This window comes from Ottowia thiooxydans DSM 14619 (assembly GCF_000422885.1).
Classification (GTDB): Bacteria; Pseudomonadota; Gammaproteobacteria; order Burkholderiales; family Burkholderiaceae_C; genus Ottowia; species Ottowia thiooxydans.
In genome coordinates this window covers 1-57671 of sequence record NZ_AUGX01000013.1, presented here as the reverse complement: position 1 = coordinate 57671, position 57671 = coordinate 1, and the positions used below count along the sequence as shown (strand labels likewise).

The following is a 57671-nucleotide window of genomic DNA, read 5'->3' as shown; positions in this document are numbered from 1 at the left end:
ACAGCGACTCGCTCGCCACTCCGCGCAACCGGCAGTTCCGTACGGAGTACGCCAAGGCCTTCAAATCCCAGCCTGATGTGTACTCAGTACAGGGGTATGACGCCGGCTTGCTGCTGGTGCAGGGTGCCAAGGCGGTCAATGGCGATCTGAATGCCAAGCCCGCACTCTACAAGGCCATGGAATCCGCCGTCATCGATAGCCCTCGCGGTAAATGGACCATGAGCCGTGCGCACAACCCCGTGCAGGATTTTTATCTGCGCGTGGTGGAAAAAGGCGAGAACAAGGTGCTGGGCGTGGCGGCCAAAGCACTTTCAGATTCAGGCGCGGGCTGCAAGATGGCTTGAAGCCAGGTTCAAGACACGCGAAGGGCTGGCGACAACTCCACACTCAGCCCTTTGCGTGTCGCGCGCACATTTTTAACTGAAAGCCCAGGCCATTCATCATGGCCTGAGGTTCGGGGCATGGGTTTCAAGCGCCGCCGCAAACCTCAGCGATCTGCGCGGCTGCATACATCAGCACCGGTACCATTTCCTGCATCTTTTCTGTGTTCAATCGCTCCGATGGACCGCTGATGCCGATGGCGGCGATGGATTGCCGATCAGCATTCAGGATGGGTACGGCCACTGAGTTCACATTGGTACGCCAGCCACTTAGCGTGATGGCGTAGCCCTGGTTACGCACCTGCTTCAGCTCTTCCTGAAACGATTTGAGCTTGATGTTGGTAGCTTCTGGCCGACTGGCGATGATTTCCCGTGTGATGGCTTCGGCATCTGATCGGAATGCCAATTGCGCCCTGCCCGTTGCAGTGAAGATGGAGGGCACCCGCGCGCCCGGCGACGCAGTAGGCCGCAGGGGGTACATCGAGAGCAATGTGTCGAGATACAGCACATCGGTGCCCACCAGCAAGGAAAGATTCACGCTCTCCTGGAACTGCTGGTTCAGGCTGCGCATGTGGGGTTGAGCCGCGCGCTTGATCGCGCTCCGGCCGACGACCCGCATACCCAACTCCCACGTCTTCAAACTGAGCTCGTAGCGGCTGGTCTCAGCGTTCTGACGCACATAGCCAAGCGCCTTGAAAGTGGTCAACAGACGGTGCGCATTGCTCCTCTGCCAATTGAAGTGCTGCGCTATCACCGAAACCGCCTGCGGCTGATCTTGCGCCGCAAGGAATTCGATCAACGCCATTCCCTTGACGACGGTGCCATCAAGGCGGGGGGTTGATTCGCTTTCAACTTTTGTGGTCTCTGCCACAAGGGAAGGTACGGAAGGATCGGTCACTACTGCACCAAAAACAGATATACGCCGGCCGTTGGGCACGCCTCCGCCGTAAACAGAACATCGGCAGATTATGCCCCTTCAGCGCATAAAGAGACCCTTGCAATGCATGGCTCATGCCACCTCTACCCCGCGCACCCCAGCATTCGAGCGAACGCAAGCGCACTGGATGGACCAAGGGAAAACCCCTATTCGAAGCCGAAGCCGCATACATAAAATAAACATCATTCTAAATATTGGAATCATGTTCTACTCAAATTGAATGTGGTTTCTGGCCTTTGAGCCAACGCCGGTTCCCCGTTGTCTCAGCGCAATTCCTCTCTATGACCCAGCATTTGATTCCCCCGCCGCTTTCTGGCGTTACCGTCATTGACCTCACGCAGATCTATAACGGCCCCTATGCCACCTTTCTGATGGCCCAGGCCGGAGCGACGGTGATCAAGGTCGAGTCCCCCTCCGGGGAACACCTGCGCAAGAGAGAGCGGGCCAGCGGTGTGGCACAGCCTTTCGGCGTGCTCAATCCAAACAAGAAGAACGTCGTGCTGGATCTACAGGCCAGTGCGGGGCGAGAAACTCTCCTTGAAATGGCCAAGCAGGCCGACGTGATCGTCTACAACTTCGCTCCCGGCGCCATGGACCGGCTCGGCCTGGGCGTAGACACACTTCGTCAGGCCAACCCTCAGTTAATCGTTGCGTCCAGCACAGGCTATGGCAGTACAGGCCCTTATCGGGACTACCCGGCTATGGATCTCACGGTGCAAGCCATGTCCGGCGTGATGAGCATCACCGGCGGCCCGGACACACCCCCATTCAAGGCTGGCCCGGCACTGTGCGACTTCTTCGCCGGTGTGCACTTGTATGGCGCCATCACCACTGCACTGTACGAGCGCGCCATGACTGGACACGCCTCAAACATTGAGGTCTCCATGCTCAGTTCGGTATTTCCCAGTCTGCTGTCGAGCCTGGGCTTGCACCAGCGCGGCGACCAGAGCTGCAAGCGGACGGGCAATCGCCATGGTGGCCTCACGATGTGCCCGTACAACGTCTACCCCACCTCTGACGGAGCCATCGCGATCCTGACTGTGGCCGACACCCACTGGGTGGCGCTTGCACGAGTCCTTGATCGTGTCGAATGGTTGGAAGACCCGCGTTTCGCCACTCGGGCGTCTCGGCTGGTGCATATGGAAGAGGTGGATGCGGCCATAGAAGCGGTGACCCGCCACCTCAAGAAAGGCGACTTGTTTGACGCCCTGGTGGAATCACGTGTGCCGTCCGCTCCAGTGAGAGAACTGGACGAGGTGGTGAACGATCCCCATCTGCACGAGACCGGCATGCTCAGCTGGGTAGACCATCCGCTGTATGGCGAGATGCTGGCGCATGGAAGCCCATTGACGTTCGCGGATCACAGCACCCCGGGCTACGTGCCCAGCGGCCAACTGGGCCAAGACACCGAGCAGATCGTGAAGGGTCTGCTGAATCTGAACGACGACCAATACCACGCGCTAGTCAGCCGCGGTGCATTCGGTGAGCACCCCTAAGGCGTGTTGACACTTCCTGATCACACCGCCCTTCAATCCTCTTCTCCTACACACCTCTGGGAATTCCTATGAATGAACACGACGCAGGTCTCTCTGAAGACCTTATTCAGATCCGCGAGACGACCCGACGCTTCATGCAAAAAGACGTCAAGGCCGCAGAAGACCAGGTCGCACACGACGCCTTCGAGTTGCCCGAGCATCTGCTCAAGCCCTTGTCTGAAAAAGCCAAGTCCATGGGCTTGTGGGCCGCTCGAGCGCCGGAGGAGTTTGGTGGTGGTGGATTGAGTCTGCTGGCCGCTGCTGTGGTGGCCGAAGAAACAGCCAAGTGCCGCATGGGAGCCTACATACCTGCTTGCGGTACGACAGGTTCCAACCCGCCCGCGCCCGTGCTGCTAGGAACGCGTGAACAGATTGAGCGCTTCGCAGTCCCCGCCATACGGGACGGCAAGAAAGCCTTCGTCGCCATCAGCGAGGCCTCCGGTGGCTCTGACCCGGCACGATCCATCCGCACCCGCGCCGTCCGCAAAGGAGACAAATACATCTTGAACGGAGCCAAGATGTGGATCACAGGCGCCGCCTCCGCTACCTGGGGTCTGGTATTTGCACGCACGGGCGAACAGGGCGAGCGTGGAGGGGTCACCTGCTTCATCATCGAAGGCAAACCCAAAGGCCTGACCTGTCGCGAGATCCCCGTTATCCGCTCGTGGTCCCCCTATGAGTTGATTCTGGAAGACGTGGAAGTCCCGGTGGAAAACCGATTAGGTGAAGAAGGCCAGGGCTTCGCACTGTGCGAAAAATGGCTTGTAGAAGGCCGCGTTCCCTACGCATCTGGAACCATCGGCATTGCCCAGGCCGCGCTCCAGATAGCCATCGACTGGGCGCGCGAGCGTGAAGTCTTCAAATCCAAACTTGCGGACAAGCAAGCCATCCAATGGATGATTGCAGACAGCGAGATGGAACTTCGTGCGGCCCGGTTGCTGGTGTATGAAGCAGCACGGCGTGGAGATGCGGGCCTCAACTTCAAGACCGAGGCATCAATTGCCAAAGTGGTGGCCACTGAAACAGCGGGCCGGGTCGTGGACCGTTGCATTCAAATTCTAGGCGGAATGGGCGTGTCCAAGGAAATGCCGCTGGAACGGTGGTACCGCGAGTTGCGCATCAAGCGCATTGGAGAAGGTCCTTCAGAGGTGCACCGAATGGTGCTTTCCCGCGAACTTCTCAGCACGCGCGCTTGAAGGAAAGTCTCCATGTCCATCGATCTCCATGTCAATGAAGAAGGCGTCGCGCTCATCACCATCAATCGGCCAGAGCGCAGGAACGCATTCGATCTCGAACACTACCAATTGATTTCCGAAGCCTGGGAGCAGGTGCGTGACGACCCCGCCATCCGCGTGTCTGTCATTACTGGCGCAGGTGACAAAGCCTTCAGCTCTGGAGCGGATCTAAAGTCCTACATCGGGCGGCCAACCACCATGTCTGACTTCTGGCTCACCCAGAAAGACCAGTTGCTCAACCGCGGCCTGGAAGTCTGGAAACCGGTGATTGCGGCCGTCAACGGGTACTGCGTGGGCGGCGGCATGACGCTGATGCTGGCCACTGACATCCGCATTGCCGTCCCGCACGCCACATTCTCGCTGGCCGAAGTCAAGCGCGGCATCATCGCGAGCAACGGTGGCACGCAGCGGTGCATCAGCCAATTGCCGTACGCGATCGCGATGGAAATGCTGCTCACGGGAGACTCGATTGATGCCGTGACAGCGGAGCGCTGGGGGCTCGTGAACAAGGTGGTCCCACCCGAACAGCTGCTGGACGAGGCCATGCGCTATGCGAAGCGGATTGCGGCCAATGCGCCACTGGCTGTACAGGCTGCCAAGGAATTGGCGGTCAAGGCCCCCACGATGGGGCTGGCCACCGGGCTGCGGATGGAGCAGTTCACCAACCGCTTGCTGTCCGGCACCGCCGATGCCAAGGAAGGCGCCCTGGCGTTCCAGGAAAAGCGTACACCCCGCTTCACGGCAAGCTGATAGCGGAGAACCTCCTATGCGTGGCAAGTACGTGATCGCCGGAATCGGACACACCGACTACGGCAACCTGGGCCTGGACACCGTCACTCTCAACGCGGCGGCATGCCGAGCTGCGCTCGCGGACGCGGGTATTGAAAAAGGCGCTGTGGATGGACTCTTCGTCAAAGTCCCGACATCAGGCCGCGAGATCCTCTATGGACAGAAGGTGTGCGAAGCACTGGGCATTCAACCCCGCTGGGGAGGCGCTTGGGATCAAGGTGGCGCGGCCAACATTACCCTGATCGATATGGCGATGATGGCCATCGAGACCGGCCAGTGTGAGGTTGCGCTCGTGAGCTACGCCGACAACCCTCGCAGCGGTTCACGCCAAGCCTATGCGCGTCCGCGTGGCAACGACGCAGCTTATGGGTGGTTCTCCACCGCCGCAGGCTACGCGATGATCCATCAAGCTCACGTGGCCGAGTACCAGACACCCCCTGAAGCTTTTGGCGCCGTGGCACTTGCGGCACGCAAGCATGGGGCTTCGAACCCCAAGGCACAGCTTCGCAAAGCGATCTCGATGGAAGACTACATGAAGTCGCCCTGGGTGGTAGAACCCCTGCGACGCGACGACTGCTGCCTGGTCTCCGATGGCGGCGCTGCCGTCGTGGTGATGAGCGCGAAGCGTGCGCACTCTCTTGGGGTCAACGCCCCTGTGTCGATTCTGGGCATTGGCGGCGGCCAGACCTCCTACGACGTTCACCTGCGCGAATCCCTGACTTCGACCCTGGCGAAGCGTTCAGGCCAACTGGCCTTCGACATGGCCGGCCTGAAGCCGCAGGACATCGATGTGGCTCAAATCTACGACTGCTTCACCATCACCGTACTCATGACTTTGGAAGATTACGGTTTCTGCAGGAAGGGTGAAGTACATGAGTTCGTACGCGACGGACAGATTGAGTTTGGCGGACGCTTGCCGCTCAACACCTCAGGAGGTCTTCTCTCTGAAACGGGACTACCGGGTATGCAACTGATCCACGAAGGTGTACGGCAGGTGCGCGGTACAGCGACCTTGCAGGTGCCAGGTGTCCGCCATAGCCTGGTCAGCAACCAGGGAGGCACCATGCACACCCATTCAACCCTGATCCTGGGAGCGTGACATGACAAGCTCCATCGTCATAGACATCGACGCGCAAAACGAGCCTTATTGGACTGGCCTACGCGAAGGGTGCTTGAAGTTCCAGGCGTGTTCGTGTGGTCATACCTGGCTACCTGCACGAGCACTCTGTCCGGCTTGCCTTGGCCACGCATGGCAGTGGAAAGACGCCTGTGGCAACGGTGTCATCAAGAGCTGGGTGGTGTATCACGTGGCATACCACCCCGAATTCAAGGATCGCCTGCCCTACAACGTGGCCATCGTGAAACTGCAAGAAGGCCCGCAACTCATCACCAACATTGTCGCGCCTCATTCGCAGTTGCACATCGGCGCGAAAGTCCGTTTCAAGGCAACTGAGGATGCCGAACAACCATTGGCGATCTTTGAATTACTAGAAGACCAACCCGTACCGCCTGAGCAGGAGCAAAACCAACTTCCACGGCTGTCCGCTTCCAACTGATCACTCTTTCATTCACAACATCTGGCCGGCGCAGACCGGCACATGGGAACAAAAAATGAGACGCTCCAAATTCCTTAGATCCGCACTGATAGCCAGCGCAATCTGCACCACCTTCGGGATGGCTGCTCCCGTGCTTGCACAAGGCAGCTACCCCAGCAAGCCCATCAAATTCATCGTTCCGTATCCACCAGGTGCTTCCACTGACAACATGGCACGCGCCTTCGCTCAGGAGCTAGGCAAAGAACTCAAAACGACTGTGGTGATCGAGAACCGCCCGGGTGGCGGAACTTCTATTGGTGCCTTGGCGGTGAAGGGGCAACCAGCAGATGGACACACGCTGTTTTTTCACACTGGTGAGCTTGCTGCCAGCAAGTTGGCCAATCCTGGCCTGGCGTATGTCCCGAGCGACTTCGAGGTCATCACGCCCTTGGCCAAAACCGCATTCACCCTGATCGTGCCCACTCAGTTCAATATCAAGACAATGGATGATCTGAAAGCACACGCGGCCAAGAAACAGGGTGAACTGAACTTCGGCACACTGGGTCTTGGGGCCAACCAATACTCGATGCTCAGCAGAACACTGAGTCAGCACCTGGGTGTGACTGCGACCATGATTCCGTACAAAGGGGGCATGGAAGGTGTTACCGCAACCATGACCGGTGAAATCGACGCCTACTATGCCACTGTCGGCTTAACGCGGGGACAGAAAGACAACAACCGGATTCACGTGCTCGCCACGACTGGCGACGGGCCAAACAAATTCCTTCCAGGCGTGAAGTCATTCAAGGAGTTGGGCGTCAAGGACATGGTGTACTACAGCCTCTACGGTGTGGCCGTGCGCGCGGATACCCCGGAGCCCATCAAGGCAGTGCTCAAGGATGTGACGCGCCGCGTGACCGATTCCGATGAACTGAAGAAAGTCCGCCAACAGATCTCGCTGGAAGACTTCGCGGGCACCACAGATGATTTCAAGATGGAATCGCAGAAAAACTTCTTGATGCTCAAAGCTGCTTACGACCAGGAAACCAAGAAGTAGACCAACGCAGAAACAACAGGATTCGCACTAGCGTGCGAGCCTGCCGTGTTTTTCCATGAACTCAAAGAAATAGAGCCCTGTATACCTTCGTGGCGACGTCACTAGAAATCCTCTGCATGACTCGATCGGAAAGCTGCCAGGTTAAGTCGGGAGGGGATACAAGGCGAAAACCGCATTGATAGCCGTAGCTATCGCGAGGATTTTTGCGGCCGGCGTAAGCAACGCCGCAGACTGCCCCAGTCCGCGCTAGCTAAGCATCGTTCGGCGTATGCAGAGGGTCCCTGGATACGGCTGGACCCTCGCGTGTGATCAACGCATTTCACCGCTTTTGACTCGATAGCCCAGTGCAATGGCTTCACGGGTCTGCTCACGAACTTCGGCACGGCTCGTGGTGCTAGTGGCATTTGCGTTGAATTGCATGAGAGGGCGGTCACCAGCAACAGGCGGCATGATCAAGGCTTGATTTTTCACTTCAGCCCGACTGAGGCTGCTAGTGACAACGCCGTCTTGAAACAACGAAAACTGCGGACCTTCTCCAGACACAGGCTGGGCGGCAAAGGCGCTGCCTGCAAAAGATGCGGCGAGTACGGTAGCGAGGGCGATGGTCTTGGCTTGCATGATTCTTTCCTTTTCAATCGGTTTGAGCTTCGGGTTCTAGTGAGAAGCGGCACTTTGGCTGCCCCTCTGCCTTGAATACGCGTCAAACTCTTGTTTGGATTCAACTCTGCGGAAATTTTCTTTTTTAAGGCCCTGGAAGGGCCGGCAACAACTCCACGCGCAAGCCTTCGCGCGTCACGCGCACCTCGCCCACCCTATAGCCCAGGCCATTGACCAGGGCCAGCTGGTCCGGTTTGATTTCCTGTAGCACCATGCCATTCAGCAGTTGCTCCACCATGCGGGGCGCGGCGCGAGCGAAAAGTGGTTGGTACTGCTGCGGAACAGATGGAAAGTCGACCTTGCCGACCCGCACGTCGACCATGCGAATGCTGCCGTCTGCGGCATCGAAGCGGATGCCGTAGTCCAGATCCACTCTCCCCTCATAGCGCGTACCCAGAAGCATCTCTGCGGCGGTCAGGTCAATAGAAGTGCCTAGCCGGTTGGTTTCAGGCAATAGCTGCAGGCGAGGGCGCTGCAAGGTGACATCAATCAGGCCTGAAAGACGCCGCTGTTGCGGGAATTTCTTGCCGATCAGTTCTTCCAGTTGCGCTCTTGGCAAGGTGTAGGAGCGCGTACCGTCCGCACCGGCAGACAAGCGGTTCGCGCAAGCAGGCAGGGTGATCAACAGGCCGGCCAGCGCGATACCGGCCAAAGCGCCCAGGCCTTGCCGGCGCGTGATCAATCGAATATGAGGTGAATTAGGCACGCCTCATTGTGCATCGTCTGACAATCGGGAACATCTGCAGATGTGACGCCCCGTTGCTCCGCCTTCGCCCTTCGAGGGAGGAAACCGGGATCGACGGGTAGCGGAATCCTGTTCAGCAAGCAGCGCATTCAGGTAGGCCGACCGCCTAGCGGGAGCTCGGTGGTCCCAGCGAACATCCGGGGGCCGGCCTCCGGATGTTTGGCGAGTCACACCCCTGGATTCAAGTTTGGCGTCTGCGTGTACAAGCCACACCCTCGGCAATAGCGGTCTGAATGTCCTGGGCTGACAACCCCTGTTCGGCCAGCACGTCTTCGGTATGCTGGCCCACCTCAGGACAGCTCGAAAGCGCCCCAAACGCTTCAGCGGGAAACGCCCCCGGCACATTGGGTACAGGCACGGGGCTGGGCAGATCCGGGTGGTTCAACCAGGTCAGATGACCGGCCTTCACACTCTCTGGGTCACTCAAGAGGTCACTATAGGAGCGTATCTTCGCGTGGAGTATGCCGGCCTGGCTCAGCAGGACGCTCCATTCTTCAGAGGTGCGCTCCAAGAGCTTTTCGCGCACAACGGCATTGATCGCGTCGGCATGGCGCACACGATCGGCACGCGCCACGTAGCGAGGGTCATGCGCAATATCAGGCCGGCCAAGGACTTCGAAGAAGATCGCAAAATGCGCGTCCCGGTTGACGGACAGGCTCAGAAATGAATCCTTGGTGGCATACACACCCAGGGGTACATACATGATCTCCGGGTTGCCCCCTTCCAGATGGAATTCCAGCAAGCGCGGAGCTTGAAGGGCCGTGGCGCACTGCATCAGATTGCAGTCTATGTATTGGCCTTTTCCAAAACGGAACATTCTGAGCAAGGCCGCCATGATCGCCTGCGCGCCATAGATTCCAGACACCACGTCAATCAGGATCATGGGAAACCGCTGCGGCACACCCTGGGCATCTCTATTCAGCGACATGAGGCCGGAATAGCCTTGAATGATCGCATCCGTAGCAGGAAGATCCGCGTTCGGGCCACTCTGGCCAAAACCTGTCACGGCCAGATACACCAGCTTGGGGTTTCGCTCAAACAGCTTGGCCGGGTCCAGGCCCAGGCGTGCCATCACACCTGGGCGAAAAGACTCCACCACCACATCTGCCGTGGCCGCGATCTCAAAGGCAATCTCGCGTGCCCTGGCCTGCTTGAGATCCAGCGCAAGCGATCTTTTGCCCCGGTTGTAGTAGACCGAAAACGCACTGAAATTTCCGAACCGCTTGCCGAGATTGCGCCCCCAGTCACCTTCCGGGGGCTCGATCTTGATCACCTCTGCCCCCTGGTTAGCAAGCAGAAACGACGCGTGAGGGCCAGCAACGCCCTGCGAGAAATCGGCCACCTTGATACCCGCAAGCGGCAGGGGACTGGAAGACATTGGCAAAGTCATGCGGATACAAAGAATCTTGAAGGGAAAGTGGCTTACTCGGGCTTGATGCCCACAGCGTTGATACTGGTAGACCAACGTTCGCGATCCTTGCGCAGGTATTCGGCAAACTCTGCGGGGGAAGAATGAATGAACCGCCCGGCACAGCAGGCGTCAATTCGCGCAATCATCTCCGGCTTGCGCAAGGCCTTTATGAGCGTGGCGTTGAGCAGCTTAACGATGTGTTCTGGTGTCCCCGTAGGCGCGAACACCCCGATGAATGCCGATGCCCGAAACCCTGGGACACCGGCTTCCGCGCCGGTAGGCACATCAGGCAATTGTGGAACCCGTTCCGGCGAGCTCACCATGAGTGCCTTCAGGCGGCCGCTCTTCAAGACTTGCAAGCCGGAGGTCACGCCCTGCACCGTAAAGCTGAGCTGTCCGCCAATCAGGTCGGTGGTGACCTGAGGGCTGCTCTTGTAGGGAACACCAGTGGCCGTGGCCCCCACTTCTTTCAGGAAGGTGGCCCCCGCAATCTGTGCCACAGCGGCGCCCCAGCCATAACTGGCCTTGTCCGGGTTCGCTTTGAGCCAGGCCACGAACTCGGCAACATTGTTCACGGGCATGCTTTGAGGCACCGCGAGCACGTAGTACTGCTCGTTGATGGGGCCGATAGGTACGAAATCTTTCACAGGGTCGTAGGGCAGTTTCTTGAATAGAAACTGGTTATTGGTCTGTGTGGTGTTCGATGTGATGAATAAGGTGTAGCCGTCGGCGGGCGCTCGGGCGACGGCTTCTGCAGCGATGAAACCGTTGGCACCGGCGCGGTTGTCCACGATGAAAGGCTGGCCCAGTTCAGAGCGAAACTCCTCAGCCACCGCGCGCGCCACGATGTCGGTGGCGCTCCCCGGCCCGAATGGAAGAATCACCCTGACGGGCTTGGTAGGCCAGGCCTGCTGGGCAGTTGCGCTGATCGAGGCCAGCGCTGCCGAGCCCAGCAGCAGGCCGGTGAGCACGCCTTTCAGCATGCGGCCTAGGCCGCGTGAATGGTTCAAGGAATTCTTCATGTTTGTCTCCTTCAGTGAAAATCTATACGAGGGAAGCTGCCTGCGCCATGCTGGGCATAGCGCAGGCTTGCACGTATTCGCGGCGCAAGCGCCGCACTAGCTCGGATACCGTGGGGATGTCTTTGATCAGCCCCACACCCTGCCCGGCACTCCACACGTTTTTCCAGGGACGCACCTCAGGGGGCAAGTGGTCCGCTCCGGGCTGCGCTGGCCTCTGCATAGCCGGGTCAATTCCATGGCTGCGCAGTGAAGGCAATAGCCAGTTCGCGGGCACACCATTGACGGCCGGTGTGTAGGCGAGATCTGAAATGCCGGAATCCACCAGCATGCGCTTGTAGTCATCAGGCGCATCTGATTCCTGCGTGGCGATAAAGCGTGTTCCCAGGTAGGCGAGATCAGCACCCAGAACTTCAGCCGCGCGAATGGCGGCGCCGTTGGAAACGGCGCCAGCCATCACGATGGTGCCTTCGAACATGGCCCGGATCTGGGGAATCAATGTGAGCGGAGTGACTTGCCCGGAGTGACCGCCCCCACCCGCCGCAATGGCGATGATGCCGTCAGCTCCGGCGCGGATGGCTTTCTCAGCAAATCTCAAAGAGGTGGCGTCGTGCCACACCACGCCGCCGTGCTCATGCACTTGCTCGATCAGGCGGGTAGGGTCACCCCGCACGGATACCACGATATCCACGCGCGCGGCTTTGCAAATACGAAGGTAATGGGCCATCTCCTCACCGCTGGCCCGAAGGTTCAGATTGGTGGCGAGCGGCCCCAGGCGTGCCTCAGGGTGCTCAGCCTGAAACTCATCCAGTTCACGCCGCAATGCCAGCATGTCTTGTTCGAACGCCTGCACGCTGGGCCAATTGCGCGGATTGGTTCCCGCAATGATCCCGGCTTTACAAGCTGCCGCCAGCAACGGCCTTCCACTCACCAGGTACATGGGCGCGCAAAACGCTGGCAACACCAGCCGCGCGCGTAGTCGAGGATCAAGTGCCATGGCGTGTAGTCCTCAACGTCCAATGAACACGGGCGCTCGTTTTTCCGTGAAGGCTTTTCGGCCTTCCTCATGGTCTACGCTTTGCCTCAGGCTCTGCTGCAGGTCGGCTTCCATTTGCAAAAGGTCGTTCAAGGAATCTGGCGCACGCGCCAGCACCGCCTTGACCGCAGCCGCTGAGCGCGGAGCCACCACGGCGTATTCGGCACATTTTTTCAGTGCAGCGGCAAGTGCCTGGCCAGGGGACACAAGCTCGTTCACCATGCCGAGCGTCTTCGCTTGCGAAGCGTCCAGCACGCGCGCCGTGAGCAACACATCACGGGCGGCAGCTTCGCCCACCCGGCGCGGCAAGGTCCAGAGCAAGCCGCAGTCAGGCATCAGGCCCACCTTACCGAACGCAGCGCCAAACCTGGCATCTTCCGCAGCCACCACCCAGTCGCAAGCCATCGCAAACGACATGCCGGCCCCAAAGGCGACGCCTTCCACCGCTGCCACCACTGGTTTAGGCCCACCCACCAACAAGCGAATGCAATCGTGCAGGATCGCCAGACGGCGCCCGCCTCCCACGATGTCACGCGGTTGACCAGGAGCAGCCATCTGGCTCACATCGCCACCCGAGCAAAAATGCCCCCCGGCACCCGTGAGCACCAGCGCATGAACCTGGTCGTTATCACCCAGTAGCCTGAGCTGTGCGAGCAACTCGTGGCGCATGTCCGTGGATATGGCATTGCGGCGCTCTGGTGCCGACAGAGTCAGAATCGCCACGCTGCCTTCGATGCGAACGTGAAGAGGGGAATCGTTCATCAGTACTCCTGGAGTCATCTGTGGCTGAAGTGATCTCTATGGCGTAGCCCGTCAGGCCATGGCTTCACGTTGCGCCATCCGTGAGAGGTGATGGCGCGTGTCGCCAAGCAGGATGTCAATGGCCAACAGGCGTTTCATGAAATGGCCAATCTGCAGCTCATCCGTCACGCCTATGCCGCCATGCAATTGCACAGCGCTTTCGCCTATGAAGCGGCCCGCCGACCCAATCTGAGCTTTGGCAGCCGCTGCCACGCGCATGCGTCGAGCGGGCGAGTCATTCAAGGAGAACGCGCAAAGCATCGCCAGAGAGCGAGACTGCTCCAGCGCCATCACCATGTCCGCCACCCGGTGGCGCAACACCTGGAACTGCGCTAGCGGACGGCCGAACTGCTGGCGGGTTTTGAGGTATTGCACCGTGGCCTCTACGGCGCTGGACATCACACCCACCGCCTCGGCGCACAGTGCGGCAATTCCATGGTCTATGGTCTGCTCCACCACACCAGCTGCGGCGCCCTCAATGCCTATCAGTTCGGCCTTCACACCGTCCAGAACCATGTCACTGGCGCGGCGCTCATCCACGGTTCGGAAGTCGCGGCGCTTGAGGCCAGGCGCATCGGAGTGAACCCAGAACAACGACAAACCCGCGGCATCGCCAGGTTTTCCGCCAGTGCGAGCCACCACCACCAGGTGATCTGCATGCGGTGCGTCGAGCACGGCCAGCTTCTGTCCGTTCAGCACCCAGGCTTCGTCCTTCTTGCGGGCCTCGCAAGCCAAAGCGGACCAGTCATAGCGTGTGCCTTGTTCCAGCAGTGCGAACGCACCGCGAACCGAGCCATCCGCGATACGCGGAAGCCACAACGACTTCTGCGTTGGCGTTCCAGCCAGGCTCAGCGTTTGAGCGCACACCACGGCACTGCTCCAATAGGGCTCCAGCACCAGGCCCTCTCCGAAGGATTCCATGATGATCGCTTGCGCATCCGGGCCCAGCCCCAAGCCACCATAGGCTTCGGGCACTGCCACGGCCGTCCAGCCCATGCTGGCCATCTGTCGCCAGGTTTCGGCATCAAAGCCATTTAGCTGCCTTGCGCACCGGCGCCAGGCGCTGAAGGTATAGCGATCGCGCACAAAACGCGTGGCGGCGTTACGCAGCTGTTGCTGCTCATCTGTCAAGGTAAATTGCATCGCAGGGCGCCTTGCTTCAATCACCAAAGGCCAGCTTGGCGATGATGTTGCGTTGGATTTCACTGGAGCCGCCGGCGATGGTGAGAGAGCGGAACACCATGTACTCAGGAACACGGCCCGTGGCGTAGGAAGGCAGGGGATCGTCTTCATGCGGACCTCTGCTTGCTTCTTCGATATCGAAGTGCAAGGCATGAGGCCCGAGCGCCTCCACCGCCAGACGCGTGAGCCGCTGCGTGATCTCGGAGCCCCGCAGTTTCAGCACGGACGAGAGCGCCGGTGCAGCATGGCTTTCCTGAAGCCTGAGCGTGGTGGCTTCAGCTGCCATGATCTCCACTTCCAGTTGGGCAAGCTGCGACATGAACTCCGCGTCGCCCCGCAGCCTCGCTCCGGCGATCGCTGGGTCTGCGACGATGCGGTGTATGCGTTCAAACCGCTCTCGCGCCCGTCCAAGCTCAGCAATACCGCTGCGTTCGTGCGCGAGCAAGGCCTTGGCATAAGTCCATCCCCGGCCTTCTTCTCCAATGCGGTTTTCCACCGGCACCCGTACTTCGTTCAGGAATACTTCGTTGGTGTGATGCGCCAGGTCCAACGTATGGATAGGGCGAACTTCTACGCCGGGCGAACGCATATCGATGAGCAAGAAGGTGATGCCCTCCTGCTTGCGCGCTGCGACCTCCGTGCGCACCAGGCAGAACATCCAGTCAGAAAAATGCGCGAAGGAAGTCCAGACTTTCTGGCCGGTGACCACGTAATGATCGCCGTCACGTTCAGCGCGGGTGGAGATCGCCGCCAGATCGGAGCCTGCGCCAGGCTCGGAATAGCCCTGACACCACCACTCGTCGCCTTTCAGAATTGGAGGAAGAAAGCGCGCCTGCTGCTCCGGTGTGCCGTGCGCACAGAGGATAGGGCCAATCATTTTCACCATCTGGGGCTGTGTGCGCGGTGCACCCAAGCGCGCGCACTCATCGTCAAAAATCTGGCGATGTGCGGCAGTCCAGCCAGCGCCGCCATGCTCCATGGGCCAACTTGGCGCACCCCAGCCGCGTTCATACAAGCACCTCTGCCAAAAGACATAGTCAGCCTTTTCCAGCTGTGAATAGCCACGCATCACACGTTCGCGCAGCTCCTCCGACAAGCTCGCGCGGATGAAGGCCCGCACTTCATCCCGGAACTCGCGCAGATCTGCAGTCATGCGCCAGCTTTCTGCGCTTGTTCACGCTTGACGACCGGAGCGATGGGGGGAACGCCATTCAGCAGGGCGCGGGGCAGGCACTCTTCCAGCTCCTCCAGTGTGAACAAACCGTCACCCACTTTGAACATCGAATTGCGATCTTCGCCAAAGTAATAGGTATTGATAACGCCCTTCTCCACATGGAATGTCTGTCCGTTTATGAAGTCTGCGTCCTCCAGGCAGAGGTAGGCTGCCAAAGGAGCCACGTATTCCGGCCCTTTGGCCTGCATCGCGGCGTCGTACTGTGCCTGGGTGATCAACCCACTTTCGAGCTTGCGTTTGCGGTTGGCCGCCACCTCAGGCGTGGCGGTCATGCGGGTGTCGGCCACCGGGCACAGCGCGTTGGCGGTGATTCCAAACTTGGCTGTTTCCTTGGCTATGGAACGCGTCAGGCCAATGATGCCGGCTTTGGCCGCAGCGTAGTTGCACTGCCCGAAGGTTCCTTTGAACGCGTCTGAGGACAAACTGACAATGCGCCCGAACCCCTGCGTCCGCATGTAGCGAATGGCGTGGTGAGACATGTTCCACATGCCCTTGAGGTGCACACCGATGACCGTGTCGAACTCATCCTCGGTCATATTCCAGATCATGCGTTCTCGCACCACACCGGCAGAGTTGATGAGAATGTCGATACTGCCGAAACTGTCTATGCACTGCTGCACCATCTGCCCGGCCTTTTGATGATCCGAGACAGATTCATGGTTGGCCACCGCGCGCCCACCCGCCTGAACGATTTCAGCCACCACTTCATCTGCGGGCCTCTCCGTGGTGAGCTCGCCACTGCGGCCCAGACCTGGGTCATTGACGACCACCGCAGCGCCCTGACGAGCCAGTTCAAGCGCAATGGCGCGACCGATACCTCGCCCACCACCGGTCACGATGGCAGATTTTCCTTTTAGCTTCATAGTTCTTTCTCCTTTGAGCGGGTACAGCTTCACTGCTGTGGAAGCTTGTGTTGCTTGAATTCCTGAATGGTCTGCACAAGCGCAGCATTCATACTGGTTTCGAACTCGGCAAGGCTTGCCGTGTAAGTCGACATCTGGATGCGCTGACGCACCACCTTCATCTCCTCCGAAGCACTGACTTCCCGGAAAGCCGTGCGCAGCGTGTCGAGAATGGGTTGGGGAATATCGGAGCGCGCGAACAAGGCGATCCAGAGGTCATCCGTCATCTGCGGAATGCCCGCTTCCTTGAAGGTGGGCACGGCAGGCAGGAATTCCGAGCGGACTTCGCTGGCGATTCCAATCAATCTCAGGTTCGAAGACTGCGCGTGTGGGTGGGCCAATGCCACCGACGCAAAATACCCATCAATGTGGCGGCCCAGCACGGCGTTCACTCCGTCAGCCCCGCCCTTGTAAGGAATGTCCTGCCACTTGAAGCCAGCTCGCGTCGCAAATTCTTCCGCCAGGATGTGGGTTCGCCCGCCACGCCCCAAAGTGCCATAGGAGAGATCGTTGCGGCCTTTCGCGTACTCAACGAACTCCTTGATGTCGCGTGCCGGCCCCTTGGTCGAAATCATGAGCACATAAGAAGATTTCCCCAGTACCGCCACCGGCTTGAAGTCAGCCATGGCGTAGCCCGGTTCCTTGAAGGCATGCAGGTTGCTGACGAACCCGTTGGACTGCAGCAAAAGCGTGTAGCCGTCAGCCTCTGCGGCTTTCACACCCCGCGTGGCAATCAGGGTGCCTGCTCCAGGCCGGCTCTCGATGATCATCGCCTGCCCAAGTTTCTTTCCCACCAGTTCCGCAGCGGCGCGTGTGAGCAGATCCGTGGAGCCCCCTGGCGCGTAAGGCGAGACGATCTTGATGGTCTTGTTGGGGTAGCCTGTGGCTTGGGCATAGGCTGAGACGTAGCCCGTCAAGGCCAGCGCCGCGCATAGCAAGATTCGCAGTTGAGTCTTCATGTTCTTGTCTCCTTTTCCTGGGTTTTTAGTCATCTACGGTGTGAGAAAAAGTCGCCTCGTCAGGCCCTTCGAACACGGCACATACCGTTGTCCAGAACCACCTTGTCACGCGCCTCTACGCTGCAGCGGAAAGACACCACATCGCCATCGATCCACGCCTGGGTCGTGATGCGCTCTCCGGGGTAGACCGGTGAGGTGAAGCGAACGTTGAACTCTTCAATGGCCGTCTGGTCGTACTCACAAACCTGAGCCAAAATCTCCCGGCAAGCCACTCCATAGGTGCACAAGCCATGCAGGATTGGCGCCTTGAACCCCACGCGCGCAGCCAATTCAGGGTCGGCATGCAGCGGGTTCATATCGCCGTTAAGCCGGTACAGCAAAGCCTGATCCGCACGCGTATCGGAAGCCGCTACGAGGTCCGGCTTGCGGGTGGGCATGACATGAGGATGCGGTGCGGGTCCGAGATCTCCGCCCATACCGCCATCACCACGCGCGAAGGTCCCTTGTCGTAGCGCATACAACGGTTCGCCCGTGGCAGCATCCCTGACCTCTGTATCCACATAGATCAGAACGCCCTTGCCCTCACCCTTGTCATGCACAGCACTCACGCGAGACGACGCCAGGAGATCCGCCGCCGGAGGTAAAGGGCGGAATAGCTTCAGGACCTGCTCACCATGGACGATCTTGGTACGATCCAGACCCGCATTCAGCAGCAGATTGGTGCGTGAGACCACACACGCTAGCGAGGGTACGACCTTTAGCGGTTCCTTCTCAAAGACGTATTTCAACTCCTGCCTATCCAGCGGATCGCGACCCATGCCGACGCTCAGCGCATACAGCATCACGTCCTTGGGTCGGTACGAGAAGCTCATGTCGTCCACACGGAGCGCTTTCAGTTTTTCGTAAGTCGTGGGCATGGCGACTCCTTAAAGCGTTTCTTCTGTACCGAAGATCAGCGTGGCCTGGCTCGACAAAGTGCCCCCATTCCCATGTGCAAGTGCGACCTTGGCTCCCTGGACCTGACGTGCGCCGGTATCACCACGCAATTGGCGCACCGCTTCAACCATGGTGAAAAGGCCATACATCCCGGGGTGCGTGCACGAGAGCCCACCGCCATTGGTGTTCACCGGCAACGCACCGCCCGGCGCTATGCGCCCGCCCTCCACGAACGCTCCGCCTTCGCCTTTCTTGCAAAACCCCAGGTCTTCCAGAAAGAGAATGGGGTTGATCGTGAAAGCGTCATAGAGCTGGAGTACATCGACATCCGCTGGTTGGAGGCCGGCATACTCGAAAGCCCGGCGCCCAGAATCTGCCGCGCCTGTCACGGTCAGGTCATCCATGGCCATGATGTTTCGGTGTGTGGTGGCTGCAGCTCCTCCCAGCAGGTGCACGGGTGCATGCGTCGTGTGGCGCGCACGGTCGGCACGCGTCATCACGACGGCAGAGGCGCCATCAGTCACCAGGCAGCAATCACGCACGCTCAAAGGGTCGGACACCATGCGCGAGGCCAGCACTTCATCAATGGTGAGTGGATCACGCGCGAATGCCTCGGGGTTGAGTTGCGCCCAGGCACGTGCAGCTACGGCCACCTCGGCAAACTGACGGCGGGTCGTTCCGTACTGGTACATGTGTCGTGCAGCCGACAGCGCGTAGGCTGATATCGGATAAGTCGGCTTGTACGGGCCTTCATATGGGAAAGGCCGAGTCGGTGTGACCAGCCTGCCTGCGGCGCTGCGCTGGTTGCTTCCGTAGGCGATCAGTGCCACATTGCATAGACCAGCCTCCAGTGCCAGGGCGGCCACGATGGCGTGGGTTTGAAACGACGAGCCGCCCACACGGTTGTTGTCTGTGATGGCAGGGTGGATACCGAAATATTCTGACAGGCTCAACCCCGAAAATTGATCTTCCGGGAGCGCGACGAACAGGCCATCGACATCCTTCAAAGCCAGGCCTGCATCGTCCAGAGCGGCCAAGCTCGCCCCGGCGGCAAGCTCCAACGCTGTGAATCCGGGCGCTTCACCGAGACCATAGGTCGCGGCGCCCACTACGGCTGTCTTGCCTCTTGGAAATTTGCTCATACCGAGCTCCCTTCCATCGGAAAGAACACAACTAGGGGCTTATCACCCTCTTGCACAATGCGTGCCGTCACGCGCATGCCTATCTGTACCGCATCGGCGGCCATGCCGTCCACACGCGACATCATCCGAGGCCCCTCTTCCAGATCAATCAGGCAAACGTTGTAAGGCTGCGCCGGAGCGCGAGGGCGGATCACCGTGGCGGAGTAGACCGTGCCATTGCCTGAGGCGTTGACCCATTCGAGATCCATAGCCCCCGTCACAGGTTCTGCAATGCGGGGATAGAACACATACGCACCACTGCTGGCGCTGCGCTGGATCATGAAGCGGCCCTCGCGCAGAAACTGCTCGTAGTCCAGATCTGGCGACCTGACAGGCGATGAAGGAGAAGTCGGGTTCATCAATGTTCTTTCTTGGATGAGCAGTCAATGAGATCTGGGGTCCGTTCCGGCTGAATCTGCTTAAGCCCTTCGACAGGCTCAGGGCGAACGGCTAAGGCGTTACGGTGCGGGATCACCAGGTAGTCCACTGCGCACACACTGCTTGCGTAAACCAGCACCGGGTTGAGATCGATTTCTTCAATAGCGTCTGGATGCTCAGCTGCGAGACGCGCCAGGCCGCTGGCCAACAGCGCGAGGGCCCGCACATCGCCAGGCTCCCCACCGCGCCAGCCCTCCAGGAGCGAAAAACCTTTGAGCGAGCGAATCAAATCCTCGGCCTGGTCCGGCGAGACGGGTACGGGCGAGAACGCCACATCACGAAGCAGCTCAACGAACACGCCGCCCAGTCCCACCATGAGCAGATGCCCGAAATCTGGATCCCGGGTGATGCCCAAGACCATCTCCAACCCGGGCGGCATCATCTTCTGGATCTGCATGCCCTCAATGCGTGCCTGCGGAGCAGCACGTGCGACGTTGGTCAGTACCTGCTCATAGGCGCTTTCCAGATCCTCATCACTGCGCACATCCAGAGCCAGGCCGCCTACCTCCGTTTTGTGCTGAACCTGAGCGGACACGATCTTGAGCGCCACGGGGTAACCCATACCGTGCGCGGCAAGAAGTGCCTCTTTCTTGGATGCCACCACGGCCTCAGGGGGTAAGGCAATGCCATAGGCGCGAAGCAGTTGTGCCTGCTTGCCTTGGTCCAGCATTTCCCGGCATGCCTGCTCCGACACGAGGGGCGCACTGGCAACCGATTCAATGCACGCTTTCTGCGAGCTCCACGTCCGCCGAAATGCCCCATAGTCACTCAAGGTCTTGAGCGCAAAGGCGGTGTCGCGCATACCCAAGGCCAAGCCCCCCATCCGGGACAGCGCATCCAGGTTATCCTGGGTCGCGTAGGCCTGGGAATGAATGATGACTGGAAGCGATGTAGATGCGAGAAATGGCTCAAGCGCAGGCTGCATCTGCTTGATGCGATCCTTCGCAGCCAGAGACATCGCAATGACCACCGCATCCATGTAGTTGGCCTCAGTCATCACGCGCAGTGCTTCTGCCAGCACCTCGCCCTGGCCTTCAATCACGCTCGCGCTCATGTCCACCGGATTCGCAATGCCACCAATGGCGGGAATCACTTTCGCAAGGCGAGCGTGCAGCGCCTCATCTGGCACCGGAAATTCCAACCCCATGGCGGAACAGGCGTCCGCCAGCCACACGCCCGTTCCGCCCGAAGTAGACAGCACGGCAACCCGGTTTCCACGCGCCGGGGACAGGCAAGCCAACACCCTGGTTGCCGTCAACGCCTGATCTGAATCCAGCGCGCTCACGACACCGTAACGTCTAAAGGTAGCCTCATACGCGGTCATGGCCCCAGTGAGGTGGGCAGTGTGTGAAGCCGCCGCCCTGGCTCCGGCAATCGAGTTGCCGACTTTGCAGAACACCAGAGGCACTTCATGGTCGGCAGCCAGCTTCGCCACCCGGGCAAAGCGCTGGCCATCTTTCAACCCTTCGACGAACAAAAGGATAGGACCGCTGCCACCCTCCCTGACGATGTGCTCCACAAAATCCAGGCACTCCAGGTCAGCTTCGTTGCCTGTGGTGACCAGATGCCGGCAGATCAGGCCTTGCTGCTTCAACTGAGTAAAGAGCCCAAATCCGACAGCACCACTTTGCGAGACGATGCTGATGGGCCGTTGCAGTCCGCCTTGTATGTGCAGCGGCGCTGCAAGGTGAATGGACGGGCTGAAGTTTCCCGCGACGTTGTCGCGCACATTAAAGAAGCCTTCACAGTTTGGCCCCAGCACGCGCATACCGGTTTCCAGGGCTACCGCGGACATACGGGAGACCAGTTGCCGTTCCGCTTCAGTGCCATGCGCTGCACCAGCTGTGAAGACCACCGCGTTCATGATCCCAGCACCAGCGCATTCGCGCAGCACATCACACACGGCCTCTGCCGGGGTGGCAATCAGCGCCATATCCGCGCGCTGCGGTAACGCTGAAATGCTTGGATATGCAGGCAAACCCTGCACCGTGGCGTGCGACGGATTGACCGGAAGCAAGACACCGTCATAGCCGCTTTCGATCAGGATGCGCAGCATCCGTCCGCGTATTTTGGAGACGTCTTGCGACGCACCAATCACGGCAATACTCCTGGGATTTAGGAATGTCTCCAGCATGTGGCCTTCTCAAAAACCAGAGCACTGACATCAGCGCTCCAACACGTCTTGTGATTTCGTGCGGTCGATTGTGGGAAGGCCTTCGCTGATTGCCTAGAGGGATTTGGTGGCTTGGTTTTACAATGTAAAAGTCTTGTTTAGCCACCATTTTTCTCAAGACCCCGGAGCTACCCCCAGCAAGTGCGGGGTCATTTCTTCTTCAAGACTCACATGCCCACCACTGAACCCAGACGCTCCGGTACGCAAAGCATCGAACGTGCCCTGGCTGTCATCCGTGATGTTGCAGCGCACCATCAGTTTGGTGCGCGCTTGACTGACATCGCGGAGCGCTGCGGCATGGACATGGGCACCACCTGCCGCGTACTGGCCTGCCTGGTACGCGAGCACGTGGTGGAGCAGAGGGCTTCCGACAAGCGCTACTTGCCGGGCCAAGGACTGTTTGAACTTGGGCTCACCGTGCCCGCATACCGTTCGTTGCAGGAGGCGTGCCGCCAGCCTATGGAGCGGGTGGCCCGGCGCTTCAAGGGCGCAAGCTTTGTTTACCTTCGCAGCGGCACAGATGTCGTGTGCATCGCCCGATCCGACCACGTGCTCATTCATAGTGCATGGGGGCAACCCGGCACGCGACGCCCTATGCCGGCGCTGGCAGCCGGGCTTGCCGTGCTTTCACAGCTACCTGAAGTGGAAGCCGACGCCATCGTCAAGGCCTACTTCAAGCAACTCGCACAGCAGAAACGGGTCAACGCCCTTGAACGCCGAAGAATGGTGCAGCGCTCTCGCAAGCTCGGCTATGGCTTCAACGATGGCAACGTGGCGCGAGGCCTGGTGTCGGTCGCGGTGCCTATTCAAGACCCTGAGGGCGTCCCGTTCGCATCACTTTCTGTTGTGAATATCGACAACCCGAGCTTCGCCCAAAGAGCGGATGAGATCGCGGAGTCTTTGCGCAAGGACTCCTTGCTCATCACACAGCGCCTGGCCATGCAGATGGACTCGAATCATTTGATTCAGGACGACTAGAACCAGCTTGCCTTCATAAGGCTCAAACCCTTCGGGCTGAGCGTCTGAGGATTTTGTTTAGCGGTGGGTGGGCGGCACGGTCACCGCAGCTTGTTACGATGCCCGCTTCCCCACATTTAAAAATACCATGCTCTACGCCACCCTCAAACTCGTCCACATCCTGTCCCTCATCGTGTGGATCGGCGGCATGGTGTTTGCCCATTTCTTTCTGCGCCCTGCAATCCAAACGCTGGAGCCCGCCGCGCGAGTACGTCTGATGGCGGACGTGTTGCAACGCTTCTTCAACGCGGTGCTGGTGGCCATCTTGCTGGTGTTGGGCTCGGGCCTGTGGATGATCGGTCGCGTAGCCAAACAGACGGTGCAGTCCGGTGGCAGTTTTTCCATGCCCCTGTCGTGGACCATCATGGCCACGCTGGGTCTGGTGATGATGGCTATCTTCGGCCACATCCGTTTTGCGCTGTTCAAGCGCCTGCAACGCGCCGTGGTGGCCGCCGACTGGGCCGCTGGAGGCAAGGCGCTAGCCAGCATCCGCACATGGGTGGGCGTGAACCTGGCCATCGGGGTCCTGGTGGTGGTGATCACACTGTTGGCATGAAGAACTAACACAGGTCGAGCCACCTTGCTGACACACGGCTTCCAGCGTGTGGTGACAATCGGGGGGTATGCATTCCTCCCGTTTCTTCAAAATGGCCCTGATTCTGGGCCTGCTCTCCGCGATTGGTCCCTTTGCCATCGACATGTACCTGCCCGCTCTGCCCGCCATTGGCCAGAGTCTGGGTGCCGACGTTAGCGCCGTTCAACTGAGCCTCACGGCTTTCTTCCTGTCGCTGGGTGTGGGTCAACTCTTGTATGGCCCGGTGTCGGACATGCTGGGCCGCAAGCCACCGCTGTACTTCGGCCTGATTGTGTTTACTGTTGCCAGCGTCGGCTGTGCGATGGCCACCAACATCGAGACATTGATCGTTCTGCGGTTTATCCAGGGTCTGGGTGCAGCTGCGGGCATGGCGATTCCGCGCGCAGTCGTGCGCGACCTGCACACCGGCAACGAAGCTGCCCGGCTGATGTCACTGCTGATGCTGGTGTTCAGCGTGTCGCCCATCCTGGCGCCACTGGCAGGAAGCGGGGTGATTGCCGTCACAGGTTGGCGTGGTGTTTTCTGGGCGGTCACACTGGTGGGATTGGCCGGGGTGGTGCTGATCTACACGATGCTGGACGAAACCCGCCCTGTGTCCGAGCGGGTGGAAAGCAACCTGGGCAGTGCGCTGCGCGCCTACGGCGTGCTGCTGCGCGACACCCATTATCTCGGCCTGGTCTTCATTGGCAGTTCCGCCATGGCGGGTTTCTTCGTCTACCTCGCAGGCTCGCCCTTCGTGCTCATCAACCACTACGGGCTGACCCCCACGATGTACAGCCTGGGGTTCTCCGTCAACGCTGTGGCCTTTATCGGGGCGGCGCAGTTCACCGGTGCACTAGGTGAGCGCTTCGGGCTGGCTCGTGTAGTGAAGATGGCGGCCACGGCATCGGGTGTGGTCATGTTGGCTCTGCTGGCCTACTACCTGGCCGGGGGCGACCAGCTCGCGGTGCTGATGGTGCTTTACTTCATTGCCAGCGCCTTCATGGGCCTGGTGATCCCCACCACTTCGGTGCTCGCGCTTGAAAAACACGGCGCCATTGCAGGTACCGCATCGGCCTTGCTGGGCACGCTACAGATGCTGACGGGTGCGGCGGCAATGGGTGTGGTGGGCCTGTTCTCGACTGGCAAACCGTTGCCCATGGTGGTGGGTATGGCCACCGGTGCCTTGATAGGTGTGGCGCTCACGTGGGGCACGCTGGGCGGCAGTCCCTCCAGCGTCCCGAAGCAGCAACACTGCTGAACCCGGCTCACCAAGCCAGTTCCTTCCAAGACGCCTTGAAAGGGCTGGCTTTTAGGACGCGCGCCACCCACGAAGCCAGTCCAAACCACGCGAGGTACCTCCCGGCGTGGCCCCTTGAGCCGGCTTGTATTCGCATCCCACCCAACCAGACCATCCTGTCTGTGCCGCTAACTCGTCGATCAATCGAAACAGATAGGGATAGTTCAACTCGCCCACATCGGGCTCGTGCCGCTCTGGCACGCCCGCGATCTGGATATGCCCGACGCTACCCGCAGACAGGTAGTGGCGAAGCTTGGAGGCCACGTCGCCTTCCACAATCTGGCAGTGATAGAGATCCATCTGCACTTTAAGGTTGGACGCGCCCACATCCTGAACCACCGCCTGCGCCTCATCCTGCCGGTTCAAGAAGAAGCCAGGCATGTCGCGTGGATTGATGGGTTCAATCAATACTTCACATCCACTCTTGGCGGCCTCTGCTGCTGCCCAGCGCAGGTTGTTCGTGTAAGTGACGCGAGCCTCCTCGCGCGCCATGCCCTCAGGCAACAGGCCGGCCATACAGTGAATACGCGGGCATTGAAGTGCTTGCGCATAACGCAGAGCCAACTGCACACCGGCGCGAAATTCCGCCTCTCGACCCGGTAAACAAGCGGTGCCGCGTGCACCTTCATTCCACGCACGCTCTACAGCGGGAGCATCAAGCCCCCCTGGTGGGGCGTTGAACAATACCTGCTGCAACCCACATGCCTCAAGCCGCTCGGCCAGAAGCTGTGGCTCGAAAGCATAAGGGAAGAGATATTCGACGCCCTCGAAGCCATCACGCGCGGCGGCTTCAAAGCGTTCAAGGAACGGCAACTCTGGGTAGAGAAAGCTCAGGTTGGCAGCAAAGCGTGGCATAGGTGCAAATGAGGTGTGGGCGAGGTTCGCCCTCGAGCGCGCCAAGGCGGCAGCGCTGGTGTGAATTTTAGGAACTTGGCCGGCAGGAGGAGCAAAGAGCCAACGGATTTTCTAGCAAGCCCTTGAAAATTTGATAACGTAGGCCCTATGCAAGATACGCCTACCGCCGCCCATCTGGCCGCCACCGAAGCCATTGATGCCCATCACCCCCTGGTTGCTGAGTTCGCTCGTTCGCATGCGCACGGGGCTACTGACCGCGAACGCGCGGTGGCCCTGACTCATGCGGTGCGTGACAGTTTCCTCTATGACCCCTACCGCATCGACCTCGCTCCTGTCGGAATGCGTGCCAGTACGGTAATCGAAAACGGATACGGCTGGTGCGTGCCCAAGGCCGCATTGCTGACAGCGGTGTGCCGCGCCGCCGGCATCCCGGCGCGCCTGGGCTTTGCAGACGTGCGCAACCACATGTCCACGGAGCGTATGCGCCAGACAATGAAGACCGATATGTTCATCTGGCATGGCTACGCAGACATCTGGATCGATGGCGCCTGGCGCAAAGCCACCCCTGCCTTCAACCTGAGTCTGTGCGAAAAGTTCGGCTTGCACCCACTGGATTTCGATGGTGTGCAAGACTCCATCTACCACGCATTCGACAAGGCCGGTAACCGGCACATGGAGTACACCAACGACCGCGGCCGCTTTGACGATCTACCTCTGGAGCTCATCGACGCGGACTTTCGAACCACCTACCCGAACTGGTTGCACAAAGCAGGCCTTCAGAGCGAGTTGGCGAAAAGCGACTTTCTCGCCGATGTGGATCAAGAAATCAAATCAGGTCGATAAGGCCTGAGGAGTCCCTGCAAAGCCCATAGCGGATACAGGGCACAGTCCATGGAAGGGCATACGCGGCAGTGAGCGCATGCCCTCTGCCAAGTCCGAGAACATGCCAGCGTTCTCGGACTTGATCCTTCAGCCTCGACGCCGTTGTTGATGCAACGCAACCGCCGCCATCAACATGGCCATCAGCCATAGTGCCCATTGGCCCAGCGTGGGCACTGGTGCCACAACACCCACAGCACCTGGGCTTGCGAGCGGCACGCCGATCACTGCGGGGTCCATGATACTGCCGTTGATGCTCAGGTCAGCATCTCCATTGGCCCCATCGGTCAAGGTGAAGGTGACGGTTTGGCCGCTGATCGTGGCAGGCACGGTGTACCAGTGATTGCTCGCGTCTTCGTGGGTCGGGCCCCATTTCCAGAGTTTGGCCCCCGCCGGCAAGGCCTGCGGGTAGGTGAGGGTCAGGGTCAAGCTGCCGCCCTCACCACAGCCCGTGGCGGTGAAGGAAAGCACGTCTGAGAACATCTGCCAACCTACGGGTGCAGTTGCGGGCAAGGCTCCGGTCAGCACAGGCACACCAGCCAGGCGGCATGTGGTTTGACTGAATTGGCCTGCCAGATCCCCTGATGCACCTGAGAGCGGAAGCGTGAACTGCTCGGGAGGTAGAGCGCCCAGATTCAGGCCGATCATCATCGGGTTATGGTCGCTGGAGCGGTACTGATCTGCCGCGTAGAAGCTCTCTTGTTGCGAGGTGCTTTTGAACTCCAGGTTGTAGTCCAGGATCACTGGCTCTTCTGCGTTGATGTTCCATTTGTAGACCCCAGCGATCTGGCCGCTGGTAGCCAGCGCGTTGCTGGCAAAAATGTGATCAAGCGAACCCCACAAGCCGTCGAACGAATAGGAGTAACCGCCCGACACTTTCTGGAAGCCACCGGCCACCAGATCACTCACCGTTTTTTCCGCGCTGTAGGCGTTGAAATCCCCCACCATCAGAACGTCAGCGTCAGCATCGCCCGTAGGATGTGTGGCCAGCCATTGCAACAATTGCTGAGCCGCTTTTTCACGTGAGAGAAAGCTATGACCCTGGCCATCGCCAGTGTCTTGACCTTGCAATGCCGTGCCGCTGCCTTTGGACTTCAGGTGATTCACCACAACCGTGAATTTCTCGCCGTCAGCCTGCGAAGCAAAAGTCTGCGCCAGCGGAATCCGGTTCCCATAAGTGGTGCCCACAAATGCATCGTAAGTGGCAGTGTCTGGAGTGGCAGCAGCACCTACCGGTGTCACCTTGGCGGGCTTATAGATCACGGCGACCATGATGGCGTCCGTACCCGTATTGGCTTGCTTGACGAAAGCGAAGGTGTTAGGCCCGGCTACCGCATTGAGCGCATCCACCAGCGACTGGATCGCACTCTTGCCGTTGTGGGCCGTGCCGTCTGTGGGAGCGTCGAAACCATTGTTCTGGATTTCCATGAGGCCGTAAACGTCCGCATCCAGTCCCAGCAACTGAACCACCAACTTATCCAACTGACGTTTGTACTCTGTGGCGTTGCTGGCGCCACGGCCCGCCATGCTGCCACCGCCGTTCGTGACAAAGCTCGTAGTGCCCAGCGTGCTGAAAAAGTTCAGTACGTTAGTCGCAGCGACCTTGACCTCTGCGCTCCGAATGAGCGCTGGAATATCAGCACTCGTAGGCCGCGGCTGGGCGGTAAAGTTGGGAGCCACGCCGGTGATCGGCTGAATGCGGTAGTTGGTCTCATGAGCTGCAGGCGCCGGCTGAGCGTTGGTTCCGCTATTGGTATCGCTGCTGCTTTGCCACACAAACTGATCCAGGATGCCAACGACCTTATCCGTGTAATCGCCAGCGCGCAAAGGGTTGCTGGCCGAAAGTGGCTGGCCACCGCGCCCTACCAAGCCTCCCGCGGGGTTCTGCCCTCCGGCTGCATCGTCAAGAAGAATCTGGCTAAGCTTGAGCTGTTCGTTGTAGGCATCAAAACCCGCTTTGCCAGGCGCATTGGTTTCCGTAAACAGCACCTGCAGATTGTCTGGAGAGAGCGTTACCTGGCCGTATCGGCCCAGGTTGTAGTTGTCAGAAACGACCAGTTTTCCGTTGGGAGTGGCAGAAGACACCTCGACGATCATGCCCTCATAGCGCTCCCACACGTCTTGGCTCGCGACGGGCAGCGTGATCTTGACCGGGGCCGGCAAAGTGCCGCCCGAATAGACCACGGTATAGCTATGCGGGTTGGTGAGCTCTGTCTGACCTCGATACTCCGTCACACGGCCGGTCACTTGGAAAGTGGTGCCCACAGGGCAGGCCCCGCCGCTCATGAAGCCCGGCAAATTGGCAGGGAGCGTGCCGTAGTAGACGAACAGGCCTTCAGAGGTAGCAGGATCGCTATCCATTTCCTCAGCTCGTGTAGCCTGCAACATGAAGCCACTCAGCCCAGGTTGGCAAGCCGTCAACATGCCCTGGATGAGATAGGAATTGCTATTTCCCGCCAGTGCACTCGAAGCGCCACTGCCTTGAATGGCAGAAATCTTGGTGAAGCTGCCACTGGGGTCATCATTGCGGATCACACCGCCAGCCGCCGGCGTCGTCAAGCTCCCCGCGCTAGGGTTGCTGAGGGTGACCGTGAATGCTTCGTCCGGTTCGCTGACGGTATCGCCCACCACGGAGATTGGGATGGTCTTGCTTGTTTCATTCGCCGCAAAGCTGAGGGTGCCGGCGGGCAATGCGCCCCCGAAATCGCTCGCATCTGCAGGGTTGGCACCGGTCCCGGTGACGGCATAGTTCACCGTCGCAGCTTGTGTGGTGTCACCACCTCGCGTTACGGTAAAAGTAAATGACGTGCTGCCACTGTGGCCTTCATTCAGATCGGCCGCCTGCGCGGCAATGGAGAACATCGGTCCGGTTGGTGGGGCACCGCCTTCCATCTGGAAGTCGTCTATTGCCAAGCCATGGTCGTTGCCACTGTCATTCGCCTCAATCCAGCGCAACCACAAAGTCTGTCCTGCCTGCCAGTTCAGGCCAGTCAAGCTCCCGCTAACGGGTACGCGCCCAGCTGCATTGCCATCAACCGCAGCAGCGCTCGCGCCGGTGACGGGTGACTCCCACGACAAGGAATTGGTCCAATTCGTCACGCCGCCTATGCTGGCGTCGGCACTGATGCCATATTGCATGGTCATCGGCTGCTTGTTGGTATTGCCACCATTGCGCCACTGCTCACCATTGAAGGTGATGTTCAGCGTATTGACGGTTGCGCCTGACGTATTCGTAGCGGCCAGTGCAACGTAGCCACTCGCAGACCCGGAGCCCACGCCCCCGAAGGCACGATCCGAATTAGCGCCGGTGCCGAAACTGTAGAAAGCTCCGTTGTTGGCTGCGCCGTCACTCGCTCGGTAGGTGGCAATCGCGCCAAGCGCATTGTCGTAAAGGTACCAGCCTTCCAGCGTGGTCCCTTGAGACCAGGCGTTGGCGGTGCCTGTCGCGCTGAGCGCGTTGAAATTCTGTGTGTAGCTGCCGCTGAACGCCACAGGCCCGGCATGCGCCGGTGCCACCATGCCCAGCAAGGCGGCCAGAGCCAATGCGCCAGCAGCGCGCGGCATCACTTCGGAAAGGGTGCGTGTGTACATGAAATGGTCCTCCTCCTCGGCCACCACGGCATAAAACACCGTGGCGCTCGATGAAGCGCCATTTGTCGCATCCCGGCGTGAAACGCCCGTGTCATGTTCACGGCAAATGCGTGACAGGCATTCCCTACGAGGAACATCCACTGCCAACGCCCAAAACCGTGGGCGACCATCCATCTTTCTTTATGAGAATAATTCGCATTCTCTATAATTGGCCGATTTTTAGCGCCCCCGTCACCTGATCCACTTCGCCGCACCTGGCATGCACACCGAATCTGCGTCATCTTCGGCCGTCATGGTGGCTTTGGAACGCCACTATGAAGAACTGGTGGAATACGTGCGTCGGCGCTTCGCAAGCCGTGGTTTCGCACGCGAGGTCATCCACGATGTTTGCGTGGAGCTCATGGAGAAGCCGCCCGAGGAGCCCGTACGGGTTCCACTGTCACTGTTGCGCCGGATGTCCAGCAATCGCGCCATTGACCGGGCACGTGCGGATGACTCACGAGGTGCGCTGTTCGAATCAACACCCGAGTTGCCCGATGTGCTTGGGCACCTTGAAGACGGCGCGTACGCGCTGGAATTCAAACAGCATCTGATACAGCTCGTACAGATCGTTGAGGCTCTGCCACCACGAGCGCGACAGGTCTTTCTGCTCAACCGGATTCACCGCATGCAGCAGCAGGAAATTGCTGATGCACTAGGCATTTCACGCAATATGGTCACGCAGCACCTTAGCCGTGCAATGCGCTCAATCGAGACCGAGTGGGAGCCGGCACGCGCCCTGGTGCGTGAGCGTATGCGATGAGTGATCCGCAGAGCCAAACACCCAAGCGTGCCCTCAAGCACGCGTCACGCGCTGGTACACCCTCCGACGCGCTGGCCGGCTATGAAGACGCCTTGAGGCAACACTTCCCTTCAAAGGAAAGCATCCTCGCTGAAGGCCGCGCCATGACCGCTGAAAAGCGCAGCAGGCGCAAGCGCGCTGTGCAGTTGAGTGCTCTAGGCTTTGCGGTAGCTGCGCTCTGGATCGTGGATCCAGCATGGCGCTCCGAAGAAATCACGACCGCCGTGGGTGAGCGCGGCAGCTGGACGATGGCCGACGCCACGCAATTGGAACTCAACACAGGCACGCGCCTCGTGATCGAAACGCGGCTGCGCTCCCGCCGCGTGAGGCTGGAGGCTGGCGAGGCCTTGTTCGAGGTGACGCACGGGTGGCGGCCTTTCATCGTCCAGGCTGGCGAAACCCGCATCCGGGACATCGGGACGGTATTTAATGTCCGGCGCTTTGCCCATGAGGAAATTCAAGTTTCTGTTTTGCAAGGCGCCGTGGAAGTACAGCACGGTCCCTCGTTGCAGATTCTGGAGGCTTCTCAGGAAGCCAAGGTGAAGAACGGAAATCTTTCGCCTGTTCGCAAGGTGGATGTGGATGCCGTGCGCGATTGGCAGCGAGGGCGTCTGCAATTCACCGGAACACCGTTGGCCGATGCTGTGGCCGAACTGCAGCGCTATAGACGAGCGCCCATAGTGCTGCAAGACGCTGAGGCGGGCAGTCTCCGGCTTTCGGGTGTTTACGATGTCCAGAGCATCGAACCCTTATTGGACACCTTGCCAAAGATTCTCCCTGTGACTCTCAAGCGCCAGCCAGATGGCCAAGTGTTGATCGCCAGCCGAGCGACCCCACCCCGAGCCAAGCCGTAAGCGCATGCTGATGACCGGGATCAACACAATATGTTACACATTGATTGTCAGCCGACCTCAACAAACAGGTTCGCTCGCACGCCAAGCCTATAGGAGCGTGCTCAAAGTCTTCTCGCAAAGACTTTGAGCACATTCCCAGGCGTCCTGAATATCGGGCGCCGCGAACTAATAAGGGATTGTTGCGTGCCATTTCCAACCATAGAGATCAATGCTGCAGGGCGGCGCCAGAGAAAGACATTACGCATCGGCCAACTGGCTTTGCTGACGGTCAACATGCTCGCCTGCGCTGTGTTCGCTCAGTCGGCCAGCGTGGCCATAGACATTCCCGCTCAGTCGTTAGATAAAGCATTGACCACGTTTGCCCGCCAGACGGGCGCTCGTATCGTGTTTTCCACGGACCTCGCAGAGCGCCTGACATCCCCACCGGTCAGAGGCACGCTCACCACACGTGAAGCACTTGAACGCCTGCTGGCTGGCTCGCCACTACAGCCACGCGAAACCCCCGACGGAGGCTTTGCCATCGTGCCGCGTGCAGAAGGCAGCAGCAAAGCGGGCACCGAAGGTGGAGACGTTGCAACACTCCCCACAGTGAAAGTCACCGCAGGCGCCATACAAGAGTCTGCCTTCGGGCCTGGTGAAGGTTACCTGGCCAGACGAAGTGCCACCGCCACCAAGACAGACACGCTCTTGATTGAGACGCCACAGAGCATATCGGTGGTCACAAGCGAGCAGATGCAGACCCAGAAGGCCAACACGCTTCAAGAAGCCCTGGCCTACAGCTCGGGACTGGCCTCGGGCGTCGTCGGCATGAACCCGGCCGTTTCAGACTCCTTCTTCATCCGTGGATTTCAGGCGGATGCCCAGTACGGCAGCTTCTACCGTGATGGCATGAAGTACATGGCCAACATCTACAACGGACAGCAGGAGACCTACGGTCTGGAGCGCGTAGAGGTGCTCAAGGGGCCTTCATCGGTTTTATATGGCGCAGCGGCGCCTGGCGGCGTCATCAACACGGTGAGCAAGCGGCCACAACCCATTGCCTCGCGTGAAGTCAACCTCGAGCTTGGCCGCTACGGCCGCCGTCAATTGTCGGCGGACCTGACCGGGCCCATCGACGAGCGTGGCGAGTGGTCCTACCGCTTGACGGCCTTGGCGCGCAAGAGCGATACGTTCAAAGACTTCGGAAAAGACGATCGTATATACGTGGCGCCCGCGCTCACCTGGCGGCCATCAAAAGACACCTCACTCACGCTGCTGGCCAGCTACCAGAAAACCGATGCATCGGACCCCGGCACCCTCCCGGCAATCGGCACGCTGCTTCCCAACCCCAATGGCGTTATCCCCGTCAATCGCTACCTGGGGGAGCCCACCGACAACAACTTCGATACTCAGACCCGCACCTTCAGCTACCTGTTTGAGCACGCATTTTCTGACGCGGTCACGCTTAGGCACGGGCTGCGCCAGTACAACTCTGATCTGGACTACCGCTATTTCCTCATGTCCGGCTACGTGAACGGAACAAATCAGCGCCTGCTGGGCCGGCAAGCACGCTGGTTTGCCGACAGCACCTCCATACTCACCTCAGACTCCCATCTTCAGTTCAAGTTTGGCGAAGATAAAGTTCAGCACACCGTGCTCGCTGGAATCGACTATTCACGTTCGCGCCACGCCTCCGATCGTGAGCGCGGATCGCTCGCCTCCATCGACGTTTTCAATCCAACGTATGGCGCGGCATTCGCCACCACCCCTTGGAGGCAATTCCGCACCAATGAAAACAAGACGGGCCTTTACCTGCAGGATCAGGTGAAGATTAACCGTCAGTGGGTTTTGCTCGTGGGGGGACGCTACGACCGCACACGCACAGAATCTCTGGCCTTGCACGATCCAGGGTCAGATGCCAACGAAACCCAAAGTGCCTTCACTGGGCGCGCAGGTCTTGTCTATCTGGCCGACAACGGCCTGGCCCCCTATGTAAGCTTCAGCCAGTCGTTTGAACCCACCGGCGGGCTCGACCGCTTCGCGCAGCGGTTGAAACCCACCAAGGGCACTCAGTATGAGGTGGGTATTCGCTATCAGCCACCAGGAAGCCGTACGTTGCTGAGCGCCGCGATTTATCAACTCACACGCACGAATGTCACCACGCCAGACCCGGTGGACCCTTCATATCAAGCCCAGACTGGCGAAGTACGTTCACGCGGGCTTGAGCTTGAAGCCCGGAGCAAAGTAGGCCGTCATGTGGAGTTGATAGCTGCGTACTCCTATACGGATGCCAACATCACGCGCTCGAACATCCCTGCTGAATTGGGCACACGCTTTTACGCGGCCCCATTGCACGTGGCATCCGCCTGGATCGACTACGAGTTAGCTGGAATAGGCCTGCAAGGCTGGGTGCTAGGCGGAGGGGTGCGCTATGTCTCTCAACGCCCGGGTAGCAAGTCCAGCAATATCCTTGGAACACCCGCTTATACCTTGGCAGATCTGCGCGTCAGCTACCAACGCGGCCCATGGCGTTACGCGGTCAACGTCAGCAACGTGACCGACAAGCGCTACATTCCGTCGACCTGCCTGAATGGTGTGATCGGGTGCGACTACGGCGCACCACGTGGGGTGATCCTGACCGCCAGCTATCGCTGGTAAGAGTTACCCCATGCGCCACGCCCTGGTGGTGTTGCACCGCTGGGTGGGCCTCGGCACGGCGATCTTTCTCGCCGTGGCGGCTCTCACCGGCAGCGCGCTGACTTACAAGGAAGAGCTGGAAGCGTTCATCAATCCGCACTGGTTCCTGGCCACGCCTTCAGTCGGCACGGAACCTCGCCTGCTTGATCCCTTCCAGGTCCGCGAGAAGGTGGAACGGGCCTTTCCGCAAGCCCGTGTTTTGCACATGTCGTTCCCGCAGGCAGGACACACCACGATGTTCTACCTGTTCGCACGCGACAACCCAGACACAGGGCAACCGGGCGTGTTGGAGGTCGACCAGGTGTTCGTTAACCCGTACACCGGTGAGATCGCAGGCAGCCGCAAATGGGGCGCACTACTGTCTCAAGGGGAATGGCAGCGCGAGAACATCGTGCCCTTCGTCTGGCGGCTGCACGAAGCCCTGGCTTTGCCACATCCATGGGGCAAGGTATTCATGGGATTGGTGGCGCTGCTGTGGACCATAGACTGCTTCATCGGGGTTGCGTTGACCTGGCCGAGAGGTCGTCCCTTCTTCAAGAAATGGGCCCCTGCCTGGAAGATCAAGCGTCCGTCTTCAAGCTTTCGCAAGAACCTGGATATACATCGCGCGGCAGGCCTTTGGCTTTGGCTTGCGTTGCTGGTGTTTGCATGGTCGAGCGTCATGCTGAATCTCAGGCAGGAGGTCTATCAGCCCGTGATGTCGTCCGTGTTGACGTTCGACCATGTGATGCCAAAGCGCACCCCACTCAAGGGAGCGCCGGTGATCAGTTGGCAGGAGGCTCGAACGCTCGGAAAACAGGCCGTAGAAGATGCCGTGATGCGCGAGGGCGGCGCCATTGTTCGAGAAGAAAGTCTTTGGCTGAGAGAAAAGCAGGGTGCCTGGATGTATAGGGCGGAGACCAGTCTTGACGTGCGTAACCGGGGTGGCGGCACACAGGCATGGATCGATGCACGCACTGGTGAAGTTTTTGCACTGCGGATGCGCGGCAGCATGGCCTCCACTGGCGAGCAAAGCGGTCACTTAGTGAGCGAATGGCTACAGGCTTTGCATGTGGCGCAGATAGGTGGCGAACCCTACCGGGTGTTCGTCGCGCTCCTGGGAATCTTGATCGCGGTGCTATCGATCACCGGGGTCGTGATCTGGTGGCACAAGCGGCGCGCAAGGCGGCTAGCCACCACGCGAACACGTCCCACATTCACCCCCTGATTGGGATTCGACCAGGCACCTTCCAGGCTACGTATGCTTGGGCAAGGTTTCGCGGGTAATGCGGCGTGCCGTGAATTCCTTGCCGAGCAGCGCCGCCGTCGCACGCAGTGCGGCGATGACCTTGGGCTCATGCGCCTCTAGTGCGGGCACGTAAGTCTGAACCGCAATGCCGCATGAAACATGCCCGTTTTCATCGAATATGGGCAGGGCGTAGCTTCCAATGCCCACGTACTGCTCAGACGCCGTACGCGCCAAGCCATCTCGCCTTATTTTCTTCAGCGCTTCCGACAGGCCAGCAAGCGTCGTTTCCGTATGGGGTGTGAAGGCTTCATAAGGCTCAACACCCAGCCAATAAGACCAGCTGTCTTCAGGTTCATAGGCCACCAGCAACCGACCTAGCGCTCTTGAGTGAATGGCCAGTGGTGTGCCCAGCTGCACGTCATAACGAACCGAACCACCCGCGTCGTAGCGGTCTCCGTAGACCAATGTTCTGGCGGCTCTATCAAGGTACCCAAAAGCCACTGTCATCTTCAGTTCTTCACTGACCTGGCGAAGCCCATCTCGAATCAACCGACTCACTGAATCCATGGACATCAACTGAAGTCCCAAGCGGAACGAGCGCGAGCCCAACTCAAACCCACTGCCCACCCGGCGCACATAGCCCAGGCACACCAACTCATTGAGCAGCGCCAACGCACTCGGCTTAGGAGTGCCCAGCAAAGTGCTTAACCGAGCCAGGGAATAGGGCGCCTCTGGGCTGGCCAGTGTCTGCAACAGGCTCAGCACGCGATTGACGGCCATGGGGCCGGTACGGGCAGTCTTGCTGCTGCTCACTTCACTGGTTTGTTCGCTGGACGTTCGCATATGTGAATATTAGATCAGTTTTCTAAGCCTATTTAAAGCAGTCGTTGATACTATTTTTAGAGGATATTTAAGTGTTTTCCCTGAGTACGATCGGCAACAGACCGCTATAAGCTCCTATTTCCAAAACGGAACCGTCATTCACATATGGGTATGAACATGAATGTTGCCAGCATGAGGCTCTCAGCCAGCCTGGCATTAACAGGAGCGCACACAGGTTGGCCCCTCTGTGCGCAGCGCGGTTGTTCGCGATGAATGCACTTGAGGTCACCCCTATCAGTGAGACTTTCGGCACTCGCGTGCGCGGCCAGCAGCTCCAGAACCTGCGCGCCCACCCCAAGGATGTTGAAACCATCCAGCATTTGCTGGTTCACCGCGGCGTGGTGGTCCTGTCAGATGTGAATATTGATGCCGATCAGTTCGTAGATCTGGGTCAATTGTTTGGAGAGGTCAGGCCCGCTCGAATTAAAGACAAGTCCTTGTCGCCGCCAGCGAGTGAATATGTATTCGTGGGGCGGCGAACTTCAGACAACATCCCCAGTAAGTTGACGCGCGCGGATGTAGCTCACATCTGGCACGCGGACTACAGCACCGCCGGGCCCATCCCCAAGTTGGCCGCGCAGTACACAGTGAATGTGAACGACGGGGGAGGTTGGTTGAGTTTCGCGGACATGAGAAAGGCCTACGCCACACTGCCGCCTGCAACCCAGGCGCAACTGCGCGGGCTGGGCGCCGTTCACTACGAACACCCGGTAGGCGTCGATGTGGAGCCACCTGGTCAAGCCGCAGCCCTGTCCTGGGAAGAGCGCCACAAAGGCGCCATACACCCCCTGGTGATGATCTCTGAATCTGGCATTCCGCAGCTCTGCCTGCCCGCTCGCCCAGACAGCCCCGTTCAGGGCATGGATGAAAAGCAAAGCGCTGCGTTTCTTGAACTCCTGTGGTCACACGCTCTGTCCAACGGAGAACCCTGGGACATCGAACCGAAAACCGGCGACATCGTCATTTGGAACAACCACGCCATCGCGCACAAACGCTCGGAATGGCCACTGGATAAAGAAAGACTCGTATGGTTTATAACGACCCACTGAATTTGAAGCCTCTGGCCCGTGCTGAGGACACCCTTCCTGAGATGAATCGGAGAAGCGTCATGGGATGGATGGCCGCTGCGGGCACCTCCATGGCACTCATGCCTGGAACTTCCCTTGCTCAAATGAGCGGCGATGTCTTCACGCTTCTCGTACCGTTCGCACCAGGTTCACCGCCTGATGTGTTCAGTCGCCTTTTTGCCGATAAGCTGTCCAAGCGCATGGGCCGGCCTGTTGTGGTGTCGCTCAAGCCTGGCGCAAGTACCACCATTGGCACCACACTCGCATCGCGGTCAAAACCGGATGGCCAGATGATGCTGTACGCCACCAATTCCTCCATCACGGCGGCGCCCGGGCTATTCAAGAAACTGCAGTACGACCCAGAGAAGGATTTTTCTGCCGTCACAGTCATGCTTGAATCCGTTTTCTGTATTCTGGTACGTCCAGAAGACGCTCGCCTTGGAGTGGAAGGCTTGGCCAAGCGTATCCGTGCCAACCCGCCTGACAACGGGATGGGCGGCGGTAGCACGACGGCAGAAGTCGCACACAGGCTCTTCGAGAAAGCCATCGGCGTCTCCTATCCCTATGCCAGGTACAACTCCAACACGCTCTACACGGATCTGATGGGCAAGGTGCTTCACGCCGCCTGGTGCCCCATGAGCACGGCGCTGAATTTTGGCCAAAAGAACAACCTGCACATCATGGCTATCACGGGCGGCAAGCGCTTGCCTCAGTTTCCCAACATACCCACCATTGCAGAGACATTCCCCACTGTCGCGGTGGACAGCTGGAGTGGATTCTTCGTTCCCTCTGGCACACCACGTCCCATCGTGGACAAACTCTGGGAAGACGTCCATGCCGTTCTGTTGGACCCTGAAATTGTTGAACGCGGGAAATCCGAGGGCAACCGCGCACTCAATCTCAACCCTCAACAATCAGACGAATATGTGAAGAAAGACTTTCCGAAATGGCGCGCGCTGTTTAAGTCCGCGAACATCGAACCGGCTTGAGAAGCGATCTACGCGCTGCCAACTTGGTCTAACCTCTCCGTGGCCGCTCACCCTGGCCAGGAGGAGTCAGCGAATGGGCGAGGCCCGCCTGGTCAATGAGTGGGCTCAAAACCATCTTCGCTCCGTTGCAGCACGTCCTAGCGGCAGCAACTGTGGCATGCTCCGGCCATGTCGACGGATCGCATACTTGAACTGACCGCCCTGGTGCGTTCGGTGGAGCTAGGCAGCTTCACCAGCGCGGCTCGCGAGCTCGGCCTCACCGCATCGGCCCTGAGCAAGATCATCACGAAGCTCGAGTCGCGGCTAGGCGTGCGGCTGCTGCATCGCACATCTAGATCACTGGCATTGACGCCCGAAGGCGATACCTTTGTGGCCGGCGCCCGGCGAGTACTCGAAGCCCTTTCCGACGCTGAGGGCCAAGTCAGCATCTCGCTGTCGCGCCCGCAAGGCAAGATCCGCATCTACTCGCTGCCCGCTTTTGCCTATAGGCTGGCGCCCATTCTTTCTGATTTCCTGATTCTGTACCCCGAATTGACGGTGGATCTACAGCTTGGCACCGACAGGTTGGACCTGATCAAGTACGGGTTCGATCTGGCCATTCGCATCGGGGCGCTGGAAGACAGCGGTGCGTTTTCGCGAAAACTTTGCGAGACCGAATGGATCGTATGCGCATCTCCGGACTACCTGGCTCAACGTGGGACACCCATGGAGCCATCCGATCTGTCCAAGCACAACTGCCTGAATTTTTCGGTACACACGCACACTATTCCGTGGCAGTTCCGGGATGAGCCGGATGCAGGCCGACCTTCGATCAGCGGCAATTTACTTTCCAACCACGCCGAGCTGTTGCGCCTAATGGCGGTACGCGGCGTGGGCATCATCCGCGTGGCCGACCATGTCATCGCTGAAGATCTTGCCGCAGGCAGGTTGATACCGGTTCTACCGGGCCAACTAGCATCGCAGCGCGAGCCGGTATGGGCCGTGCACCGCAATCACGAGCACATGATGAGCTTGCGCGTGCGGGTATTCCTTGACTACATCACCGAACGGCTTGGCGGGTAAACCCCCACCCACTCCCCCTAAGACCCCGGATTCGCACGCATGTGTGCCTGCGGGGCATGCATGGAGTTCCTGACATGAGGTTGTTGCAGCGGGCCCCTGCTTCTACGATCCCGGCACCTACAACGCCAGGAGACAAGCCCCATGCGCACACTTCGCACATCGACCGATTCGTCCACCACCCGCCGTAAAGTCCTGGGCCTGCTGGGCGCAAGCGCCGCTGCGATCGCCCTGCCAGCACGTGCGCAGTCCTACCCAAACAAAGCGATCGAGTTGATCGTCTGCTACGGCCCGGGGGGAACCAGTGACATCTACTACCGAGGCCTGGGGCTGCTCATGTCCAGGCAACTGGGGCAGTCGATCGTGATCGTGAACAAACCCGGCGCGGGTAGTGCTGTCGGGACGGCCTACATCAAGAACGCGGCACCGGACGGCTACACCATAGGCAACCTCACGGAAGTGATGATGCGCGAACGCGTCCTGGGCAACAACCTGTACGACCCGGCAAGTGATTTCAAGTACATCGGCGTCGGTGCCACTGTTCCGTTCGGCTGGGCCGTCAAGGCCGACTCGCCTATCAAGACACTCAACCAGCTGGTGACCGAGGGCAAGCAATCGCCCGGCAAATTGAGCTACGGCGCAGCGGGTTCACCAAAGCTGCCGTCATGGGCGATGAAGGTGCTGGAAAGCCAGACCGGCGCGAGCTACCTGGGCGTTCCCTACCCCAGCAGCGCGGCCATCATCACTGCGGCGCTCGGCGGGCAGATCGACGTGATCTGTGATGCGGTCGGTGCCATGGCCGGTACCGTGAGCGGTGGCCGCCTTCGCATGCTGGCCGTTTCTTCCGAACAGCGCCTGACGCAGTGGCCCGACGTGCCCACTGCGCGCGAACTAGGCATTGATGCCACTACCACCTTGCCTTACGGACTTGGCGGGCCCGCCGGAACGCCTCCTGCCGTGGTCGCTCGACTGGAAGACGCCTTACAAAAGGCGGTGGCTGATCCAGAACATCAACAACTGGTGAACCGGCTGAACATGGCGCAATGGGTACGCATCGGCAAGCCTTTCGATGACTACATGCGCAGCCAATACGCCGCCATGCCGGCCCAACTGAAAGCTTTTGGAGCGCTATAAGGTGCAAGGCATTTCCGACAACAAGCGCTACCTCGTCGCCGTCGATACCGGTGGTACCTTCACCGATCTGGCGGTCTACGACACCCACACCGGTCAGGCCCACTTTGGCAAAACGCTAACCACATCATCTGACTTGGTAATTGGTGCCATGCAGGGGCTGGCCGACACGGGTGTCTCGGTGGCCGAAGCGCGGTTTTTTACGCATGGGACCACACACGTCATCAACTCGTTGATCGAGCGTCGCGGTGGACGCACGGCCCTGGTCACCACGCGTGGCTTTCGTGACGTGCTTGAAATCGGCCGTGGGAACCGGGCCGAACCGTTCAACCTGCGCTACCGGCGTGACCCGCCGCTGATCAACCGCGAGCTGCGCCTGGAAGTCACCGAGCGCATCAGCGGGCAAGGTGAGGTCATCACGCCGCTGGCCGAAGACGAGCTGGCGCAGTTGGCCGAACAACTAACCACGGCCGGTGTGCAAGCGGTGGCGGTGTCATTCCTCAACGCCTACCGCAACCCGGCGCACGAAGAGGCCGCAGCCACGCTGCTGCGTACCCTTCTGCCGGGTGTATTCGTCAGCACAGGGTCGAGCCTGACCCGCGAGCTCATGGAATATGAGCGCACGGCCACGGTCGCAGCCAATGCCTTTGTAGGCGCTCGCATGACCAGCTATATCGATAGTTTCGGCACAGAATTGGACAAACGCGGTTTCACCGGCAACTTCTACCTGATGGGCTCCAATGGTGGCGTGATGTCAGCACCGTCTGCCACGCGTGCACCCATCGCACTGGTCGAATCAGGCCCGGTAGGGGGGTGCATAGGCGCAGCCGCGTACGCCAAGGCGCTCGGATTGGATCGTGTGGTGGCGTTCGACATGGGCGGCACCACGGCCAAATGCGCGCTGATCGAAGGCGCATCGTTCGACGTAGTCAACACCTATTTCGTCAACGGTTATGAGCGCGGTTTCCCGGTTCGCACGCCGGTGCTGGACATCGTAGAGATCGGTGCAGGCGGCGGATCGCTGGCCTGGCTAGACGAGAACCACCGCATGCGGATCGGGCCGCGCAGCGCGGGTTCAGAACCCGGGCCCATCGCCTTTGGCCGAGGCGGCACTCAACCCACGGTCACGGATGCCAACGTGGTGCTCGGCCGAATCGGTTCGGGTAGCTTCATGGACGGAAAACTGCCACTGGATGTGGAGGCCGCCATCCTTGGTGTACGCAAGGAACTGGCCACACCGCTGGGTATGGAAGGCGAAGCCGGGGTAGACCGCGCGGCGCAGGGCATCCTGGATCTGGCCTGCGTGGCCATGGCCAATGTGGTCAAGGAAATCACGATTGAGCGCGGACGTGATGTGCGCGAATACAAACTGATTGCCTTCGGCGGCGGTGGCCCCATCTTCGCGTCGGAGCTGGCGCGCAGCCTGGGCATCCGCGACGTGGTGATCCCACCCAACCCTGGCGCCTTTTCTTCTTTTGGCATGCTGTTGGCACCCGTGCGTCGTGACGTCTCGGCAGCCTTCATGGAAAAGCTGGACACCGCCGCACTGGAGCGAGCTGGCGCCCAGTTCGCCCAGTTGGAGCGCGAAGGCCAAGCCGCACTGATGGCCGAGATGGAGATGGACTCGGCGAGCCTGCGGTTTCGCCGCGAGGCCGACATGAGCTACGCCGGACAGAGCCACAGTGTGAAAGTGGCCTTCCCAAGCGATGCTAGCGTGGCGTCAGTACGTGAAGCGTTCGAGGCCGCCTATCGCGCCCGTTACGGCCACCTCAACGAAGACTCCCCCATCAGCGTAGTGGTGCTGCGCGTGGTGTGCGAAGTCCCGATTCCCGGACCAGACCTGTCCGCCGGCATCGACACCTCCAGCAGGGGCTCCGCAGCGCAACCACAGCCGGTCGGCACGCGCGCGGTTTACTTCGCATCGTCTGGCCGCGTCGCCACGGCGGTGTACCGCCGCAACGAGTTAGCGCCCGGCATCTGCATCGAAGGTCCGGCTGTGATCGAGGAGTTCAGTTCCACGACCTTGCTCGCTCCAGGTGACCGGTTGACGGTTGGCGTCTTGGGCGAACTGAATGTCAGCTGCCATAGCGCGGCCTCCCCCGCTTCCGAATGAGCACAGCCAGCATGAACGCACATCATTTCGCAGAAACCAGGAGTGCCCACGCGAGCAAACTCCTCGACCCTATCCAGCTACAGGTCGTCAAGCAGCGCATCGTGGCTGTACCGAACCTGATCGAGAAAAACGTGGAGCGCACCGCATTCAGCGTACTGGTGCAGGAATACAAAGACTACGCAGTCGGTTTTGTCGATCCCACTGGCCGCCTGGTGGCTCAATCTCGCCACAGCCTGCCGGCCTTCGTTGCCAACGCTTTGGGCTTGGCCGTCCGCGCGGGTCTGCGCGAGATCGGCGAAGACGACATGCACTCCGGCGACATCATGATCGTCAGCGAGGCCGCTGTGTTGGGCAAGCACATCAACGACGTAGTGGCCTATACACCGGTACGGGCACAGGGCCGCTTGTTGGGCTTCTTTGCGGTGTTGGTGCACTGGATTGACGTGGGTGGCGCGGTCACAGGCTCTTGCTTCTCACCCAGCACCACGGACGTATTCCAGGAAGGTACGCAGTTCCCCACTGTCAAACTGGTGTCGCGCGGCAAGCGGGTGCGCGATATCTTCCGCATCATCGAAACCAACACCCGCTTCCCCAAATTGCTCATGGGTGATCTGGAGGCGCAACTGGGCGGATGCCTGATGGGTCACGACATGGTGCAGGAAATCGTGGTGCAGTATGGGCCCGATATGTTGATGGCCGCCGTCGACGAAATGTTCACCGATGCTGACCGTGCGATGGAGCGAGCCCTCTCGGCGCTGCCGCCCGGGACTTACAAAGCTTCTTCATTCATGGACGACGATGGCGTGCGCATTGGCGAGCCGATCCGTATCGACGTCAGCGTCACCATTGGCGATGGCCAAATGACCGTGGATCTTTCAGGCCTGAGCGAGCAGCTGGCCGGGCCCTTCAACGCCGGGCGTGATGGCGGTGCTGTGGCCGTGGCACGCATGGCCGCCAAGATTCTCTTTGCCGGCGATACGCCGGTGAATGAGGGCGATTTCATGCGGGTGCATGTGGATATCCCGGATGGCAAGTTCCTCAGCGCCCGTCCGGACGCGCCAGTAGGAGGCGCCGGCAACACCTCGGCTACCGTAGTGGACACCATCATCAGCGCCCTGGCACCTGCCATGGCAGGGCAGGTGCCAGCCGGTCACCATGGCATCTACGGAACCCACACCATTTCCGGACGGCTGCCATCCGGCGAACGCTACCTGAGCCTGGACGCCATGTCCGGTGGCTGGGGCGCGTTTGCGACAGCCGACGGACCAGGGCCCTACCGTTCGCTCACCCATGGTGACGTGCGCGACGTTCCGGTCGAGCTGCAGGAAGCCTACTATCCGTACCGGATAGAGGCCAAGCAGTTGCGGGCGGACAGCGGGGGTGCAGGCCGGCATAGGGGCGGGCTAGGTATCGAAAAAGTCTACCGCTTCCTGCAGGACTGCACGCTTCTGGCGAAAGTGGAACGCACCGGTTGCCCGCCCTGGGGCTTGAGCGGCGGCATGCCTGGAAGCTGCCCCGCAGGCCACGTAGACCACCAGGATGGGCGCCAACTTGAGATGAAAAAGGGGCAATGGCCCATGAAAGCGGGCGACTCAGCGCGCATCCTGAGCGGCGGCGGCGGCGGCTACGGCCACCCGCATGAGCGCGACCCGCGCAGCGTAGCCGAGGACGTGCGCCAAGGCTACGTGACCGCCGAGGCCGCTACGCTTGATTACGGCGTGGTGGTGGCCCCGAATGGCGGCGTCGATGCCGTGCGCACTGCTGTGCTGCGTGGCGCCGTGTCGGCCGATACTGGTGCGTTGTTTGGCGAAGGGCAAGACCTTTACCTGGTAATGACCCGCCCGGTTGACGGCCAGGACAGGCTGTTCAACCACTGGTACTCGGCCACCCACGTGCACGACCTGCTGGCGATCCCAGGCATTGCAGCAGCGCAGCGCTTCCGATTGCACGGCGCGGCGGGCCAGTCGCACGACGGTCCTCCCTATCTGGCCATCTATGCCTTGGCAGAAACGCAGCGCGCTATTGACGGCATTGTGGCGCGCCGCGGCACATCGCTCATGCCATCTACCTCCGCGCTCGACCGATCTGCCAGCGTAGCCGTGGTTTACAGCCCGGCAGGCCAGCCGTTGCGCGTGCGGGAGCCCGAGGGCGGTGGTGCCATGCTGATGCTGGGTTTGAACACTGCAGAGCGAGATACAAGCCTGGACGAAGCGCTACAAAACCAATGGCAGCCCGCACTGGCCGCGCTCCCAGGGATCAACGCCGTTCGTTGGTACCGGGCAAGCGACTTCCAGACCAAGCCCGAACTGCCGCGCTACCACCGCGTCCTGTATGCGCATGTGGACGACTCAGCCGCCCTGCGTGCCGCGCTCGATAGTGGCGCACTCGATGCCTTGCTGGCCAGCATTTCCAACGCCGGTGGTGTGGCCTCTGTAATCCGTTGCGACGCCCTCACTGCAGCTGTCACGCCTGTCCAGCAGGACCAGTAAGACCACGAACGAAAGAGACACCATGTACCGCGATATCGAGTTCCTCTCCGACAACGTCACCATCCGCGGCAGGCTCTACTTGCCGCCCCAGGCTGATGGCCCACTCCCTACCGTCATCATGGCTCCCGGCTTTGGTGGGCTGATCCAGCATTCGGCGCAGCAATACGCCGAAGCCTTTGCGCAGGGCGGATTGGCCGCCTTGATCTATGACCATCCACGCTTCGGCATCAGCGACGGAACGCCCCGGCAAGATGTAGATCCAGTACTGCAACGCCGCACCTACCGCGACGCCATCAGCTTTGCCGAGACCCTGCCTGAGCTAGCTTCCGACCGGATTGGACTTTGGGGCTCCAGCTACGGCGGCGGCCATGTGATCGAAGTCGCAGCGCAAGACCGTCGCGTGCGCTGTGTGGTGTCACAAGTGCCTACGATCAGCGGCTTCCAGCAGGCACGGCGGCGCATGACAGGCGATGCCATGAAAGCGATGCGGGTACGCTTTGACGCTGATCGCGCCGGCCGGCTGCAAGGAAAGCCTCCAACCGTGTTGCCGCTGGTGTCCATCGACCCTGCCAAGCCGGGCTACTTCAACACCCAGGCGGCGTATGACAACTACATGCTGCCCGGTTTCGTCAACGAGATCACACTGCGCAGCCTGGAAATGGGATGGGAGAACGAGCCCGCCATCAACATCGCGCGGATCAGCCCAACCCCGCTCCTGATGATCGTGGCAGACGAGGACGAAGCCACGCCCTCAGACCTGGCACTGGGCGCGTACAGCCAGGCCCTGGAGCCCAAGAAACTGCTGATCGTCAAAGGTGGCCACTTCTCGCCCTACAAGCTGCATTTCAGCATCACAAGCGGCGCGGCGCTGGAATGGTTCCAACAGCATTTGGGGACCTGAGCATGCACCGTGAGGACCACCTGCGCGTCGACTCATTGATCATCGGTGCTGGCTTTGCCGGCATGTACGCCATCCACAAACTGCGCAAAATCGGCTTGCAGCCACTGGCCTTTGAGGCCGGCAACGATGTCGGCGGCACCTGGTACTGGAACCGCTATCCCGGCGCCCGCTGCGACGTGGAAAGCATGGAGTACTCCTACTCGTTCGACAACGATCTGCAGCAGGAATGGCAATGGAGCGAGCGTTATGCCAGCCAGGCAGAGATCTTGCGATATGCCAGCCATGTCGCTGACCGCTTCGACTTGCGGCGCAGCATCCGCTTTTCCACCCGGGTGGTGGCAGCCGAATTCGATCTCGCCACCGATCTGTGGACAGTCAAGACTGACCGTGGTGACGTAGTGCAGGCCCGCTTCGTCATCATGGCTGGTGGCTGTCTCTCTCTGCCCCGCATGCCAGATTTCCCCGGTCGGGATAGCTTTACCGGCAAGCTTTACCACACAGGAAGTTGGCCACACGAGAGTGTTGACTTCAGCGGACTGCGCGTGGGCGTCATCGGCACGGGCTCATCGGGCATCCAGGTGATTCCGCAGTTGGCCCGCGATGCAGCGCACCTGACAGTCTTCCAGCGCACCCCCAATTTCAGCCTGCCGGCCTTCAATCGAACCTCCGACCCCAAGGCACAGGCCTGGCACAAGCGCCACTACGCGCAGCGGCGAGAAAGGGCCCGTTACAGTGCGGGCGGCATTGCCGGCCACCCACTGGCGCAGCGCAACGCACTGGATGTATCCCCCAGAGAACGAGAAAATGAATACGAGGCCGCTTGGCACCGGGGTAGCACCGGCTTCATCCGCCTGTACAAGGATCTGCTGGTGAACCACGACGCGAACGAGACCGCAGCAGCCTTCGTGCGCCGCAAGATTCAGGAGATCGTGCAAGACCCGGCCATGGCTGAACGCCTGACCCCGAAAGACCACCCCATCGGCACCAAGCGCCTGTGCCTGGATACGGACTACTACGACACCTACAACCGCCCGAACGTCACATTGGTGGATGTGAGATCCGACCCCATCGAGGCCATGGTTGCCGAAGGCTTGCGCACCCGCGACGCACTGCACCAACTGGATGCCATCGTATTCGCCACCGGCTACGATGCAGTCACCGGTGCCGTGTTGGCGATAAATTTCTGTGTGCGTGGTGGCGAAAGGCTTGCAACCAAATGGGCGCATGGACCCCGCACCTACCTCGGCTTGATGACTGCTGGCTTCCCCAACCTGTTCCTGGTCACTGGGCCGGGTAGCCCCTCCGTACTGACGAACGTGATCGCGGCCATAGAGCAGCACGTGGAGTGGATCGCCGATTGCATTTCACATCTTCAGGAAACCGGTGTGCAGCGCATCGAGGCAGACCCAGCTTTTGAAGACGATTGGGTCGCCCACGTGAACGAGCTTGCCGCAAGCATGCTGGTCATGAAAGCGAACTCTTGGTACATGGGTGCCAACGTGCCTGGCAAGCCGCGCGTATTCATGCCGTATCCGGGAGGGCTCGGCACTTACCGAATGAAGTGCGCTGACGTGGCTTTCAAAGGGTATGAAGGCTTCGCCCTCTCAGGACAACGAACCGTCAACCCTGAATTGATAGTCAGTGTCTAGCGAGCAGGATCTGCTCAGTCGCCAAGCCCAACGCCAGAATCTCGCGGTCCCTACCACCTGCGCCCGCAAGCATCAGGCCCACGGGCGGCTCACCTTTGGCATGACAAGGCAATGAGAGCGCGCAGCCATCCAGGAAGTTGATCAGCGTAGGATTGCGCAGGATCAGCCCATTGGCAGCTGCGTAGGCCTCATCGCTCGATTGCAGCTCAGCGATCGGTGGGGCGATCACTGGCACCGTGGGGAGTAGCAGCGCATCAAAGCCCGCAATGCGCGCCTCGACCTGGGTGATCCAGCGCTTGCGTGCTTGAATCAAATCGATGTAATCGGCAGCGCCCATCTTTTCGCCCGCACGAATACGCCCGCTTACGCGCGGGTCGTACTCGGCGCCGCGCTCGGTCAACAACGTGCGATGCCAAGCCCAAGCCTCGGCATTGGCCAATGTGCCCCGCGCATGCAGGCGGCCCATTTCTGAGAATTCTGGAATGGCTAGGCGGGTGATCAGCGCGCCAGCGGACTGTAAGCGGGCGCAGGCGGCTTCGAAAGCTGCCGCCACCACAGCATCCACACCGTCAAACACAACGGTCTCTGGGACGGCAAATCTCGCGCCCGCGAGCGATCGAGGCAATGGTGCCAAAGGCGCTTCACCAGCCAGGATGGCGTCCACGATGGCGCAGCAATGCACGCTGGCAGCCAAGGGACCAATGGAATCCAGTGAGGTGGACAGCGGCAGCGCGCCTTCGGTGGGCACGCGTCTTTGGGTCGGCTTGAACCCTGTCAGTCCGCACAGCGCCGATGGAATACGCACGGAGCCGCCGGTATCTGAGCCAATACCCACCACCGCCATCCCGTCAGCCACTGAGACCGCCGCACCTGAAGACGAGCCACCGGGAATGCGCCCTGTGGCGCGATCCCAAGGGTTCTTAGGGGTTCCGTAGTGCGGGTTGAGCCCCAGGCCGGAGAAGGCAAATTCGGTCATGCTCGTACGGCCTACGATCACCGCACCGGCCGCGACCAGGCGTTCAATCACGGGCGCACTGTGCGTGGCAGGGGTGCCTCCTCGGAGCACCGCTGAGCCAGCCGTGGTCACCTCACCTGCCACATCGAACAGATCTTTCACCGACACCGGCAGCCCCTCCAGCGGAGAGCGCACGATGCCGGCAGTACGCAGCAGATCGGAAGCGCGGGCCGCAGCCAGGGCGCGCTCTGCACTCAGAGCGACAAAGGTTTTCGCACCCTCTCCTTGCGGATCACTTGCCCGCGCCAGAGCGGCTTCAGTCAGTTGGACAGAAGTTGTCCTGCCAGCGGCCAGCTCCTTGGACAGCTGTTCTATGGTGGGTAGATCAGTCATATGAGAATAAGGTGGGTGGCGTAGGGGTTGATCGAAGCGCTCAGCGCTGCAGCGTGAACACCGCTGTACTCGCCCGCATATTGGGCAGCCAGCGCACCTCCTGCCCGTCTTGCACGCCAAAAGCATCCAGAATCTTCAGGCCATTCTTGCGCGCAAGGGCCTCAAAATCCATGTAGGTGCCCACACGGATGTTGGGGGTGTCATACCACTGATAAGGCAGGCGCCGTGTGACCGGCATGCGCCCGCGCAGCACCTGTAATCGGTTGGGCCAATGGGCGAAATTGGGGAAGGCCACAATGCCCATGCGTCCCACCCGGGCGGTCTCGCGCAACATGATCTCGGCGTTGTGCAAGTGCTGCAAGGTGTCAATCTGCAGCACCACATCAAAGCTCTGGTCTTGAAAGGCTTTGAGCCCCTGATGGAGGTTGAGCTGCAACACGTTCACGCCGCGCCGTACACAGGCCAGTACGTTGGAATCGTCAATCTCGATTCCATAGCCGGTGCACTTGCGCTCGCGTATCAGGTGCTCCAGCAACGCGCCGTCGCCGCAACCCAGGTCAAGCACGTGCGAGCCTTGCGGAACCAGGCGAGCAATGAGTTGGTGAATACTGGCTTCGCTCATGCTTTCACCCCGCTTGCAATACTTTCAAAATAAGAGCGAACCACACTCAGGTAACGAGAATCTTCCAGCAAGAAAGCATCGTGGCCGTGGGGTGCATCAATCTCCGCGTAGCTCACGGACCGGCGGTTTTCCAGTAACGATTTAACGATTTCTCGCGAACGTGAGGGCGGGAAACGCCAGTCGGTTGTGAAGCTGGCCAGCAGGAATTTGGCCTGCGTTTGCGCCAGAGCCCTGGTCAGATCGCCGCCGAATGCGAGCGCCGGATCAAAGTAATCCAGTGCCCGGGTGATCAGCAGATAGGTGTTGGCATCAAAGTATTCGCTGAACTTGTCGCCCTGATAGCGCAGGTAGCTTTCTATCTGAAACTCGACATCTTGGGTGGAATACCGGTAGCCGCTGGCGTGCTTGGTGACGACTTCGCGCAATTCGCGGCCGAACTTCTCGTTCATCACATCGTCGCTCAAGTAGGTGATGTGACCAATCATGCGCGCAATGCGCAAGCCGCGCTGCGGCACGACACCATGGCGATAGAAGTGCCCTCCGTGAAAATCCGGATCAGTCACGATGGCGCGCCGGGCGACCTCGTTGAAGGCAATGTTCTCTGCAGACAGATTAGGCGCACTGGCGATCACTACCGCGTGGCGCACGCGGTCTGGATATTGAAGCGTCCAGGAAAGCGCCTGCATACCGCCCAGGCTGCCGCCCATGACCGCCGCCAATTGCCGGATGCCCAGCGCATCCAGCAGGCGCGCTTGCGCGTCTACCCAGTCTTCAACGGTCACCACCGGGAAATCGGCCCCATAGATTTGCCCGCTATCCGGATTGATATGCATGGGCCCGGTAGATCCGAAGCAAGATCCCAGGTTGTTGATACCAATGACGAAGAACCGATCTGTATCTACCGGCTTGCCGGGGCCTACCATGTTGTCCCACCAGCCCTCGCTGCGCTCTTGGCCTTCATAAACACCCGCCACGTGATGGGAGGCGTTCAGCGCGTGGCAAATCAAAACCGCATTGCTGCGATCGGCGTTGAGGCGGCCATAGCATTCGTAGGTCAGGTCATATCCACGGATGGACGCGCCGCTTTGAAGAGGTAGCGGCGCCTCGAAATGCATGGTCTGCGGTGTAGCGATGAGCGGCATGGCAACAAATATAAGGGCCCCCACGTTCCCCCGCTTCGCGAGGTGCGCTGCCCCCAAAAAGGGAGCATTTTTATTTTGGGAACGGCCCGGAAATAAAAAAACCCGGTCCGCCAAAATCGAAACCGGGTGTGGTGCGCAGGCTCGAATTTAGCGGAATTTATTGAGCGCCCGCAAGCAGAGGCAAATCGGCGCTGTTCGAGCCAGTATAGCGCGAAGGGGCATCGCCAATTGCATCCACCTGTGCTCATAATTCGCCATCCCTGATCTGATCCGAGGAAAACACATGAACGAGACTTTTAGTAAGTCCACGGCTGCGATTCTGTCCAGCGTGGTGGCGAGTTCACTGCTTTTAGCGGGTGCGTCTGTCTCAGCGCAGACCCCGGATACGTTCCCATCCAAGCCTGTGCGCATCATGTATCCCTTCTCACCCGGGGGGGGCATGGAAGTGGTGCTGCGTGTGATGGCCGAGGGCATGCAGAAGTCCATGGGCCAGCCCGTGATTGTGGACAACCGGACAGGCGCAGGTGGCGCTATTGCCGCCAACGCTGCCGCCACTGCGCCAGCCGACGGCTACACCCTGTTCGTCGGCCCCGTCGGTATTGCGGCCATCACACCGCACCTGCGAAAACTGCCTTACGACCCGCAAAAAGACCTGGTGCCTGTGGCGAAGTTGTCGGAGTTCTACCCCGCCTACACCATCTCCACCAATCTCCCGGTCAAAAATCTTCCAGAATTCATTGCGTACGCCAAGGCCCACCCAGGAGAGGTGAGCTACGCCACTTCAGGCGTTGGCTCGCAAGGCCATCTGGGCGGAGAGATCCTGCAGAAGGCCTGGGGCATCAAGATGACCCATGTGCCCTACAAGGGCGCGGCTGAAATCACCACCGACCTGATCGCCGGCCGGGTGAACATGAGCAGCGACGTCACGATGCTGCAGTACGCCAAGCAAGGCAAGGTGAATTTTCTGGCCACGCAGTCACCCAAACGGCTGGCTGACTTCCCCGATGTGCCCATGGTGTCTGAGGCCGGGGTACCTGAGCCGGGCACCACAGGCACTTGGTTCGGAGCGTTCGCACCCAAAGGAACGCCTCAGCCAGTGATTGACCGGCTGGCAGCCGAGTTTGAAAAAGCGCTCAAGCAGCCTGATGTGGCCGTGCGCATGGCCCCGTACGCCATGGTGCCTGCTTTCGCTGGCCCAGCCCCATTCCGCAAGCAATGGGAGCAAGACTACGTACTCTATGGCCGCGCCATCAAGGAACTGGGCCTGAAGCTCGAGAACTAACCCCCTGAGTCGCTTACGCGCCTTCCCCCCCAAGGGGGACGCACCTGGCGGCCTGGCAAAGCCAGCTCCGCGGGTGCCACGCATGGCCTGCTCCGCGGCATTTGGGCTCATTCGTTGCATATGGGTGCTGTCGAACGATGCATCCAGGGACTAAGGACCGCCAAGAGGAGCGCCCCAGGAGGCCTATGGTTGAGAAGCTCTATGGGTGCAACGCACTGCCTCTTGCTCCGCCCTTGGGCTCTTTCGTTTCACGTGTCGCCGTTGCGATGCAACATGAAAAAATGAATTGATGATGGAAGTCACTTTGCAAGCCTCGCCAATATCTTCGCTGCAGGCCGTACAGACGGCTCTGAACCCCAGAGCGATTGCCATTCTGGGCGCATCAGATGATCTGGTGAAATGGGGCGGCAGCATGCTGAATCTGCTGCGCAAGTTTCATTGGGATGGGGCAATCTACCCAGTCAACCCGCGTGCCACCATGGTGCAGGGGCTGAAGTCGTATCCGAGTGTGAGCGCCATCGGTCAGGCGGTTGATGTAGCGCTGATCGCCGTGCCGCAAGAACGCACTGAGGCTGCGTTCGAGGATTGCGCCGCAGCCGGGGTTAAGGTCATCTTGATGGTCACTTCCCAGTTCGCGGAAAGCGGGCCGGAGGGCGCCCTGCTCCAGGAGCGGCTGCTTGCCATTGCCGGGCGTGCGGGCATGCGGGTGATTGGCCCCAATTGCATGGGCTATTTCCACAGCCATGCCAATATGAACCTGCTCAACTCCCAGGCGCTCATGCGCAATGAGGTGTTGGTCAAAGGGGAGATCGCACTCATCAGCCAGAGCGGCGCACTGGCGGGCGCGATGCTCTCACGTGCCTACGATCTGGGCACGGGCTTCTCCATCTGCGTCTCGCTGGGTAATCAAGCTGACCTGGAGGTGTCTGATTTCCTCGAATACGCGATCAACGACGAACACTCGAAGGTGATTGCGCTGTATGTGGAAGGCATCCGGGACGGTGCACGCTTCCTGACACTGCTGAGCCAGGCCCGCGCGGCGGGCAAGCCGGTATTGATCGTGAAAGCAGGGCGCACGGCGCTTGGGCAGATAGCGGTGCAGTCCCATACCGCCAGCCTGGCCGGCGAGTACCGGGTCTTCGAATCGGTAGTGAAGGCCGCAGGGGCAGTGCTGGTCGACGATTTTCTGGAACTGGTGGCACAAGCCGCTGCTTGGACTCGCCTGCCCGCACCCAGTGGCCCGCAGGTAGCGGTGATGTCAGGCTCCGGCGGCGGCGGTGCAGTGGCAAGCGATCTCGTGGGAGAAACTGGATTGCAGGCCGCCACACTGGGCCCGGAGACGATACAAAGCCTGCTGCCTTTGATGCCTGAATCCGGCGCCCGCCTGCCGTTTGACTTGGGTGCCATCCCTGGCCCTATGCGCGCCAGCGACCCACAATGGCTGCGTAAAGTCATGGACACCATGCTGACCGATCCCGATGTGGGCGCGGGCCTGTTTCTCATGACCACCATGCCTGAAATGGTGCAGGCGGCCGACACCGTGGTGGAGATCAATCGAGGCAACCGCAAGCCGATGGCCTTCGTCAACGCGGCGGGCAGCGCCGGCGCGGAAGCTGGCGCGCGGCTTAAAGAAGCTGGCCTGGTGAACTTCGCCAACATCAAGGAGGCGCTGGGCTATCTTCGCAACCGCCTGGCGTGGCAGACCTGGGTGCCCCCCGAGGTCGTGCCTGCTGACACCACCTCGGCGGCTGCGATTGAGAAAGTCGCTGCCACGCTGGCGCCCGGCCTGATCACCGAGCACGAGACCAAACGCCTGCTGGCAGCGGCCGGAATCCCTGTGACCCACGGCGATGTGGCCGTTTCCGCAGACCAGGCCATACAGATTGCGGGCTCGATTGGATACCCCGTCGTGATGAAGCTTGTCTCTGCGCAGATCTCGCACAAAAGCGATGTGGGCGGGGTGGTGCTGGGCGTGGCCGACGACGCGTCTGTGCGGCGGCATTTCCAGGCACTGCAAGAGGCCACCAACAAAGTGCCGGGTGCGGTTTTTGAAGGGGCGTTGGTACAACAGCAGGCGCGCGCAGATGCTGAAGTGCTGGTCGGCACCAAATGGGATGCTCAGTTTGGCCCCATGCTCATGATTGGCATCGGAGGCACGCTCGTCGAGCTTCTGCAAGACACTGCGCTGCTGCCTGCCAAGGCTGATGCCAATGCGATCAGGCACGCCATCAAGGGCCTGCGCCTGTTTCCTCTGCTCGATGGCTACCGCGGCAAGCCCAAAGTAAAGCTGGAAGCGGTAGTCGATGTGGCGTTGCGATTCGGGCGTTTGGCCACTCAGTTAGGCGAGCGCCTCGCAGAATGCGAAGCCAATCCGGTGATGGTCAGTGGCGATCAGGTCATTGTGGCGGACGCTCGAGCGGTGGTTTGGAATGCCCCCTGAGTCGCTTCGCCCCTTCCCCCGTGGGTGCCCTCGCTTTGACCTGCTCCGCGGCTACTTGGCTCTTTTGGTTCCCGTGCCGTCGGGCGGACGTTGCCTGACCCGCTCCACTTTCTCTTAACGCTGAAGAACTCATATGAACGCTCCCGTCACCTACGAAGTCCAGGGCCACATTGCTCTCATCACCTTGCGTCGGCCGGAGCGCCGCAACGCATTGAACACCCAGATGAGCGCACTGCTGAGCGAATACTGGCACCGCTTTGCCAATGGTCCTGAACGCGTGGCGTTGCTATCAGCGGAAGGTGATCACTTCTGTGCTGGTGTGGACGTCACGGATGCCTCCAAGGAAGCTTGGCGAGGCGTTCCCAACGTGGGCGCCAAGATTGATAAGCCGCTCATCAGCGCCGTGCAGGGCTGGGCGGTGGGCGCAGGATTCACGCTGACAATGATGAGCGATCTTTGCGTGGTGGATGACACTGCTCAGTTCATGTTCCCTGAGGCCAAACTGGGCCTGTTCGGTGGCATTACCGCCAGCCTGGTCTCGCGGATTCCGCACAAAGTGGCGGTGGAGTTTCTCATGCTGGGTGATCCCCTGCCTGCTCAACGCGCCTATGAAGTGGGCCTGGTGAACCGCGTGACGGAAAAGGGAAAGGCCTATGAAACCGCACTGGACATGGCCCAGCGGCTGGCCGATGCTGCCCCGCTGGTTTTGCAGACGATCAAGCGGGCCACGCTCGAAACCTTGCCCAAATCGCCTGCCGAGTTGGCCTACCCGCAGATGGGATATTTGACGGCCATTGCCCAGAGTGAAGACTTCAAGGAAGGTGTGGCCGCCTTCAAGGAAAAACGCAAGGCTGAGTTCAAAGGTACCTAAGAAGCTTAAAACGTGTTCATGGTCGTGGGGTACCGGGATAACTGTTCCCGGAATTCAACCGCGCAACCTCCTCTCAAATAACCATACACCCAAGTAAGGATTAAAAGGGTTGCTTGACTTTCCTTATTCTGACGCATAATTCACAAGCGCCTATTTTGAACGGGCGCGTAGTATGCGGTGAAAAGGTCAGTGTCGCTTCCCCCTCGGTGTTTTTTGCCAGGTCTGATTGAAGGCGTTTTGCGGACTCCATCGCTTTTTATTCGTTATTGAGGAGTCCCTTTAATGGGCAATAAACTTTACGTCGGCAATCTTCCTTACTCGGTGCGCGACGGTGATCTGGAACAGGCATTCGGCCAATTTGGCTCTGTAACCAGCGCCAAAGTGATGATGGAACGCGATACTGGCCGCTCAAAAGGCTTCGGCTTTGTCGAGATGGGCAGCGACCCAGAAGCGCAAGCAGCTATTAACGGCATGAACGGCCAACCGTTGGGCGGCCGCAACGTCGTCGTTAACGAAGCACGTCCCATGGAAGCACGTCCCCCACGCACTGGTGGCGGCGGCGGCTACGGTGGTGGCGGCGGCGGTGGCTACGGTGGTGGTGGCGGCGGCGGCTACGGTGGTGGCGGCGGTGGCGGCGGCTACGGTGGTGGTGGTGGCGGCGGTCGTCGTGAAGGCGGCGGCGGTGGCTACGGTGGCGGCGGCCGTGAAGGCGGTGGCGGCGGCTACGGTGGTGGCGGCGGCGGTCGTCGTGAAGGCGGCGGCGGTGGCGACAGCGGTTTCCGCAGCCCCTACGGCTCCGGTCCTCGTGGCGGTGGCGGCGGCGGTGGCCGTCGTGACGGCGGTGGCGGCGGCTACGGCGGCGGCGGCGACGACTATTGATCTGCTGCGCTAATGCACCAGGTATCCTGGCGCTTCGCAAATAAAAAGGCTCCGAAAGGAGCCTTTTTTGTTGCTACGCTTTCTTGGGAGATTTGGAGAGCGCGAAGCAAGACAGCGTAACGCCGAACTCCTGGGCAAGATCGCCCCGGAAGGCAGCAAGATGTTCATACGCAGTCAAAGTAAAAACACTCATATAGTTGCATAGCTAACTGAAATCAACTATCCTGGCACCCATGTTTGACCATTGCTTATATTTCAACACCACCGCTTTGGCGCGCCGCGTTGAGCGTGAATGGACGCAAGCATTCGCGGTATTTGAATTGTCACCACCCCAAGCGTTCATGCTTCGGGTGATATTGGCCAAGCCTGGTTTGCTCCAGCGAGAACTGGCGGCTGAGCTCTCTATAGCCAGGCCCACCGCCACTCGCGCATTGGATTTCCTGCAAACCAAAGGATTAATAGAAAGACAAGGACGCGATGGCGATGGACGAGAGGTTTGTATTCAACCCACAAAAGATGCCATTGCAATCCATTCGGCATTAAATGGGGTCGATTTGTTTTCGTTGTCAAAAGTGACGGTAGGAGATCGAGCACTGGCGTAGGGGTGGCCTGCCAAGCCATTGATTTCATTGGGTTTCCTGTTGATTTTTTTGATCGCCGTTTGAGGGCGCAAAAGCGTGCTCGGTTTCAACCGCCGGTCCCGGTTTTCGGCGTGGTCTGTGACGGCAGGATTTCACTGGCATAACGCTCCACTGGAAAGCGGAATACGCCCCTCAAATTGATACCTTGCAGCCGCGTCGGCGCAATTTTCCCCGTGAGCTCCGCCGGGATGACCTGACGCCGGTTGGCC

General features: G+C 60.0%; 49 protein-coding genes (1 of these 49 running past the window's edge). 28 read left to right on the top strand and 21 right to left on the bottom strand.

The genetic code is table 11. The features are described 5' to 3' along the window. On the top strand, positions 1-344 hold the 3' portion of the coding sequence (locus G518_RS0112430; protein WP_156909373.1) for an ABC transporter substrate-binding protein. It extends 856 nt beyond the left edge of the window; the window shows 344 of its 1200 coding nt (coding positions 857-1200); its start codon lies beyond the left edge, outside the window; it ends in the stop codon at positions 342-344. 124 nt (positions 345-468) lie between these two features. Here G518_RS0112430 and G518_RS34930 read toward each other — a convergent pair whose 3' ends face one another. After that, positions 469-1278, bottom strand: a complete 810-nt coding sequence (locus G518_RS34930) for an IclR family transcriptional regulator (protein ID WP_051236529.1) — start codon at positions 1276-1278, stop codon at positions 469-471. Between the two features lie 320 nt (positions 1279-1598). Between G518_RS34930 and G518_RS0112420 the strand changes: the two genes are divergently transcribed. The 6 genes from G518_RS0112420 (at position 1599) to G518_RS0112395 (ending at position 7468) form a co-directional block, all read left to right on the top strand. Beyond that, positions 1599-2813: a CaiB/BaiF CoA transferase family protein gene (locus G518_RS0112420; RefSeq protein ID WP_028602818.1), complete on the top strand. Its 1215-nt coding sequence runs from the start codon at positions 1599-1601 to the stop codon at positions 2811-2813. A gap of 68 nt (positions 2814-2881) precedes the next feature. Beyond that, complete coding sequence (locus tag G518_RS0112415; protein WP_036594481.1) at positions 2882-4048, top strand: acyl-CoA dehydrogenase family protein; 1167 nt, start codon at positions 2882-2884, stop codon at positions 4046-4048. Between the two features lie 12 nt (positions 4049-4060). Then, entirely contained in the window at positions 4061-4837 is a 777-nt protein-coding gene (locus G518_RS0112410; protein ID WP_028602816.1) for an enoyl-CoA hydratase/isomerase family protein, read from the top strand. Positions 4838-4853: 16 nt separating this feature from the next. Continuing rightward, a complete protein-coding gene (locus G518_RS0112405) occupies positions 4854-5975 on the top strand; it encodes a thiolase family protein (RefSeq protein WP_028602815.1) in 1122 nt (373 codons plus the stop codon). Position 5976: 1 nt separating this feature from the next. Continuing rightward, positions 5977-6432, top strand: a complete 456-nt coding sequence (locus G518_RS34925) for a Zn-ribbon domain-containing OB-fold protein (RefSeq protein WP_051236527.1) — start codon at positions 5977-5979, stop codon at positions 6430-6432. A 55-nt stretch (positions 6433-6487) separates the two neighbouring features. Then, positions 6488-7468, top strand: a complete 981-nt coding sequence (locus G518_RS0112395) for a Bug family tripartite tricarboxylate transporter substrate binding protein (RefSeq protein WP_028602814.1) — start codon at positions 6488-6490, stop codon at positions 7466-7468. 309 nt (positions 7469-7777) lie between these two features. Here G518_RS0112395 and G518_RS0112390 read toward each other — a convergent pair whose 3' ends face one another. The 14 genes from G518_RS0112390 to G518_RS0112325 form a co-directional block, all read right to left on the bottom strand. Next, a complete protein-coding gene (locus tag G518_RS0112390) occupies positions 7778-8086 on the bottom strand; it encodes a hypothetical protein (RefSeq protein ID WP_028602813.1) in 309 nt (102 codons plus the stop codon). A 124-nt stretch (positions 8087-8210) separates the two neighbouring features. Continuing rightward, entirely contained in the window at positions 8211-8831 is a 621-nt protein-coding gene (locus G518_RS0112385; RefSeq protein ID WP_156909372.1) for a YceB family lipoprotein, read from the bottom strand. Positions 8832-9051: 220 nt separating this feature from the next. Further along, complete coding sequence (locus tag G518_RS34920; protein WP_036594479.1) at positions 9052-10248, bottom strand: CaiB/BaiF CoA transferase family protein; 1197 nt, start codon at positions 10246-10248, stop codon at positions 9052-9054. A 44-nt stretch (positions 10249-10292) separates the two neighbouring features. Beyond that, a complete protein-coding gene (locus G518_RS0112375) occupies positions 10293-11303 on the bottom strand; it encodes a Bug family tripartite tricarboxylate transporter substrate binding protein (RefSeq protein WP_051236523.1) in 1011 nt (336 codons plus the stop codon). Between the two features lie 22 nt (positions 11304-11325). Then, complete coding sequence (locus tag G518_RS0112370) at positions 11326-12297, bottom strand: NAD(P)H-dependent flavin oxidoreductase (RefSeq protein WP_028602810.1); 972 nt, start codon at positions 12295-12297, stop codon at positions 11326-11328. A 12-nt stretch (positions 12298-12309) separates the two neighbouring features. Next, entirely contained in the window at positions 12310-13098 is a 789-nt protein-coding gene (locus tag G518_RS0112365; protein ID WP_028602809.1) for an enoyl-CoA hydratase/isomerase family protein, read from the bottom strand. Between the two features lie 51 nt (positions 13099-13149). Next, positions 13150-14280 (bottom strand): acyl-CoA dehydrogenase family protein, encoded by a 1131-nt coding sequence (locus G518_RS0112360; protein WP_028602808.1) that lies wholly within the window; start codon positions 14278-14280, stop codon positions 13150-13152. 16 nt (positions 14281-14296) lie between these two features. Next, complete coding sequence (locus G518_RS0112355; protein WP_028602807.1) at positions 14297-15472, bottom strand: acyl-CoA dehydrogenase family protein; 1176 nt, start codon at positions 15470-15472, stop codon at positions 14297-14299. After that, the gene (locus G518_RS34915; RefSeq protein WP_051236521.1) at positions 15469-16416 is read right to left on the bottom strand and encodes an SDR family NAD(P)-dependent oxidoreductase; all 948 of its coding nucleotides are present in this window, start codon (positions 16414-16416) and stop codon (positions 15469-15471) included. Before G518_RS34915 ends, G518_RS0112355 begins: the two co-directional genes overlap by 4 nt. A gap of 29 nt (positions 16417-16445) precedes the next feature. Beyond that, entirely contained in the window at positions 16446-17414 is a 969-nt protein-coding gene (locus G518_RS34910; protein WP_051236519.1) for a Bug family tripartite tricarboxylate transporter substrate binding protein, read from the bottom strand. A 59-nt stretch (positions 17415-17473) separates the two neighbouring features. Then, positions 17474-18331, bottom strand: a complete 858-nt coding sequence (locus tag G518_RS0112340; RefSeq protein WP_028602806.1) for a MaoC/PaaZ C-terminal domain-containing protein — start codon at positions 18329-18331, stop codon at positions 17474-17476. 9 nt (positions 18332-18340) lie between these two features. Next, the gene (locus G518_RS0112335) at positions 18341-19492 is read right to left on the bottom strand and encodes a thiolase (RefSeq protein ID WP_028602805.1); all 1152 of its coding nucleotides are present in this window, start codon (positions 19490-19492) and stop codon (positions 18341-18343) included. Continuing rightward, complete coding sequence (locus G518_RS0112330; RefSeq protein WP_051236517.1) at positions 19489-19890, bottom strand: Zn-ribbon domain-containing OB-fold protein; 402 nt, start codon at positions 19888-19890, stop codon at positions 19489-19491. Before G518_RS0112330 ends, G518_RS0112335 begins: the two co-directional genes overlap by 4 nt. Further along, positions 19890-22103 (bottom strand): acetate--CoA ligase family protein, encoded by a 2214-nt coding sequence (locus tag G518_RS0112325; RefSeq protein ID WP_028602803.1) that lies wholly within the window; start codon positions 22101-22103, stop codon positions 19890-19892. The genes G518_RS0112330 and G518_RS0112325 overlap by 1 nt, the downstream gene beginning before the upstream one ends. A 210-nt stretch (positions 22104-22313) precedes the next feature. On the opposite strand from G518_RS0112325, the gene G518_RS0112320 reads away from it, so the two are divergent. The 3 genes from G518_RS0112320 to G518_RS0112310 all read left to right on the top strand — a co-directional run bounded on the left by G518_RS0112320 (position 22314) and on the right by G518_RS0112310 (position 24994). Further along, on the top strand, positions 22314-23120 hold the full coding sequence (locus tag G518_RS0112320) for an IclR family transcriptional regulator (protein ID WP_028602802.1): 807 nt from the start codon (positions 22314-22316) through the stop codon (positions 23118-23120). 127 nt (positions 23121-23247) lie between these two features. Next, entirely contained in the window at positions 23248-23715 is a 468-nt protein-coding gene (locus G518_RS0112315; RefSeq protein ID WP_028602801.1) for a CopD family protein, read from the top strand. A 67-nt stretch (positions 23716-23782) separates the two neighbouring features. Next, entirely contained in the window at positions 23783-24994 is a 1212-nt protein-coding gene (locus G518_RS0112310; RefSeq protein WP_028602800.1) for a multidrug effflux MFS transporter, read from the top strand. A 51-nt stretch (positions 24995-25045) separates the two neighbouring features. Here G518_RS0112310 and otnI read toward each other — a convergent pair whose 3' ends face one another. After that, positions 25046-25888 (bottom strand): 2-oxo-tetronate isomerase, encoded by an 843-nt coding sequence (gene otnI / locus G518_RS0112305; RefSeq protein WP_028602799.1) that lies wholly within the window; start codon positions 25886-25888, stop codon positions 25046-25048. 147 nt (positions 25889-26035) lie between these two features. Between otnI and G518_RS0112300 the strand changes: the two genes are divergently transcribed. Continuing rightward, on the top strand, positions 26036-26731 hold the full coding sequence (locus G518_RS0112300; RefSeq protein ID WP_028602798.1) for a transglutaminase-like domain-containing protein: 696 nt from the start codon (positions 26036-26038) through the stop codon (positions 26729-26731). Positions 26732-26857: 126 nt separating this feature from the next. On the opposite strand, the gene G518_RS34905 is transcribed toward G518_RS0112300, so the two are convergent. After that, positions 26858-30358, bottom strand: coding sequence for an ExeM/NucH family extracellular endonuclease (locus G518_RS34905; RefSeq protein ID WP_169457937.1), 3501 nt, complete (start codon positions 30356-30358; stop codon positions 26858-26860). 259 nt (positions 30359-30617) lie between these two features. On the opposite strand from G518_RS34905, the gene G518_RS0112290 reads away from it, so the two are divergent. The 4 genes from G518_RS0112290 to G518_RS0112275 all read left to right on the top strand — a co-directional run bounded on the left by G518_RS0112290 (position 30618) and on the right by G518_RS0112275 (position 35936). Further along, the gene (locus G518_RS0112290) at positions 30618-31160 is read left to right on the top strand and encodes a sigma-70 family RNA polymerase sigma factor (protein WP_211231708.1); all 543 of its coding nucleotides are present in this window, start codon (positions 30618-30620) and stop codon (positions 31158-31160) included. Further along, positions 31157-32053 (top strand): FecR family protein, encoded by an 897-nt coding sequence (locus G518_RS34900; RefSeq protein ID WP_051236513.1) that lies wholly within the window; start codon positions 31157-31159, stop codon positions 32051-32053. Before G518_RS0112290 ends, G518_RS34900 begins: the two co-directional genes overlap by 4 nt. A gap of 183 nt (positions 32054-32236) precedes the next feature. Then, positions 32237-34690 carry a TonB-dependent siderophore receptor gene (locus G518_RS0112280; protein ID WP_051236511.1) on the top strand — a complete coding sequence of 818 codons (2454 nt, stop codon included), beginning with the start codon at positions 32237-32239 and terminating at the stop codon, positions 34688-34690. Positions 34691-34700: 10 nt separating this feature from the next. After that, complete coding sequence (locus tag G518_RS0112275; protein ID WP_028602795.1) at positions 34701-35936, top strand: PepSY-associated TM helix domain-containing protein; 1236 nt, start codon at positions 34701-34703, stop codon at positions 35934-35936. Positions 35937-35963: 27 nt separating this feature from the next. Here G518_RS0112275 and G518_RS0112270 read toward each other — a convergent pair whose 3' ends face one another. Beyond that, the gene (locus G518_RS0112270; RefSeq protein WP_028602794.1) at positions 35964-36800 is read right to left on the bottom strand and encodes an IclR family transcriptional regulator; all 837 of its coding nucleotides are present in this window, start codon (positions 36798-36800) and stop codon (positions 35964-35966) included. A gap of 248 nt (positions 36801-37048) precedes the next feature. Here G518_RS0112270 and G518_RS0112265 point away from each other — a divergent pair, with 248 nt between their 5' ends. From G518_RS0112265 to G518_RS34880, 8 genes are all read left to right on the top strand, one after another. Next, positions 37049-37888: a TauD/TfdA dioxygenase family protein gene (locus G518_RS0112265; RefSeq protein ID WP_156909370.1), complete on the top strand. Its 840-nt coding sequence runs from the start codon at positions 37049-37051 to the stop codon at positions 37886-37888. Beyond that, a complete protein-coding gene (locus tag G518_RS38440; RefSeq protein ID WP_028602792.1) occupies positions 37867-38895 on the top strand; it encodes a Bug family tripartite tricarboxylate transporter substrate binding protein in 1029 nt (342 codons plus the stop codon). The genes G518_RS0112265 and G518_RS38440 overlap by 22 nt, the downstream gene beginning before the upstream one ends. 168 nt (positions 38896-39063) lie before the next feature. Then, positions 39064-39957, top strand: coding sequence for a LysR family transcriptional regulator (locus G518_RS0112255; protein ID WP_028602791.1), 894 nt, complete (start codon positions 39064-39066; stop codon positions 39955-39957). A 141-nt stretch (positions 39958-40098) separates the two neighbouring features. Then, positions 40099-41088 (top strand): tripartite tricarboxylate transporter substrate binding protein, encoded by a 990-nt coding sequence (locus G518_RS34890; RefSeq protein WP_051236509.1) that lies wholly within the window; start codon positions 40099-40101, stop codon positions 41086-41088. A gap of 1 nt (position 41089) precedes the next feature. Beyond that, the gene (locus G518_RS0112245; protein WP_028602790.1) at positions 41090-43198 is read left to right on the top strand and encodes a hydantoinase/oxoprolinase family protein; all 2109 of its coding nucleotides are present in this window, start codon (positions 41090-41092) and stop codon (positions 43196-43198) included. Positions 43199-43209: 11 nt separating this feature from the next. Then, positions 43210-45687 carry a hydantoinase B/oxoprolinase family protein gene (locus G518_RS34885; RefSeq protein ID WP_051236506.1) on the top strand — a complete coding sequence of 826 codons (2478 nt, stop codon included), beginning with the start codon at positions 43210-43212 and terminating at the stop codon, positions 45685-45687. Between the two features lie 22 nt (positions 45688-45709). Beyond that, positions 45710-46588 (top strand): alpha/beta hydrolase, encoded by an 879-nt coding sequence (locus tag G518_RS0112235; protein WP_028602789.1) that lies wholly within the window; start codon positions 45710-45712, stop codon positions 46586-46588. A 2-nt stretch (positions 46589-46590) separates the two neighbouring features. Further along, positions 46591-48237 carry a flavin-containing monooxygenase gene (locus tag G518_RS34880; protein WP_051236504.1) on the top strand — a complete coding sequence of 549 codons (1647 nt, stop codon included), beginning with the start codon at positions 46591-46593 and terminating at the stop codon, positions 48235-48237. Here the strand turns inward: G518_RS34880 and G518_RS0112225 are convergent. From G518_RS0112225 to metX, 3 genes are read right to left on the bottom strand one after another with little or no spacing between them, the layout of a single operon-like run. Next, positions 48227-49585 carry an amidase gene (locus tag G518_RS0112225; RefSeq protein ID WP_028602788.1) on the bottom strand — a complete coding sequence of 453 codons (1359 nt, stop codon included), beginning with the start codon at positions 49583-49585 and terminating at the stop codon, positions 48227-48229. The two genes, G518_RS34880 and G518_RS0112225, sit on opposite strands and share 11 nt — an antisense overlap. 40 nt (positions 49586-49625) lie before the next feature. After that, on the bottom strand, positions 49626-50207 hold the full coding sequence (metW, locus tag G518_RS0112220) for a methionine biosynthesis protein MetW (protein WP_028602787.1): 582 nt from the start codon (positions 50205-50207) through the stop codon (positions 49626-49628). Beyond that, a complete protein-coding gene (gene metX, locus G518_RS0112215; protein WP_028602786.1) occupies positions 50204-51349 on the bottom strand; it encodes a homoserine O-succinyltransferase MetX in 1146 nt (381 codons plus the stop codon). The genes metW and metX overlap by 4 nt, the downstream gene beginning before the upstream one ends. A 283-nt stretch (positions 51350-51632) precedes the next feature. Between metX and G518_RS0112210 the strand changes: the two genes are divergently transcribed. From G518_RS0112210 to G518_RS34875, 5 genes are all read left to right on the top strand, one after another. Beyond that, positions 51633-52631 (top strand): Bug family tripartite tricarboxylate transporter substrate binding protein, encoded by a 999-nt coding sequence (locus G518_RS0112210; RefSeq protein WP_028602785.1) that lies wholly within the window; start codon positions 51633-51635, stop codon positions 52629-52631. A 289-nt stretch (positions 52632-52920) separates the two neighbouring features. Further along, positions 52921-55071 (top strand): acetate--CoA ligase family protein, encoded by a 2151-nt coding sequence (locus G518_RS0112200; RefSeq protein ID WP_028602784.1) that lies wholly within the window; start codon positions 52921-52923, stop codon positions 55069-55071. A 133-nt stretch (positions 55072-55204) separates the two neighbouring features. Beyond that, positions 55205-55942 (top strand): enoyl-CoA hydratase/isomerase family protein, encoded by a 738-nt coding sequence (locus tag G518_RS0112195; RefSeq protein WP_028602783.1) that lies wholly within the window; start codon positions 55205-55207, stop codon positions 55940-55942. Positions 55943-56224: 282 nt separating this feature from the next. Further along, positions 56225-56821 carry an RNA recognition motif domain-containing protein gene (locus G518_RS0112190; RefSeq protein ID WP_028602782.1) on the top strand — a complete coding sequence of 199 codons (597 nt, stop codon included), beginning with the start codon at positions 56225-56227 and terminating at the stop codon, positions 56819-56821. Positions 56822-57054: 233 nt separating this feature from the next. Further along, positions 57055-57423: a MarR family winged helix-turn-helix transcriptional regulator gene (locus G518_RS34875; RefSeq protein WP_051236503.1), complete on the top strand. Its 369-nt coding sequence runs from the start codon at positions 57055-57057 to the stop codon at positions 57421-57423. Positions 57424-57671 lie beyond the last annotated feature (248 nt).

Bases quoted from the DNA above. Each gene is read 5' to 3' on its own strand.
- G518_RS34880 (WP_051236504.1), top strand. From the start codon at position 46,591: ATGCACCGTGAGGACCACCTGCGCGTCGACTCATTGATCATCGGTGCT.
- G518_RS34875 (WP_051236503.1), top strand. From the start codon at position 57,055: ATGTTTGACCATTGCTTATATTTCAACACCACCGCTTTGGCGCGCCGC.
- G518_RS34920 (WP_036594479.1), bottom strand. From the start codon at position 10,248: ATGTCTTCCAGTCCCCTGCCGCTTGCGGGTATCAAGGTGGCCGATTTC.
- G518_RS0112275 (WP_028602795.1), top strand. From the start codon at position 34,701: ATGCGCCACGCCCTGGTGGTGTTGCACCGCTGGGTGGGCCTCGGCACG.
- G518_RS0112360 (WP_028602808.1), bottom strand. From the start codon at position 14,280: ATGCAATTTACCTTGACAGATGAGCAGCAACAGCTGCGTAACGCCGCC.
- G518_RS0112315 (WP_028602801.1), top strand. From the start codon at position 23,248: ATGCTCTACGCCACCCTCAAACTCGTCCACATCCTGTCCCTCATCGTG.
- G518_RS0112200 (WP_028602784.1), top strand. From the start codon at position 52,921: ATGATGGAAGTCACTTTGCAAGCCTCGCCAATATCTTCGCTGCAGGCC.
- G518_RS0112370 (WP_028602810.1), bottom strand. From the start codon at position 12,297: ATGGCACTTGATCCTCGACTACGCGCGCGGCTGGTGTTGCCAGCGTTT.
- G518_RS0112190 (WP_028602782.1), top strand. From the start codon at position 56,225: ATGGGCAATAAACTTTACGTCGGCAATCTTCCTTACTCGGTGCGCGAC.
- G518_RS0112195 (WP_028602783.1), top strand. From the start codon at position 55,205: ATGAACGCTCCCGTCACCTACGAAGTCCAGGGCCACATTGCTCTCATC.
- G518_RS34910 (WP_051236519.1), bottom strand. From the start codon at position 17,414: ATGAAGACTCAACTGCGAATCTTGCTATGCGCGGCGCTGGCCTTGACG.
- G518_RS38440 (WP_028602792.1), top strand. From the start codon at position 37,867: ATGGTTTATAACGACCCACTGAATTTGAAGCCTCTGGCCCGTGCTGAG.
- G518_RS0112375 (WP_051236523.1), bottom strand. From the start codon at position 11,303: ATGAAGAATTCCTTGAACCATTCACGCGGCCTAGGCCGCATGCTGAAA.
- G518_RS0112415 (WP_036594481.1), top strand. From the start codon at position 2,882: ATGAATGAACACGACGCAGGTCTCTCTGAAGACCTTATTCAGATCCGC.
- G518_RS0112320 (WP_028602802.1), top strand. From the start codon at position 22,314: ATGCCCACCACTGAACCCAGACGCTCCGGTACGCAAAGCATCGAACGT.
- metW (WP_028602787.1), bottom strand. From the start codon at position 50,207: ATGAGCGAAGCCAGTATTCACCAACTCATTGCTCGCCTGGTTCCGCAA.
- G518_RS34885 (WP_051236506.1), top strand. From the start codon at position 43,210: ATGAACGCACATCATTTCGCAGAAACCAGGAGTGCCCACGCGAGCAAA.
- G518_RS0112325 (WP_028602803.1), bottom strand. From the start codon at position 22,103: ATGCTGGAGACATTCCTAAATCCCAGGAGTATTGCCGTGATTGGTGCG.
- G518_RS0112355 (WP_028602807.1), bottom strand. From the start codon at position 15,472: ATGACTGCAGATCTGCGCGAGTTCCGGGATGAAGTGCGGGCCTTCATC.
- G518_RS0112235 (WP_028602789.1), top strand. From the start codon at position 45,710: ATGTACCGCGATATCGAGTTCCTCTCCGACAACGTCACCATCCGCGGC.
- G518_RS0112390 (WP_028602813.1), bottom strand. From the start codon at position 8,086: ATGCAAGCCAAGACCATCGCCCTCGCTACCGTACTCGCCGCATCTTTT.
- G518_RS0112300 (WP_028602798.1), top strand. From the start codon at position 26,036: ATGCAAGATACGCCTACCGCCGCCCATCTGGCCGCCACCGAAGCCATT.
- G518_RS0112365 (WP_028602809.1), bottom strand. From the start codon at position 13,098: ATGAACGATTCCCCTCTTCACGTTCGCATCGAAGGCAGCGTGGCGATT.
- G518_RS0112290 (WP_211231708.1), top strand. From the start codon at position 30,618: ATGCACACCGAATCTGCGTCATCTTCGGCCGTCATGGTGGCTTTGGAA.
- G518_RS34915 (WP_051236521.1), bottom strand. From the start codon at position 16,416: ATGAAGCTAAAAGGAAAATCTGCCATCGTGACCGGTGGTGGGCGAGGT.
- G518_RS0112310 (WP_028602800.1), top strand. From the start codon at position 23,783: ATGCATTCCTCCCGTTTCTTCAAAATGGCCCTGATTCTGGGCCTGCTC.
- G518_RS0112405 (WP_028602815.1), top strand. From the start codon at position 4,854: ATGCGTGGCAAGTACGTGATCGCCGGAATCGGACACACCGACTACGGC.
- G518_RS0112330 (WP_051236517.1), bottom strand. From the start codon at position 19,890: ATGAACCCGACTTCTCCTTCATCGCCTGTCAGGTCGCCAGATCTGGAC.
- G518_RS0112420 (WP_028602818.1), top strand. From the start codon at position 1,599: ATGACCCAGCATTTGATTCCCCCGCCGCTTTCTGGCGTTACCGTCATT.
- G518_RS0112265 (WP_156909370.1), top strand. From the start codon at position 37,049: ATGAATGCACTTGAGGTCACCCCTATCAGTGAGACTTTCGGCACTCGC.
- G518_RS0112410 (WP_028602816.1), top strand. From the start codon at position 4,061: ATGTCCATCGATCTCCATGTCAATGAAGAAGGCGTCGCGCTCATCACC.
- G518_RS34925 (WP_051236527.1), top strand. From the start codon at position 5,977: ATGACAAGCTCCATCGTCATAGACATCGACGCGCAAAACGAGCCTTAT.
- G518_RS34900 (WP_051236513.1), top strand. From the start codon at position 31,157: ATGAGTGATCCGCAGAGCCAAACACCCAAGCGTGCCCTCAAGCACGCG.
- G518_RS0112210 (WP_028602785.1), top strand. From the start codon at position 51,633: ATGAACGAGACTTTTAGTAAGTCCACGGCTGCGATTCTGTCCAGCGTG.
- G518_RS0112340 (WP_028602806.1), bottom strand. From the start codon at position 18,331: ATGCCCACGACTTACGAAAAACTGAAAGCGCTCCGTGTGGACGACATG.
- G518_RS34905 (WP_169457937.1), bottom strand. From the start codon at position 30,358: ATGTACACACGCACCCTTTCCGAAGTGATGCCGCGCGCTGCTGGCGCA.
- G518_RS0112395 (WP_028602814.1), top strand. From the start codon at position 6,488: ATGAGACGCTCCAAATTCCTTAGATCCGCACTGATAGCCAGCGCAATC.
- metX (WP_028602786.1), bottom strand. From the start codon at position 51,349: ATGCCGCTCATCGCTACACCGCAGACCATGCATTTCGAGGCGCCGCTA.
- G518_RS0112225 (WP_028602788.1), bottom strand. From the start codon at position 49,585: ATGACTGATCTACCCACCATAGAACAGCTGTCCAAGGAGCTGGCCGCT.
- G518_RS0112270 (WP_028602794.1), bottom strand. From the start codon at position 36,800: ATGCGAACGTCCAGCGAACAAACCAGTGAAGTGAGCAGCAGCAAGACT.
- G518_RS0112255 (WP_028602791.1), top strand. From the start codon at position 39,064: ATGTCGACGGATCGCATACTTGAACTGACCGCCCTGGTGCGTTCGGTG.
- G518_RS34890 (WP_051236509.1), top strand. From the start codon at position 40,099: ATGCGCACACTTCGCACATCGACCGATTCGTCCACCACCCGCCGTAAA.
- otnI (WP_028602799.1), bottom strand. From the start codon at position 25,888: ATGCCACGCTTTGCTGCCAACCTGAGCTTTCTCTACCCAGAGTTGCCG.
- G518_RS0112335 (WP_028602805.1), bottom strand. From the start codon at position 19,492: ATGAGCAAATTTCCAAGAGGCAAGACAGCCGTAGTGGGCGCCGCGACC.